Raw genomic sequence first — 57,671 nt, 5'->3', positions numbered from 1 at the left:
TGCGACCGCCGTCGCACCCGACGGCATACCGCGCGTGCAGGGTCTCCGCGCGGCCGCCCGGTCCGCGGACCTGCACCTCGACGCCGTCCGCGTCCTGGCGGAGACCGGTGCTCTCATAGCCGCGGGCGATCTCCACCCCCAGCTCCAACGCCCGTTCCTGGAGCAGGAATTCGGTACGCGCCTGGGGGAGGAACAGGGTGTAGCCGTGCCGGCTGTCGAGCGCGGCGAAGTCGAGCCGGGTGTCCAGGCCCGCGAAGTGCCAGCCCGGCACCGTACGGCCGAGCGCGAGGAATCGGGGCGCGAGACCGCGCAGGTCCATCAGTTCCACACTGCGCGGATGCAGGGTCAGCGCACGGGAGTCTCGCTGCGGCTCGGTGCGCCGCTCGATGATCCGTGTGCGGACGCCTGCCAGCGCCAGCTCGCAGGCGAGCATCAGGCCGGTCGGTCCGGCACCGACGACGATCACGTCGGCATGCATAGGCGGGGCCCTCCATTTAGTGAACAACGTTCACGAGAACGCTGTTCACTATAGTGCGGACCATGAGTTCCACGTCAAGTCCCGGCCGAGGCAGACCCGCCCGGCTGGACCGGTCGAGCACCGTCGACACCGCCCTGCAACTGCTGGACTCCCTCGGCCTCGACGACCTGACCATGCGCCGCCTGGCCGACTCCCTGGGTGTGCGGGCCGGGGCGCTGTACCGCCACTTCGCCACCAAGCAGGACCTGCTGACCGCGATGGCCGAACGGATGCTGGCCGACATCCCCGCACCCCGCGAGAACGGCGACTGGGATGAGCGCCTGGCCGACCTCGCCCGAGCGATGCGCACGGCCCTGCTCACCCATCGCGACGGCGCTCGCGTATTCGCCGGTACGCACTCGACGGGGGCGCACACCCTGCGCTTCTCCGAAACCGTGACGGGCGTCCTGCGCGAGGCGGGCTTCGCCGATGAGGACGCGGCCCGCGCCCTGATGGCGGTGGCCAACTTCACGGTCGGTCACACCCTGGAGGAACAGGCCGCCCTCCGGCCCGGCGACGAAGCGGACGCGGACCCCGAACGCCTGCGCCAGGCCGTGGCGTCCGGGCCGTTCCCACACCTCGTCGCCGCCTTGCCCACCCTCACCGGCACCGACTTCACGGCCCACTTCGAATTCGGCCTGCACCTGCTCATCCAGGGTCTACGGACACTCGACGAATCCGGCAGGCGGCGGGGCCCAGGGGGCGTCTGACCATGACGCGAGAAAGTCCCCGGCGAGCGTCGCACCGCCGTCACCGCGGCAGCGCGGCGCGGCACCGGGGCTGAGTACTTCGCCGACGATGGGCAGGTTCAGCCGAGGCCGCCGGTGCGGGCCCGCTGCCACAGATCGACGCTGTCCCGCACCGTCGCCTGCTTGTCGATGGCGGCGAGCTCGTCGTCGGTGAAGGAGAGGTTGCCCAGCGCCGCGACGTTCTGCTCCAACTGCTCGACGCGGGAGGCACCGATGACCAGGGAGGTGACGCGATCGTCGCGCAGTGCCCAGGCGAGGGCCATTTGGGCCAGGGTCTGCCCCCGCTGGGAGGCGATGTCGTTGAGCGCGCGCAGCCGCTGGAGGGTGTCCGCGTTGAGCCAGTCGCTGTCGAAGGACTTGTCCTGGGTGGCGCGCGAGCCGTCGGGGACACCGTTGAGGTAGCGATCGGTGAGCAGGCCCTGGGCGAGCGCGGTGAACCCGATGACACCGAAGCCTTCCTCGGCCGCGGCGTCCAGCAGGCCCTCGGTCTCGATCCACCGGTTGAGCATGTTGTAGGAGGGCTGGTGGATCAGCAGCGGAGTGCCCAGGTCACGGAGGATGGCCGCGGCGCGCCGGGAGCGTTCCGCGTCATAGGAGGATATGCCGACGTAGAGGGCCTTGCCCTGTCGCACCGCGGTGTCCAGCGCCGTCATGGTCTCCTCCAGCGGGGTGGAGGCGTCGAGGCGGTGCGAGTAGAAGATGTCGACGTACTCCAGACCCATGCGCTTCAGGGACTGGTCGAGGGAGGCGAGTACGTACTTGCGGGAGCCACCGCCCTGCCCGTAGGGGCCCGGCCACATGTCCCATCCGGCCTTGGTGGACACGACGAGCTCGTCCCGATACGGACTCAGGTCCCGCTTGAGGATCTTGCCGAAGTTGATCTCGGCCGCACCGTAGGGCGGGCCGTAGTTGTTGGCCAGGTCGTGGTGGGTGATGCCGAGGTCGAAGGCCCGCAGCGCGATCTGCCGCTGACTCTCGAACGGCATGTCGTCACCGAAGTTGTGCCAGTAGCCCAGCGAGAGGGCGGGGAGGTCGAGCCCGGAGCGTCCAGTGCGGCGGTAGTGCATCGAGCCCTCGTAGCGGGAGGGGTCTGCGACGTAATTCATGGTGTTCTCCGTGTCACGGTGACAGAAGGGACGCTCCGCCGAAGCGGGCTCTTGGCGTCCTCCATGGTGCGCGGGTTTGATTCAGCAGTCCAACAGGAGCTGGTCATCGCACTGAGAAGCACCGCTTCTTAATCCTTGAGGAGTCCGGCTTCTTCGGCGGTGAGCTCAAGGAACACCGCTACGTGCGGTGAGGCGACGAGTGCGGGGCGCGTCGCTATCGAGACCACCCAGCTGCCCGCTACCGCCGGGCGCCGGACGGCCAGCCCCTCGGCCTGCGGTTTGCGGGAGACGGGCTCAGGAACGAGAGCGACACCGAGGCCGCGGCGCACCATGTCGAGCAGTGTATGGACGTCGTTGACCGTGTACTGCACGCGCCGGTTCACCCCGCGTGCCGCGAATGCCAGGTCACTGAGTTCCCTGGCTCCCCATCCCTCCTCGAAGTCGACGAAGGTGAGTCCTTCCAGGTCTTCCCAGGCGACCTCGTCCCCGTGAGCCAACGGCGTGGCAGGCGCGGAGAGCAGCACCAGACCCTGCTGAGACAGCTGGATCCAGTGCAGGTCGTCACCGCGCCGGGAGGACTCCGGCCGTGCGACGAAGGCGATGTCCAGCTGCTCCTCGCGCAGCTGGCGCAGGAGAAAGGCGCTGCCCGCCTGCGTGAAAGCGATGTCGATGCCGGGCTCCCGGCGCTTGAACCTCTCCAGCAGCGCCGGCGGGTCGATGACGCCGAGGCACTGCTCGGCACCGAGCCGCAAGAATCCCTGCAACCCCGCCGTGGTGGCCGCGACGGCATCACGGCCGGCCGTGGCCAGCCTCAGCATCTCCCGCGCCTTGGGCAGGAGCGCCATGCCCGCCCGCGACAGTTGCACGCTGCGCGTGGTGCGGTGGAAGAGAGAGGATCCCAGCTCGCGCTCCAGACTGCGGATCGCCGCGGAGAGACCGGACTGTGACACCTGCGACCGCTCCGCGGCACGCGTGAAGCTACTCTCCTCGGCGACTGCGACGAAGTATTCGATCTGGCGAAGTTCCACACCGACATTGTCGCCCGAGCGCACACCGACCGGGCCGGGATTCTCGTCGGCGCTATGCCGGACGGGCCCTGGGCGGTCGGTCCCCGCACGCCCCCATCGCCAGGTTTCCGGGGTCTTCCCGGTCCACTCGCAAGGCCACGGCCGACAGCAGTGCGGCCAGGGCGCTCAGATAGGCGGCGGCCGAGGGCGGCACGCGTTCCGGTTCCGTGGCTGCGAGGATCCGCACCGAGCGCTCCGCGCGCCGGGTGACGGCCCGGGCGAGGCGCAGCAGGCCCGCGGCCTCGTTTCCGCCGGCCAGGACGTGGCTGCCGGGCGGAGCGGGGGCCGACGGGGCGTACTGCTGCCGCGCGCTGTCGAGGCGTCGGTGAGCTGCCGGGTTCAGCCGGGTCGACCGCGGGTCGGCCAGGTCGGCGGCGAGGTCGAGGAGGTCCCGCTGGACGGTGCCCAGCAGGGTGTCGTGTTCGGCTTCCATCGAGTTGGTGGAGATGGCCGCGCCGATGGCGGCGTTGGCCTCCTCCACATCGCCGCAGGCGGTCAGGCGGGCGAGGGGCGGGTCGGTCATCGTCAGGGCACCATCCAGGAGAGCAGGGGCGTGGATTGCAGGTAGACGAGCACGCAGAGGAAGGGGACGAAGACCGCCGTGGCGGCCAGTACGCGGCGGAAGAGTTCGCCCTCCCGGCCGGCGAGCCCGACGGCGGCGGCGCCGATGGCCAGGTTCTGGGGGCTGATCATTTTGCCGAGTACGCCGCCGGAGGTGTTCGCGGCGGCGGTGAGCACGGGTGCGTGCCCGGAGCCTTCGGCCGCACTCACCTGTAGGGCGCCGAACAGCGAGTTGGATGAGGTGTCCGAGCCGGTGACCGCGGTGCCGAACCAGCCCAGCACCGGTGACAGGAGCGGGAACAGACTCCCGGCACGGGCCAGGAGGGCGCCCATCGTGGCCGTCTGCCCGGAGGCGTTCATGACGTACGCCAGTGCCAGCACCGCGGTCACGGTCACCGCGGCCGTGCGTAGCTGGTGCAGCGTATGCCCGTAAGCCGTGGCTGCCTGCCGCATCGGGACGCGCAGCACCACCGCCGTGACCAGTCCGGCGACAAGCAGCACGGTGCCACCGCCCGCCAGCCAGTCGAACTTGAACTGGACGAGCGCGAGCGGTTTCCCGTCGGGCGAGGCGATGTGCAGGCCGGGCCAGGCGAAGAACGCGGTGGTCCGGGCGAGCGCGTCCCTGACCGCGGACACGGACACCACCGAGAACAGCGCGATGATGACCGCGTACGGGGCGAAGGCGCGGACTACTTCGGTTCGGGTGTCCGGCCGCCGTGGCGGGGCCTCGGTTCGGACGGCGGTGCCGAGCCCGGCGCTCTCGCCGCCTCCGTCCCCGCCCGTGCCCGTGCCCGTGCCCGCGGAATCATCCGCCGGGTGTGGTGTGGCCTCCTGGGACGTGCCCTCACGTGGCCGCCACACTCGCAGAAGCAACAGCACGGCCCCCGCCGAGACCAAGGCGGCGGCGACGTCCGTCAGCTCCATGGGCCCGTGGTTGGCCATGAGGTACTGCACGGCCGCGAAGCTCACGCCGCAGGTCAGCGCCGCCGGCCACGCCTCGCGCACCCCGCGTCGGCCGTCGAGGACGACCAAGAGCGCCAGGGGCACGAAGAGGGCGAGCACCGGGACCTGGCGGCCGGTCATCGCACTCAGGTCGCCGAGCGGTAGCCCGGTCACCCGGGCCAGGGTGATGACGGGCAGGCCGACGGCACCATAGGCCACCGGCGCGGTGTTGGCGATGAGGGCGACCGTCGCCGCCTTGAGGGGAGGCAGCCCGACGGCGATCAGCATGACGGAGCAGATGGCGACGGGCGTGCCGAACCCGGCCAGCGCCTCCAGCAGTGCGCCGAAGGAGAAGGCGATGATGATGCCCTGCACCCGCTGGTCGTCGCTGACCCTGGCGAAAGCGCGGCGCGCCACGTCGAAGTGGCCCGAGGCGACGGTCATCCGGTAGATCCAGATGGCGTTGACCACGATCCACATGGCCGGGAAGAGCCCGAACGCGGCGCCCTCCAGAGCCGAGTTGAACGCCTGCCCGGCCGGCATCCCGTACATCACGACGGCCACGAGGAGCGTCAGCGACAGCCCGAACAGGGCGGCCAGCCAGGCGCGCATGCGTACGACGCCGAGCAGGGTGAAGAGAGCGAGCAGCGGTATGGCGGCCACCAGGGCAGACCATCCGAGACTCGAGCCGACTGGGTCGATCACTTGCTGGTACATGGGACCCTCCCGGTTCCTCGACGCTGAGGACGGTCGGTGTGGGGACCTGGCCTGCCCGTCAGAAGACGGGGGTTTCGGTGTATGAGCCGAAGACCTCGCGCAGCGCTCCGGTGATCTCCCCCATGGACAGATGTGCCTTGACCGCCTCGATGGTGGCGGGCATCAGGTTGGCGCTGTCGTCCTTGGCGACGGCGAGCAGATGTTCCAGGGCCGCGGTCGCGCGGTCGGGGGCGCGGTCGGCGCGGATCTGCCGGAGCCGGGCGATCTGCCGGGCCTCGGACGCGGGGTCGAGCTGGTGTGTCTCGATCTTCTCGGGCTCGCCCTCGTCGATGTACTTGTTCACACCGACGACAGGACGGTCCCCGTTTGCCTTGCGCCGGGCGAAGTCGTAGGCGGTGTCGGAGATCTCCCGCTGGAAGAAGCCCTGTTCAATGGCGGCCTCCACCCCTCCCAGCTCCTCGACCTTCCGCATGTGGTCATCGATACCGCGCTCCAGCTCGCAGGTGAGGTTCTCGACGTAGTACGAGCCCCCGAGCGGGTCGATGACGCTGGTCACCCCGGTCTCGTCGGCGAGGATCTGCTGGGTGCGCAGGGCGATCTTCATCGCCTGTTCGCTGGGGATGGTGTACGCCTCGTCGAGGCCGTTGGTATGCAGTGACTGCGCTCCGCCGAGCACGGCGGAGAGCGCTTGCAAGGCGGTGCGGATGATGTTGTTCATCGGCTGCGGTTTGGTGAGGGTGGCGGCGGCCGTCTGTGCGTGGAAGCGCAGCCGCATCGACTCGGGGCTCCGGGCACCGAAGTGCTCGCGCATCATCTTGGCGTAGTAGCGGCGTACGGCGCGGAACTTGGCCACTTCCTCGAAGAGGTCGGCCTGGCTGACGAAGAAGAAGGACAGCCGGGGTGCGAAAGCGTCCACGTCCACACCGGTGGCGACCACGTCCTCGACGTATGCCTTGGTGATCGCCATGGTGAAGGCGATCTCCTGCTGGGCGTTCGCCCCTGCCTCGCTGATGTGGTAGCCGCTGATGTTGACCGGGTTGTAGCGGGCCATGTGCTGCGAGCAGTAGACGATGGTGTCGCGCACGATGCGCATGCTCGGGCGGACCGGAAAGATCCACTCCTTCTGGGCCACGTACTCCTTCAGGATGTCGTTCTGGATGGTGCCGGAGAGCTTGTTCAGGTCGTAGCCGCGCCGCTCGGCCACCGCTATGTACATCGCCAGCAGGATCCACGCCGACGGGTTGATGGTCATCGAGACGCTGATGTCCTCGAGGTTGATGCTCTCGAAGAGCGCTTCCATATCGGGCAGTACGTCGATGGCCACGCCCTCGCGGCCGACCTCGCCGAGGCTCATCGCGTCGTCGCTGTCCAGGCCCATCAGGGTGGGCATGTCGAAGTCGACGGACAGACCGGTCTGACCCTGGGCGATGAGGTAGCGGAAGCGCTGGTTGGTCTCCTCGGCCTGCCCGAAACCGGCGATCTGCCGCATGGTCCAGGTGCGGCCCCGGTACATGGTGGGGTACGGGCCGCGGGTGAACGGATAGCGTCCGGGCAGGCCGATGTCGGACCAGTCGGCCGGCAGGTCGGCCGGGGTGTAGACGCGCCTGACCGGCAGTCCGCTTCCCGAGAGATAGCTCTCCCTGGTCTCCGGTCGGCGCGCGGTGAAGGCGGCCAGCTCGGTCCGCTCCCAGTCGGCGAGCTCGTCGGTGACGGCACGGGCGAGCTCGTCGGTGGTCAGGCGGGCGGTGCCCCTCTCCGATCGGCGGGTGTTGTCGTCAGCCACGTGCCGCTCCTCGTATCGTTGTTCTCACAGCTGTTCCAGCAGTCGCCGGGCGGCCGCCGCCGGGTCGTCGCGCTTCCCCGCGACCTCGTCCACGGCCGCGTCGAAGGCGGGGCTGCCGGGGCGCAGCCGACCGCGTACCAGCTCCTCGGCCGCCCACCGGATCCGGGTGGCGGCGGCCCGCCGGGCACGCCGCTCCCGCTCGCCGTTGCCGACCATCCACGTCATGTGCTCGTCGAAGCGTTCGATGAGATCGGGGACGCCCTCGCCGCTGTGCGCGACGGTTTGTTCGACGGGTACGTTCCACTGGCCGGGGCGGCGCCGGCTCAACCTGAGCATCTCGCGCAGCTCCGAGACGGTTCGGTGGGCGCCCTCCCGGTCGGCTTTGTTGACCACATGGACATCGGCGATCTCCAGCAATCCCGCCTTGATGGCCTGCACCCCGTCGCCGAGGCCGGGCACGCTCACCACCGCCACCGACTGCGCACCGCTGACGACATCCACCTCCGCCTGGCCCACCCCGACCGTCTCCAGAACGACGACGTCCCGGCCGGCGGCGTCCAGCACCGTCACCGCGTCCAGTGCCACCCGTGCGAGGCCGCCGAGCGCTCCCCGGGTGGCGAAGGAGCGGATGAAGACACCGCGGTCTCCGGCCAGTTCGGACATCCGGATGCGGTCGCCGAGGATGGCGCCTCCGGTGAACACGCTCGACGGGTCGACGGCGATGATCCCGACCGTGCGCCCCGCTCTGCGGTACTCCGCCGCCATCGCGGCCACCAGAGTGCTCTTGCCGCTGCCGGGCGGGCCCGTGACGCCGATGACATGGGCCCGGCCGGCCGCGCGGTGCAGTTCGGCCACGACCTCGTCGCAGCCGGGGGCACGCCGCTCCACCAGCGTCAAGGCCCTGGCCAGCGCCCCCTGTTCGCCGCGCAGCACGCGTTCGGCCAGCGGCGCCGTCGCCGTCACGGGATGCTCCCCGGAGGCGGGTCGGTGACCATGCGTTGCAGCAGCTCACGGTTGTCGATGACCCGGCGGGCCTTGAACCCCGTACGGTCGAAGGTGTGTTGTCGCACCGGGACCACCCGCGCGCCCACGCCCAGCACGGTGCGCAGTCGGCCCGAGATCCGCTCGACCCAGCCGGGCAGCGACTCCTCGGGCTGGCGCGGGTCGTATTCGACCTGTACCACCAGGGTGTCCATCGCCGACTCCCGGCTGATGACGATGCGGTGCTCGCCGCCGTAGCCGGGGGCCGCCATGATGACCTCGTCGATGGCGCTGGGATGTACGTTCTCGCCACGGACCGTGAACATGTCGTCGATCCGGCCGTAGATGCCGCGCGGCAGGAACGGGTAAGTGCGCCCGCGCTCCGCCGAGGGTGCCTCCCAGCGGGTGAGGTCGTTCGAGAGCAGCCGGATCATCGGCTGGCTGGTGCGCTCCAGCGTCGTGTAGACCGGGGTGCCCTCGGCGCCGTAGGGCAGCCGCTGATGGCTGACCGGGTCGCACACCTCGGTGTAGACGAGATCCTGCCAGCACAGCACGCCCGGCTCATCGGCCGCCGCACCGAGGTTCATCCACGGCGCGGCCTCCGCCATGCTGCCGGAGTCATAGACCCCCACCTGGAACGCCTCGGTGATCCGGGAGCGAATGGTGGGGATGCTCGCGCCCGGCTCACCGGAGAAGACCATCGCGCGCAAGCCCAGCGAGGCCGGGGCGATCCCCTCCTCCTCGGCCACCTCGGCCAGGTGCAGGGCGTAGGAGGGGGTGCCGTAGAGGACGGTGACGCCCATCTGCTTGATCCAGCGCACGGTTCGCGCCGTCTGTCCCGGGGCGCCGGCGCCGAAGGGGAAGACCCGGGCGCCCAGCCGCTCAGCGCCGATGTAGGCGCCCCACGAACCCCAGTAGAGGCTGAGCGGGGAGGCCACCAGCACGGTGTCGGACGAGCGGATACCCATCGCCCACATCACTCGGGCGTGCGCGTTGGCGACGCTGCGCCAGTCGCGCTCGCTGATGCCGAACGCGGTGGGACGACCGGTGGTACCGGAGGTTCCGTTGATGTGCTTGACCTCGTCCGGCGGCACGCAGAGGTAACTGCCGAAGGGTTCGTGGGCGGCCTGGTCAGCGCGCAGTTCCTCCTTGCGCACCACGGGGACCTTCTCGAAGTCGGCGAGGGTGCGGATGGCGGAGGGATGGATGCCGGCCTCGTCCCACTTGCGGCGGTAGAAGGGGGCGTTGTCCCAGGCATAGGCCATGATCTGCCGGATGCGGGCGAGGATCAGCTCCTCGCGTTGTTCGGCGGGCATGGTCTCGCGGCGCGGAAGCCAGTGCGTCTGGCCTTCCGGAGGGCGATAGGTCTCGTCGTAGCGCGGCGGCCAGGTCCACTGCTCCATGGAAGTGTCCACGGTCATCGGCTCACCTCCCGGCCAGGGAGCGGATCTCGGCGACGATCGACTCAGGAGTGGAGTCCTGGCCGAGCACCGCGCCCACCCCCATCTGCTTCAGTTCCGTCTCGTCCTCGTCCGGCATCACACCGCCGGCCACGATGGCGAACCGGTACGGCTCGTCGAGCTGGGCCAGCAAGTCGAAGAGCCGCGTGAAGATGGGCATATGGGCCCCGGACAGGAGGCTGATGCCGAGGATGTCCACGTCCTCCTGCACCGCCGCCTCGACGACCTGCTCCGGTCTGCGGTGCAGGCCGGTGTAGATGACCTCCATGCCGGCGTCGCGCAACGTGCGCGCGACCACCTTCACACCCCGGTCATGGCCATCCAGACCGATCTTCGCGAGCATCACCCGGATCGGCTCGGCAACCGTCTCTTCTTGCACTGCCGTCATCACCACGCTCCCCTGGAGAAGGCGGTCCTGCCTCTATGTGGTAGGACCATAGAGCTGGCTGACCTCATGGGCAATGGTCCGTCACCGGCTTTCTCCCACCGACATCACGCACACAGCGATCGACATGCGCCACACACCCCACCCGACGCCGCCGGCCTCCCACCGGCCGCGCCCCGTGACAGCGGTGTTAGCGTGGTCGGACCACAGGAACGATGAACCGAAGAGGACGGGTGTGAGCGCGGACCCGGAGTGGCGGACCGTCAGGCGCGTCCGAACGCACGAGCAGGTGCTGATCCAGATCCAGGAGAGGATCCTCAACGGACAGCTACGGATCGGCGACCGACTGCCCAGCGAGCGTGAGCTCGTCCAGGTGCTGGGCGTCAGCCGGAACAGCGTGCGCGAGGCACTGCGGGTGCTGGAGGCGATGGGAATCGTCGACGCCCACACCGGATCGGGCCGGGACGCGGGTTCCACGGTCGCCGGCCGGTCCACCGACGCGCTGAGCAACCTGCTGCGGTTGCACATGGCCCTGGCGCAGTTCCGCCTGGGGGACCTGGTCGACGTACGCATCGAGCTCGAGCGGCTGGCGGTGCGCCAGGCATCGGCCGAGGCCGACCCCGCGGAGTTGACGCAGCTCCGCTCCCTCACCGAGGCAATGACACGGCCCGGACTGGACCACGAACGCTTCCATGAATTGGACAGCGAGTTCCACATCCGGCTCGCCCGCGCATCACACAACGCCCTCGCCGCCGATCTCATGCAGGCGCTCCGTGACGCGGTGAAGAACGAAATGCTGGCCGCCTTCGCCCGAGTACACGACTGGGACGCCGCCGTCGCCTCCCTGACCGCGGAACACCTCGCCATCCTCACCGCGGTCGAGGCGGGCCAGGGCGACGAGGCCGAGACGCTCGTCGCCCGGCACATCCGTGGCTTCTACGATTCGGTGGGCGGCGAGTCGCCGTCGAGCGACTGATGTCGCGCCCCTGCTCGGGTGCCTCCTCGGGAACGTGACCGTCACGGGCACTCACCCGACCGGTGGCCCGGGCACATGGATTTCTTCGCTGCGGCGCTGATGTGCTCTTCCGGGGCCGCCGCCTGAGGTTCTCCCCAAGGAGCCGGGTGACCGGGCTGCCGTCATGTCCGGTTCAGGACGGTGGGGATGGACGGTCCCGCGGTGCCACGTCACGCTTGGGCGAATGCGTGATCCGGAGAGCGGTGGGGACAGCGGGATACCGAGGTCCGAGGTCCAGCAGGGCGCCGAGCGACCTACGCGGCCGGCGATGAGCGAGAGCCTCGCCTCGTCGGCTGTCGCGCGACCGCTGTGGCGCAACCGGGACTTCATGCTGCTGTGGAGCGGCCAGGTCGTCTCGACCGTGGGCATGCGGGTCACGACTCTCGCCTACCCGCTCCTGGTGCTTGCGCTGACGGGCTCGCCGTTCCAGGCGGGGCTCGTGGGGTTCGCCCAGACCTTGCCGTTCCTGGTGCTCTACCTGCCCGCGGGGGCACTGGTCGACCGCTGGGACCGCAGGCACGTGATGCTGGCGGCCGACGGTGTCCGAGCGGCGCTGCTCGGACTCGTCGTACTGGCGCTCGCGGTCGACGGGCTGAGTGTGGCGGCCCTGTTGGCGGTCGTCTTCATCGACGGCGCGTGCTTCGTGTTCTTCCAGCTCGCGGAGTCCGCCGCGCTGCCGCACATCGTCCCGCGGCACCAACTGCCCACCGCGGTCGCCCAGAACCAGGCCCGCGAACTCGGCGCCGATCTGGCGGGACGCCCGCTGGGCGGCGCCCTGTTCGCCGCCGGCCACATCCTGCCGTTCGTCGCGGACCTGCTGTCCTACGTGCTCGGCTTCCTGGCCATGCTCTTCGTACGGCCCGGCCTTCAAAACCGGAGCGACGTCGACCACCGGCGGCGGGGACTGCTCGCCGACATCTCCGAGGGGCTGGTGTGGCTGTGGCACCAGCGTCTGGTGCGGGCCCTGGTGGCCCTGACCGGTGCCGTGAACCTCGTCCTGTCCGCGCTCACCCTCGTCATGATCGTGCGGGCCCAGGAGCTCGGTGCCTCGCCCTCGCTGATCGGGGTGATGCTGGCGCTGCCCGGCGGGACCGCGATCGCCGGTGCCTTCGCCGCTCCGTGGCTGCACCGTCGTCTGCGGCCGCGGACCGTGGTGATCGGGTCACTGTGGCTGTGGGCCTGTGGCACGGCGGTGCTGATGTGGCTGACCTCTCCCCTGGCGCTGGGCGCGGTGGTCGCCGTGACGGCGCTGGCCGAACCGGCCTTCAACGTGGTCGTCACGTCGTACCGTTACGCGCTCGCCCCTGACCGTCTTCAGGCCCGCGCCGTCAGCGCCGCCCGGCTGATCACCTGGGGGGCGGTCCCTCTGGCCTCGCTGGCCGCCGGGGGCCTGCTCCAGTCGCTGGGGGCGCGGGGCACGCTGGTCGCGTACGCCGTCTTCATGGTCGTGCTGGCCGCCGTCGTCACCACGCTTCCCGTGATACGGCAGGCCCCGCGGACCGAGGAGATTCCGCACCCCGAGTGACCTCTCCCGGACAGGTGAGTTCTCCTCGCCGGTACCGCCGATCAGCCGACCGAGCTCCTCGATCGTCGGATGCTCGAAGAGCCCGCGGACGGTGAGCGGGAAGCCACGTTCATCCCTGACCCGGTTGGTGATCCGCACGGCCAGCAGCGAGTGACCGCCGAGGTCGAGGAAGTCGTCGTGGACACCGACCTCGTCGAGGCCGAGCACATAGGCCCAGATGTCCGAGAGGGCGGCCTCCGCACCGCTGCGGGGCGCGTTGGACCGTGCGGTGGCCACCTCCGCGACGGGCAGGGCCGCACGGTCCACCTCGCCGTTGGCGGTGCGGGGCAACCGGCCGAGGACGACGCACGCACCCGGGACCATGCGGCCGGGCAGCCGCCTTGCGAGGAAGCCGCGCGGTCCCGCCGACCGGGCGGGTCCTCCCCGGCCGGTCCGACATGCGCGGCCAGGGCACACCTGTCGGCCACGTCCTCGTACGGGACGACCGCACATGTCCGCACTCCCGGCTGCCCGCACTCCCGGCTGGGCGCGCAACGCGCCCTCCGCTTCGCCCGGTTCGACACGGTGACCGCGGATCATGACCTGGTCGTCCACCCGGCCGAGGAACTCCAGCCGCCCGCCCGGCCGCCGGCGCACGAGGTCGCCCGTCCGGCAGAGGCGGGCTCCTGGCGAGCCGGCATACGGGTCGGGCAGAAACCGCCATGCCGCCAGTGCGGGCCGTCCCAGGTATCCGCGCGTCACCCCGGGGCCTCCGACGTACAGTTCGCCCGGGATCCCTTCCGGCACCGGGTTCATCCGCTCGTCGAGGACATAGGTGCACAGGTCAGGGATGCGGACCCCGATCGGGCTGCCGGGCGGGCCATCGAGGTCGGCGGGCTCCAAGGGGTGACGGGTGACATGCACCGTGGTCTCGGTGATGCTGTACACGTTCGACAGGCGGGGCCGTCCGTGACCGCGCCGCGCAACCCAGCCGCACAGCGTCCGGGGGTCGCACCGCTTACCGCCGAGGATTACCCCGCGCAGGGCGAGCAACATCGGTACCGCGCCGCCGTGGGCGCCGGACGTCGTCCCCGGACAAGACGACGACCCGACCGCCGTGCGCGAGCGTACCCCACGGTTCCCGGACGGCGCACCGCATACCTGGAGGGCCAGTCCCTCGCCGCCCTGGCCCGCGAGGCACAGCGTCAGCCGCGGCGCCGTGCGCACCGCCGTCGCCGACCTCCTGCCCAAGCACGTCACCGACGACGAACCCGCCCCGGCCCCGAAGCTCCCCATCACCCTCGACATGCCCGGCAAGGCCGCGGACCTTCTCCGTACCACCGAGCTGGACGACGTCGAACGGGCCGCGCTCGACCACGGCCAGGCCGTGCGACGCGGCACGGGCCACACCGTCCGCGTCACTGCCGTTCCCGCGGTCCACCGCCAACTCCTCGACCTTGCCCCGGTCGTGGACGGCCCGCTGCCTGTGCCACGGGGCGAGCGCGGCAGATATCGCCTGATCAAGGCCGGCCTCGCGGTTCGTCTCCACCAGCGGCACGGCCCCGGCCTGGGAGACCACCGGCGGCCGCCGCCCTCGACACGGACACGCGGATACGACCCGATACGCTTCTTCACCTGGGAAGTTCTGCCTCCCTCGCAACCAACAGGACCCTCAGCAAGTCCTGTCGTTGCAGGTCAGAAGCAACTTCCCACATTTTTGATCAAGATTCGGTCAGTCCGCCTCGCGAGAGCGTGAGCCTAATTCCACTGAACGGGGATGACGATGGGCAAGGTTGATCCCGAGTTCGACAGGTCGATCACCAGAGCGATCGGGCACGGTTTTCCGGTCACCTCGCAGGAGCGCGCATCGGTGACGGAGTTGGTGATGCAGCGCGTGCGCGACCTCGGTCCGATCGTGGATTTTCGCTCCCTTGAACAGCTGATCATGGTGGGATGCGACCCTGTTTCCGTGAGGCAGATCGAGTCGCTTGAAAAGCTTCGCATGCTGAGCATCGAGGACAGCGCGCTGCGAGACATCTCGGGGATTGAATCTCTTCCGATCCTCAACTTCTCGATGCCACGTGACTTCGTTGCCGACATCGCACCCCTGCTGCACGTACCGACGCTGCTCCAGGTTGATGTGACGGGAAACCCATTGTCCGACGTCTCGTACCGGGAGGTCATTCCGAAGCTCGTCGAGAAAGGCTGCCGGGTGCAGTTCTCGCAGGAGCTGGAGTGGCGCGTGACCATGCGCTTGCAGACTGCTGGGGTCGGCGTGGCCTGTTACGGAAGCGCCCGGGGATACCGGTTGTGCCGTCCGGGGCTGGGGTTGACGGACGCCCCGCAGTACGGTCACCCAGTGATCACGAAGGAGGATGCCGAAGGGCTCCTGAAGGGAGATCCAGAAGGAGCTCTCAGGTTCTTCTCCTGACGTCCGCCTCTCTCGAGCCGTGCCGGTCTCACACCAGCGGGACCGCGTACGGCCCGAACTCTGAGGTCGGCGTCAGGCGGCCCAGCTTCTGGTATTCGCGTTGGATCGCGTAGATCGGGAGGGGCATCGTCAGGGGGCCGGCGGACTCCGCCGTCAGGTAGGCCGCCACCATCGAGCGCATGTTGCCGCCCGAGAGTTTGAAGGACTCCGCCCAGAAGTCCAGGTCCAAGTCCAGGTCCGCAGTGCCGGGGAGGATCGGGGCGAGACAGTGGTCCCCAAAGGTGCGGTGGCGGGGACGTCGCGGAGGGGCACGCGCGCGCCGGGCTCTTCAGGACAGCGGCATGGACGGCGTCGGTGATGGTCATGGCGACCGAGTGCGACAGCCGCCGTCCGTGCTTGGCAAGCCAGGCCACGAACTCGCGGGTGCCACCGGCGGAATCGCAGCGGATGAGGGTCTGCCGTCCGCGCCGGTAGCGTTCGGGCAGTTGGGCGAGCGCGAGCCGGCAGCATCGATGTGATCACTGGCGGTGTTGGGGCCCGCATTCCCCTGTGCGGCGCCCCCCACCACTGGTTCTCCGGCCCACCGCGGCCGTGGTCGTGCGTCCTGTTTGTGGGAGCGCGCGATGACGAGCACCCCATCGAGCTCCACGATCACCTGCCCGTCCGCGTCCTGAGCCGAGGCGCCGGCCAACTTCCAGGCGTGCTCGCGTGCTTGAGCGCGGGCGGTGCGGATCGCGGCCAAGGCACGATTGCTGCCCGCGGCGAGTGTGTCGACGAGACGGGAGACGGCCGCGCCAACCACACCGACCTGCTCGGTGGAGCTCAAGGACACGGCCACCTCGGCAATTTGCGGTCTTGCTGGCGCACCATGCCAAGCGCCTGCACAGGTGCCTGGCCGACCGTCCCGTCGCCAGTCGGCGTGTGCCGATGAATCTGCGGGCATGATGCCTCGTCTGAGAGAACGCCTCGTGCACCCACAGGATGGGCCATGGGCAACCGCCTTCGCTCACGGAGGACGCGCAGGCAAGCCCGCCCAGTCGCCGGTGCCATCTCGACAGGCCGGACCGCTTCCGCTTGTCTCCAGAAGAGGAAACGGGAAACACCCGTGTTCGCCTTGTCCGTCCGATGAGCTCTGCCGCAGTCTGTGGTGCGGCATCCACGCTCGCCGGACGGACGGGTACGGAGGTGCGTGTGAAGATGCCGTCCATTCCGTTCGCGCAAGAACTCCGGCAGCGACGCCTCAATGCCGGCCTGACCCTCACGGAACTGGCCCTGAGGGTCCACTACAGCAAAGGGCAGCTGAGCAAGGTCGAGCGTGGGGTCAAGACTCCCAGTCGTGACCTTGCTCGTCTGTGCGATGCCGCCCTCGAGGCCGGGGGTGCGCTTGTGGCACTGCTGCCGGTCCCGTCCGCCGACGCCCGGGCTGAGGAGCCAGATGGTTTCGACGAGGAGGTATGGCTGATGCAGCTGTCCACTGACGGCGAGAGCTGGTTCAAGTCCGTGCCCCGCAGGCAGGTGGTGAGCGCGGGCGCCGCCTCGCTGATGGGTCTGGGCGCCGGCGGTTCGGAAGCCTTGTCCACACCCGGTGGCGCGCGAGTGCTGGAGGTGTCCCGTTCGCTGTTCGACCACTATCGGCGCCTCGGCCAGACGGTCAGTCCGGAGTTCCTCCTCCCCGGCCTCATCGCGCAGACGCACACGCTGCGGGAGACGTCCACCCACGCCGACCCGCGGACCCGCCGTCAGTTGCTCGCGCTCGGCTCCCGGTATGCCGAGTACGTCGGTTGGCTGGTACAGGAGTCCGGCAACGAACGAGCCGCGTTGTGGTGGACACAGCGTGCCGTCGACCTGGCAGCCGCCGGCGGTGACCGGCATCTGGCCGGGTACGCCCTGGTGCGCCGGGCCCTGGTCACGCTGTACCACGAGGACGCGAAGGAGACCATCGCGCTGGCCCGGCAGGCCCAGGACAGCACCCTTCCCCCACGCATTCGAGGGCTTGCCGCCCAACGTGAAGCCCAGGGACACGCGATCGCCGGCGACCGAGACGCTTGTCTGCGCGCCCTCGACCGAGCCCGCGAGCTGCTCGACCGCCATACCCCGGACTCCGGCACACCCGTCATCGGAACCATGCATCTACCCGATCCGGTAGGCATGATCACCGGCTGGTGTCTTTACGACCTGGGGCGTCCACGCGAGGCAGCCGAGACCCTCGATCAACAGCTGGCGCGAGTTCCCCCACACGCTCTGCGCACTCAGGTCCGCTACGGGGTGCGCCGCGCTCTCGCGCATGCGGCCGCTGGCGACATCGAGCAAGCCTGTGACCTGACAACCCAATTGCTCGGTGGTGCCGCCGCAGTGAGTTCCGCGACCATCTCAGCCGACCTGCGTCGTCTCGCACACACTCTGGGCCGCCACCCACGCAATCCATCGGTCCGCGCACTGGCACCGCAGCTCGGCACTTCCTTACGTCTCATCACCCCATGAGAAAGGGGCCACCATGGCCGAGGTATTCATCAACTACCGTACGGGCGACGGGGAGAAGACGGCTGCCCTGATCAAGAGGGAGCTGTCATACCGCTTCGGGGAGAACAGTGCGTTCCGCGCCTCGGAATCCATCCCACCCGGCGCGCGCTACCCCGAGGAGTTACTCCGAAGCGTTCGACGCAGCGCTCTTTTGCTGGCTGTGATCGGGTCCGCGTGGACACGTTTCGCTGAGCTGCGTCGGCCGGACGACTGGGTCCGCAGGGAAATCCTCGAGGCGTTCGAGTGCGGAGTACCGGTCGTCCCCGTACTCGAGGGACGGAAGACGGAACGGCTGAATGGAGCCGATCTTCCGCCCGAGCTGGAGCGGCTCGCTGAGGTGCAATCCGTCCGCCTGGACATGCAGAACGCGGTGGCGGATCTCAGGCGCCTCGGCGACGTGGTCGCCGACATGGTGCCATCGCTCAAGGCACACGAGCGCCACGACCGGCCCTCCCCCGGGGCCGACGCGGTGAGCAATGCGACGGGGGAGGTCAACGGCCCGGTGATACAGAGCCGGGACATCACCGGGGATGTGGGCACCGTGATCAAAGACAGCTCGGGCCCGGTTCACACGGGAAAAGGCGACATCTACAACAACTCACGCCACATCTCCGGCGGGCGGCACTTCTCCGGCGACGGTATGACGTATTTCGAAGGGGACAATCAGGGAGGCATTCACCAGCGCTTCGGTAATGGCCCCCGCCGCGAGGGCGACGACCGGTGAGCGATTCCGCCGAATCACGGATCCACGACCCACGCGGCCCGGTCCACAGTGGCCTCGGAGACCAGATCAACCTCATCTTCGAAGCGTTCGGGAAGGACCGCCAAGGCCGCAACCCACGGCGCCTCGCCGAAGACCAACTTCTCTGGCTCTGGCAGCGGTTCGTCTATCCGAGCGGATTCGGCGAGGCACGCCACATGCTGGCCGAGACCAGCACCGTCCTGCTCGATGGCGCCTCCGGTAGCGGGAGAACGTCAGCGGCCCGCGTCCTTCTTCACGAGCTACGCCGCGATGTCGGCTCATTCCACGAGCTGCTGCCCGGTGAGGAAGGCGAATCCCTCCTCGATCCCGACCTGGTCGGGGACGAGGACCGACTGCTGCTGGACCTGGTAGCCGCGGACGAATCGCGATGGGCGGAAGTGCTGGAGGAGCTTCCGTCCTTCCGCAAGACGGTAGTCGACCACCGCGCGCACCTCGTGGTCGTCCTGCCCTCGCGTCGGACGGACCGCTTGCCGGTGGAGCTCGATCGGCACCGCGTGGAGATTTATCGCCCGCGAGGCATGGAGGTGCTGCTGCGCCACCTACGCCAAGACGGCCTTCAGCAGGCCGACCGGGCCCATTCGGCTCCGGCCGTGTCCGACTTCCTGGACACACCACGACCGATGAGGGAAATCGCCGAATTCGCCAGCTTGATCGTGCGGGCACAGGCAGCCGCTCCATCCGAGGACAGCTTCATCGACTGGTGTGAAATCGCCCGCGCAGCCATGGCCGACCGAGGTCCGCAGGTCGCGAAGCATGTCGCCGCCATGATCGGAGGACCGCAGCGGGCGCTGCTGCTGACCACGGCCATGCTGCACGGAGCCCACTCCGACGCCATACACAGCGCCACCACCCTCCTGCTACATGCCGTCGACCATCCCAAGGACGACCGCCCGCTCCTGGAACACGCGGACCTGGCCATGCGGCTGGAAGAAGTGTCCGCCGGACTCACCCAGCACGGGGCAGTGCGCTTCAAGGAACTCGAGTACGACACCGCGGTCCGAACTCATTTCTGGGACCACAGGCCCGACCTCCGCGAGCACCTGGGTACCTGGGTAGGGCGGACCGTAGAGCTCACCGACCCGGCGCTGTCCCCGGACGACCGCCACCACGTGGTACAGCACCTGTCGGACCAATACTTGCGCACCGGCCGGTGTGAGGAGCTGGCGACACTCGCGGAGCAGTGGACCGCGGTGCCCACCACCGCGCGACGGTTGCGGTCAGCCGCACAGGCACTGGAACGCGGTCTTCTCGACGAACGGCACGGCCGCTCCTTCCGGGACAAGATCTACGACTGGTCCAGAAACAGCCGGCTGGGCGAACCACTCGCGCAGGTCCTCGTCGAGGTATGCGCCGAAGTGATCGCGGTACAACACCCAGACCAGGCACTGGTCCGCCTCCATCACCTGGCCAGGCGGGAGCGCCGCACCACTCGCGCACGTGATGCTCTCTGTCGACTGATGCAGGAGGACCACCGCTTGCGCCGACGCATGCTGCACCGGCTCGTCAAGAGCCCCACCTCCTGGTCGGCGGACATTGACCTCTTCCTCAAGACTTCTGATCCCGCAGCCCTGACGCACCTGGGCGGACGCGCCCACTCTCTCCTCGGTGAAACCATCGTCCGTGATCAGCTGATCGCGGGGTGGGGCATGGTGTTCGGCCAACTCCCGTTATCCGCGTGGGAGAAGCATGTGCGGCACTGGCTGCACACCGCAGGCTCCGACGAACATCACACAGACCCCCTCCTCGACATCCTGGTCAGCGGCGCAGCCGGTCGAGGAGAGGTGTTCGGAGCCCTGTACGCGACCGCACGGAGGGCAGAACTCACGGCTCCCGGTGGCAGAGAACACGGCTCTGCCCTCACCGATCTCCTCTTGCGGAAGATCTCCACAGCTCAGGGCATACCGCAGCAGTCACCACGACACACTTCCGAGGAAACAACATCATGACATCCGGCGCCAAGACAGTGACCGTCTTCCTCACCGTCCTCTGTGGCCTGCTGCTCACCATCGTCGCCATATGCGGCAACTGGCCATGGTGGGCCTGGTCCGCACTGGTTGCCCTGCTCCTCGGCGTTCCTCTGCTGATCACAAAGATCGCAGGCATCCGCCGTCGGTCCTTACCCCCCGAGCTGACGCCCTACCTCCCGCCGGTGCCCGTAGAGCGCAGGGAGGAGCAGATCTCGCATGTCTCGCTGCCGAGCGCTTGGGAGGACTACGACTTCCTGTTCTCCGCAACCGTCCGCTGGTGCCCGACGGGCAAACCAGCGGAAGAACCGATCGTCAACCCTGCCGGGCTGGCGGTCGAAGCAGTCCTCAAACGCGCCCGCGCGATAACCAAGGATCGTGAACCCGGTTGGGCCTCGTTCGTCCAGCACGAACTCAGCGGTGCGCTGAGCAGGATGCAACCGGAGCCCACGGGACACCTCCAAGCCATGGCCGAGGCCATCACCCTCACTCTCTCCGAACACGATCAGGAACGTCTGAGCAGTCTTGCCTCGGTACGCAAGGACAAGGCCGTCTGGGAGCACCAGAGGAAGTACGAGCAGAGCAAACGCGAATACCTGGGCGACGACGTACTCAAGGACACCGGCAGCGCCGTCGTGTGGTGGCTGGCCAAGAACGACGATCAGGTGCACAAGGCCGTGGAGGACCTTGGCCTCCTCGCCCAGCTGACCTCAGCGGCCAATGACACCGACGTTCCTGAGCGCCTCCTGCATCTCCTCTCACCGCCGAATGCCGAAGACGCGGAACCTGAAGAAGCAGACAGCCTTGGAACAGCCGACCAGCCTCTGGGACAGACGGGCTCCACGGCAGACCACTTCGACGCGTTCCTCCAGGGAATGGGGCTGGAAGCCGGCGATGTCCGGCGCGGAATCCTCACCCGGCAGATCGCCGAAATCCTCGTCACCCAAGATCGTCATGAAACGGCAGAAGAGTTGTTACGTCTCTTCGACGCGCCCACGACCCCATTCAACGATGACTTCGACATGAACAGCGCAACAGGTGACAGTTCCGGGCCCTGAAACGCCGTGCGGGGCATCTCGGCCGAGTGGCAGTACGCTCGCGGGCCAGAAGTCGCCCGGCGTCAGCAATGTGATCAACGGTGCAGTACAGCATGGGGCGGTCGTTCAAACCGGCCAGATCACCGGAACAGCTGTCCGCGCCATCCACCGTGCCGTCTCTCTGACACACGAACAGCGCCCGTAGCGTCCGTCCCCGTCATTGCGCAGGATTTTGCGTCTGCCAGTGTGGCCTGTCTCCACATCCACGGCGCTGGCGGACGGCAGCAGCCTGTCGTCATCGGCCGCCACTTCCACGCGACAACCGTCCCATCGGCGACATCAGGCACGTCCACGGTCAACTCCTGCCTGCCGTTGACGAACTCCCGTGGATCGCGCGCAGCGAGCAGGGCTTCCACCTGGTTTGAGCAGTGCCCGTTCGTTCTGTAGCGCCCCATGCTTCTGGGCGAAGAAGGCGGACGCTGGAATCATCCGTCGACTGGGCCGGGAAGCAAGACTGGAAGATGTTTGACCAGCCTGCCATTCTCATTGTGCGCGAACACCAGCTCCGCCCCCGAGCTCAATGTCTTCGCCATTGCCGTGGACTCGTGCCCTCTGTTGGCGCTGTTGTTGTCAGCCGAGCCGCTCAACCGTGTTCTGCGACGGCACCGCTTCCGAGCTGCCACATTTCATAGTTCCCGCATTCTGCCGTGATCTCGGCGGCCGCCTGAGCCGCGGTGAAGAAGTCGGCGACCAGCGGCGAGGTGCGCGATACCGCCACCGCGAGGCACACCTGGTCGGGCGCCAGATCCGGGACGGGTACATAGCTGACGTCCGGATGTGAGTAGAACACGGTCGCCGAACGGGCCAGGAAAGAGATGCCCCGGCCGGCCGCGACATGCTCGAGCGTCTCGTCCACCCCGCGCACCAGGTACCCGGCGTTCGGGTGCGGGCGCCTGGTGGGCTGCGTGCTCGTGTCGGCATGCCAGACCAGCGGCTCGCCGGCCAGGTCGGCCTCGGTGATCTGCTCCCGGCCGGCCAGTCGGTGGCCGGCGGGCAGCACCGCCACCCGCGGCTCGGTGTATAGCGGGGCGACGCGCAGGCCGGCCTCGTCGATGGGCAGCCGCACATAGCCGACGTCGATGCGGCCGTCGAGCAGCATCGGCGCCTGGTCGTCCCATTCGATCCGCTGCACGTCCACCAGAACGTCCGGGTGCCGGTCGCCGAACAGCCGCACCGCCGGGGTGACCGCGATGCCTGCCCGGAAGCCGACCATGAGTCGCTGGCTGCCCCGCGCGGCCACGGTCACCCGGCGGCGGACCGCATGCGCGGAGGCCAGCAGCGGGCCGGCGTCGGTCAGCAGTTGCTTGCCGGCGTCGGTCAGCTCCACGCCGTGGCTGTCCCTTGTCAGCAGCAGGGTGCCGAGATCCTGTTCCAACGCGCGGATCTGCCGGCTGAGCACGGGCTGCGCGATGTGCAGCTCATCGGCGGCGCGGCCGAAGTGGAGCTTGTCGGCGACGGCGACGAAGTAGCGCAACTTGCGCAGGTCCAGATCCATGGAGCCTCCCGGTCCGGCGATGCCTTCAGGGTATCGCAACGGTCGAAAGAGGTCTTGGACACTTGCTCATGCCAATGGCAGCCTCAATAGGGATCCGATGGAGCCGAGAATTCGGCATAAGAATTCGGCATCGGGATTTGATAGCAGTCCAGAAGCAGAATGAGCACATCAGGAATTCAGCCCGGTCCATCGCGCCATTCGACGGCATCGTCGACACGACCGTTGACAACGACGGGGCGGGAATGGCGTCCTGTCCAGCTCCAGAAAGCAGGCACACCAATGAGCAGCATCAGCATTATCGGCCTGGGGAACATGGCCGGCGCCCTGGCCGTTCGGGCGCTCGCCGGCGGCAACTCCGTTGAGATCATCGGCCGCGACCCGGCCAAGGCCAAGGAACTGGCCTCCGCGCTCGGCGGCGCCACTGTTGGGACGGCCGGCACCGCCCCGGCCGGGGACATCGTTATCCTCGCCGTGCCGTACGCCAGCGCGGCGGCGGTGGTAGGCGAGTACGGGGACGCACTGCGCGGGAAGGTCGTCATCGACATCACCAACCCCGTTTCCCCCGATTTCAGGGGCCTTGTCACCCCCGAGGGCAGTTCCGGCGCGCAGGAGATCGCCAAGGCCGCCCCCGGCGCGCATGTCGTCAAGGCGTTCAACACCCTGTTCTCCAATGTCCTGGCCGCCGGCACAGCCGATGGCCGCCCATTGGACGTGTTCATCGCCGGCGACGACGCCCAGGCAAAGGCACGCGTGTCGACGTTCATCGAGAGCCTGGGACTGCGCCCGATGGACACCGGGCAGCTGCCGATGGCGCGGGCACTGGAGAACGCCGGCCTGCTGGAGCTCGGCCTCGTCGCCCACTCCGTCAAGCACACCAACTTCTTCCTCGGCGTCAGCATGCTCAGCTGAGCGCACCCGCACCACCACGTCTCGCGCCACATCACTCACAGGAGCAGCAGCATGCGCGTTTTGGTCACTGGCGGGACCGGCCATTCCGGTTCGTACATCATCCCCGAGCTCATCGCCGCCGGGCACGAGGTCACCGGCCTGGCCCGGTCGGACACGGCCGCGGCGGCGGTGTCCGCGCTCGGTGCGAAGGTGCGCCGCGGCGACCTCGAGGATCTCGACGGGCTGAAGGAGGCAGCCGCGGACTCCGACGGAGTCATCCACGTCGCGCACAGGCAAGACCTGCTTCCGTCCGGCGGGATGGACGCCGTGTCCGCCGCGGAGCTCGCGGTCGTGCTTGCGTACGGCGAGGCACTCGCGGGAACCGGAAAGCCGCTGGTCGCGGCGGGGAGCATAGGCTCGCCCGGGAACGGGGGGAACCTGGGCCGACCGGCCACCGAGGAGGACCCGGCCCTTCCCGTCGGAGATGAGCACAAGGGCACCCTGCGGGCTCGTAACGTCGTGGAAGCCACCGTAGTCGGCCTCGCCGAGCGGGGAGTGCGGTCTTCTGTCGTGCGGATTCCCCCCATCATGCACAGCACGACCGATGCCGGTTTCCTCCCCACCCTGATCGCGGTCGCGAAGGAGAAGGGCTTCGCCGGCTACCCCGCGGACGGCGCGAACCTGTGGGGCGCCGTGCACGTCCGCGATGCGGCCTCGGTGTTCCGCCTGGCGCTGGAGAAGGGTCCGGCCGGCAGATACTGGCACGCGGTTGAGGACGGGGGCATCCCGTTCCGCGAGATCGCCGAGGCCATTGGCAGCCGTCTGGGCCTGCCCGCCGTGAGCGTTCCCGCGGACGAACTGATGCTGCCGGGATATTTCGGGGTCCTCACGGCTGTGGTCACGCTGGACCTCCCGGCGTCCAGCCTCATCACCCGCCACACCCTCGGCTGGGAACCCGCTCAGCCCGGCCTGCTCGCCGACCTGGGCAACGGCCATTACTTCCCCGCCAGCTGACGGCAGGGGCTCGAATCGCAGCGGGTCCGGCAAATTACAGGAATACATCTCTTCTGGAGGAAGCCGAGAATATGACGACTGTGGGATTCATCGGAAGCGGATACATCGGCAGTACCATCGCGCGGCTCGCCATCGAGGCCGGGCACCAGGTCGTGCTCAGCAACTCGCGCGGTCCCCAAACGCTCGCGGACACGGCCGCAGAACTGGGGCCGCGGGCGTCCGCGGCGACGAGCGGGGAGGCCGCGGCGGCCGGCGACATTATCGTGGTCACGGTGCCGGTCAAGGCATTCCCCGTCTTGCCCGCCGCGCCACTGGCCGGCAAGACGGTCATCGACACGTGCAACTACGGCCCCGAGCGCGACGGGCACATCCCCGAGCTTGACAGCAAGTCGGTCACCTCGAGCGAGCTGCTGCTGCGGTACATCCCGGACGCCGTGCTCGTGAAAGCGTTCAACAACATCTTCTACAAGCACCTGCTGTCACTCGCCCGCCCCGAGGGGGCGTCCGACCGCTCCTACCTGCCGATCGCCGGGGACTCCGCACCGGCGAAGGCGGCGGTAACCGAATTCATCGAGTCCATCGGGTACAGCGTGGTGGACGCGGGACCGCTGGCCGATGGCTGGCGGCAGGCGACAGGCACGCCGGTATGGGGGACTCCCTACGGGCCGTTCTCGAACGAGAAGGGCCAACCGGCCGACGAGGACACCATCCGCGTGGCACTGGCCACCGCAACGCGGTAACCGCAATCGGACAAAGCCGCGGGTCAGAATTCCCTTCAGGAGAGCCGCACCCTTCACCTTTTGAGATCCGAGGGCTCAGCCAGGCGCGTACGGGAACTGACGTGGGGCCGCGGCCGACTATCTAGCCATGACAAGCAAACCCAAGCGCGCTCGAACAGCCGCCGTGTCCCGGCGCGCTGTCCTCGGGACCGGCATGGCCGCTGCGGCCGCGCTGCCGCTCGCCGCCAGTGCGGCGGCAGCGTCCGCGCCGCAATCCGACATCCGCACCGTGGGGTCATCCGGGAAAGAGGAAGCCGACATGGACATCGTGATCCCGCTCTACGACGGCTACGAACCGCTCGACGTGATCGGACCCTACGAAGTCCTCGCCTACATGCCCGGCGCCTCCGTACGGTTCGTCGGAGCCGAGAAGGGCCCGGTGAAGGATGCGCTGGGGTCACTGCCGACGTACGTCCCGGCCACGTACTCCGAAGTGGAGCGCTGTGATGTCCTGCTGATCCCGGGCGGGCGCAGCGTCGAGGCCATGGTGGCCGATGCCGACTTCCTCGCTTGGGTGCGCCGTATCCACGCCCGCACCCGGTTCACCACCTCGGTCTGCACCGGGTCCCTGGTGCTGGGCGCCGCAGGTCTGCTGAAGGGCCTGACCGCCACCACCCACTGGAGCGGGGCGGAAGCACTGGAGTCGTACGGCGCTGCCTACACCCCCCAACGTACGGTCCGGCAGGGCAAGGTCATCACCTCGGCCGGCGTATCCTCCGGCATCGACATGGCCCTCACTCTGGCCGCCTTACTGACCGACGAAGTGACCGCCCAGGCGATTCAGCTGTGGATCGAGTACGACCCACAGCCCCCCTTCGACTCCGGCTCACTGGCCAAGGCATCTGACGCGGTGCAGAAGCGGGTCCTCGAACTGGTGAAAGAGCCGCCCCGCAACGGCTGAAAGCGCACTGCTGCGGCCGGTACGCACACGGCATCAGGAGTCGTCCTGAACGACCCCGTTCACCGGGTTGTGTCCGCGGCAGCCCACTGACCGTCGGCGAGTGCCAGGGCGATGTCCAGCTCGTGTTGTTTGGCCGGGGATAGAGCACCGATCCGCTTGGTCAGCGACTCCTCGCCGACGGTCGTCCTCCAGGTGCAGAAGACTTTCCCGGCCCTGGGCAGCACCACTCGGACCACGCCGCTCTCCGCCAGACCCTCCTCGGCTCCGAAGAAGACCTCGATGCCGATGAGCGCTTCGGGCCCGAACTCCTCGACGATCCGGCGTCGCTCGTCGGCATCGGCGGCTTGCTCGCCGGACATCCAGACGAATCCGAGCTTCTGCGCCGGGGTAACCGGTTCGACGATCTGCATGGCCGGGAATTCCGGCCCTGCGCCTCCCTGGAGCAGCACGACAGGTCGTTCCTCGTCGAACTGAGCCGACCAAACCTCGCCGCGTTCCACATGCCCTCCTCGCGTCCGGCCCGTAAAGGTCTTGAAAATACATCGGTTACCGATGTCGCCACGAGGAAGCGTCAGGGCAGGGTCACTACCTGGGCCGCACAGGTGAGTCCCGCGCCGAAGCCCACGAGCAGCGCCGGATCGCCGCGGGAGAGCCCGCCCTGGGCCAGCAGGGCGTCCATGGCGAGCGGGACCGAGGCCGCCGAGGTGTTCCCCGCCCGTACGACGTCTCTGGCCACCGCGGTGTGCGGGGCGAGGCCCAGCGACCTGGCGACGGAGTCCACGATCCGGGCGTTGGCCTGGTGGGGGATGAAAGCGGCGAGGTCCGCGACATCCAGCCCCGCCGCGTCGAGCGCCTGCCGGGAGATCTCCGGGACCGTCCGGGTCGCCCAGCGGAACACCTCCGGACCGGCCATGGTCAGGGTCGGCCACGGTCCGGACCCGTCACGGGTGTCCAGCCAGGAGCGGTCGTGGGCGATCACCCGGTGCTGAACTCCGTCGGACGACCAGACCACCGGGCCGAGGCCGGGTGTGTCGGACGGGCCCACGACGACCGCGCCGGCGCCGTCGCCGAAGAGGAAGGCGCTGCCCCGGTCCGCCGAATCGACGATGTCACTCATCCGCTCCGAGCCGATGACCACGACGAACCGGGCCTCGCCCGAGCGGACGACGGAGCCGGCCAGCGCCAGGCCGTAGGAGAAGCCCGAACAGGCCGCGCCGACGTCCATGGCCGCCGCCTGGGTCCCCAGCAGGTGGGCGACGCGCGGGGCCGCGGGCGGCACCTGCTCGAGAAAGGAGGTCGTGGCCAGCAGGACGAGGCCCACGTCGCCCGGGTCGGTACCGGCCTGGGCCAGCGCCTTGCGGGCCGCTTCCGCCCCCATCATGACGACGGTCTCGTCGGAGCCGGCGAAGTGCCGTGTGACGATGCCGGAGCGGCGGCGGATCCACTCGTCGCTCGAATCGATGCGCGCGCAGATCTCGTCGTTGGTCACGACCCGCGACGGCCGGTACACGCCGGCGCCCTGGATCCTCGCATGGGCAGGACCCGCGGCTGTGCGAAGACGCGCCATCACGCCTCCCGGCCGGACGGGACCAGGCGGGTCAGTTCACCGTCCTGGTAGAGCGAGCCACATGCCCGCCGCTGTACCTTGCCGCTGGAGGTCTTCGGCAGCTGGCCGCGGCGTACGACGACGATGTCGTCCGGTGTGATCCGCTGTTCCGCCCGTACCGCTTCGCGCACGCGCTCGCACAGACCATCGGCGCCCAGGGCCGCCAGGACCCGTCCGCCGGCCTCGACGACCACCACCAGTCGTTCGCGCTCCCCGTCGTCGAGCGAGAAGGCGGCCGCACAGTTGGGTTGCAGCCCCGGCACGGCGCGCTCGGCGGACAGTTCGATGTCCTGCGGGTAGTGGTTGCGGCCCCTGCGGATGATGACGTCCTTCATCCGCCCGGTGACGTACAGGTCGCCGTCATACAGAAAGCCGAGGTCGCCGGTGCGCAGGTGCGGGGTGGCGTCATCGGGGTCGTCGGCGACGCGGGCACGGAAGGTGTCCTCGCTGGCGGCGGGGCGGCCCCAGTAGCCGTCCGCGACGCACGGTCCGGAGATCCAGATCTCCCCCACATGGCCCGGCGTGCAGGGCTGCCGGGTGACGGGGTCCACGATACGTACGTGAGTGCCGGCGACATCACGTCCGCTGCCAACTGCCGGGACGGCGCTGTCGGTGCGTTCCCCGACGGGTTGCGCCCTGCCCTCCCGGAGTGCTTCGGCGGACAGCCACAGCACCATGGGCTCACGGTCCGCCCGGGTGCCGGTGGCCTTGAGGGTGTTTTCCGCGAGCCCGTAGGCGGGGCACATGGCCATCGGGTCGAAGCCATGAGGGGCGAACGTGTCGGTGAAGGCCCGGACCACGCTCCACCGCACGGGCTCGGCGCCGTTGACGGCCACTCGCCAGCTCGACAGGTCGCCCACGCCTGCGGTCATGCCGCTTTCCGCGGCCCGCACGCACAGTTCGTAGGCGAAGCTCGGTGCGGCCGAGTGGGTGCCGCCGAACCTGGACAGCGCCTCCAGCCAGCGTGCGGGTCGGCGGATGAAGGACTCAGGGGCCATCAGGTACGAGGGAATGCCCGCCCACAGCGGCAGGACGACACCGAACAGCATCCCCATGTCGTGGAAGAGCGGAAGCCAGTTCACCACGGTTCCACGGGGCTCGCACGGCCAGAGTTCATCGGTTTCGACCACGTTGGCGAGGAAGTTCGCGTGGCTGACCATGACGCCCTTGGGGTGCCCGGTGGAACCGGACGTGTACTGGAGCAGCGCGATGTCCTGGGGGTCGGGCAAGCGTTCCGGCGTACCGGGGTCTCCTGTGTGGAGCGCGCCCGGGTCATCGGTGGCCACCAGGTCGAGCCCGTCGAGGGCGGGCAGGTCGGCGAAGCGCTCGCGCAGGTCGCGGATGACGTCGGTCGTGGTCAGGACGGTCGAGGTGCCGGCGTCGTCAGCGATACGGCGTAGCCGCTCCACCTCGGCGCGACGACGTGGCGGCTGGACCGGGGCGCCCGCCACCCGGCCGTACATGCAGCCGAGCAACGTCCGCACGAACTCCAGGCCCGAGGGATACATGAGGACAGCGTTACGGCCTGTGAGCCCCGCGGCGCTGAGCGTCGTGGCCCGGCGACACGCCGCCTCGTGGAGTTCCCCGTAGGTCAGCGACTCCGTGGCGTCCTCGCCGTCCTTCAGGAAGACATAAGCGGTTCTGTCCGGCTGCCGCTCGCCACGGTGCCACAGGGCATCGGGAAGAGTGCGGAAGTCGACATGTCGTACCGGCGGGGCCGTGGTCACGTTTCAGAGCTCCCTGGAATCGGGGCCGGCGGTGAGACCGCGCAGCGGGTTGAGCCGGTCCTCCCCGATCCGGCCGCGCAGTTCGGGGTCGGTCACCCCGAGCCCGGGTTCCGGTGCCATGCAGAGCACCGCGACCTTGCCCACCTGCCGGCTGGTCTGGACGATCCGGCACGCCTCGGCGCCCGCGGCGAGCGGATAGACGGCCGACATGGCCGGGACGACGGCGCCGCTCTCGAACAGCCGGTTGGTGGCCTGCTGCTCCTCGTAGTTGGCTCCGTGGCTGCCGACGATCTTCTTGAGCTTCATCCACAGGTATCGGTTGTCGAAGGTGTGCAGGTAGCCGGAGCTGGACCCGCAGGTCACCACGGTGCCGCCGCGTCGTGCCACGATCACGGAGAGCCCGAAGGTGACGCGGCCGGTGTGCTCGAACACGATGTCAGGTTCCCGGCCGGCCTTCTCGACGACGAGCTTGGCGAGCTTCCTGCCGGTCTCGAGGACGAGCCGGGGGTCGTCGGCCATCTCGTCGGTGATGCCCAGCTCGGTGCGGTTGATCACCAAGTCGCAGCCGAGGGCGCGCACCGCCGCCTCTTTCTGCGCGGAGCTGACGACAGCCACCGGGATGCCGCCGCCGTTCTTGACGAACTGGATGGCGTACGAGCCGAGGCCCCCGGAGGCCCCCCAGATCAGGACGATGTCGCCCTGCTTCATATGGGCTCCGCGGTCGCTGACGAGCATCCGGTAGGCGGTTGACGCACACAGGGGGTTGACCGCGGCCTCCTCCCACGTCAGGTGGGCGGGCTTGGGCAGCAGTTGGGTGGACCGGACGATCCCGTACTCGGCCAGGGCGCCGAAGTTGGTCTCGAATCCCCAAGCCCGTTGTTCGGAGCCGAGCATGCCGTCACCGTGAGTTTCGGGCTGCTGGTCGTCGACGTGCACGGGGTGGACGGTGACGTGGTCGCCCGGCTTCCAGCGCCGTACGCCGGTGCCGACGCGTACCACGACGGCGGAGCAGTCGGAGCCGAGCACGTGGTAGGGCTGGTCGTGGCGTGCCGCCCAGCCGCCCTGCCGGGCGTTCTGCTTGAGGAAGTGGAAGGTCGGGATCGGCTCGAACATGGCCGACCAGACCGTGTTGTAGTTGATGGAGCTGGCCATCACCGCGACGAGGACCTCGTCGGGCGCCAACTCCGGCATGGGAACCTGGCCGAGACGCAGCGACTTGCGGACGTCCTTGTCGGCCACCCCCTTGAACATGTCGGTGTCCTCAGCCCGCAGATGCAGGGCCAGGTAGGTGGCGGGCACCGGGGCGGCCTCGATCTCCGTGGCGGACGCGCCGTCCAGCACGGCTCGGGACAAGCTGCTCATGTCTGTCTCCTGTTGGCGCGGGGTCCTCCCGACGCACGGGTCCGTGATCGCGAAGCACGTTGTCGTGATCTTGTTGACGGTGTCTGGCCGCTCCGGGGATCCGTTACCGGGACGCGCCGGTTACGTGCAGCAGGGCGCGGGCCGCCAGGCGGTAGCCGTACGCGCCCAGGCCGACCACGAGCCCGGAGGCCAGCGGGGCGATGATCGATTCGTGCCGGAACTGCTCCCGCGCCCACACGTTGCTCAGGTGCACCTCGATCCACGGGTGCTCGTAGCTGGCGAGCGCGTCGCGCAGGCTCCAGCCGGCGATCATGAGAGCGCCTGGGTTGACCACCGCGCCGACGCTGTCGGGGCCGTGTTCGTGGATGGCGCTCACCAGTTCACCCTCCGAGTCCCGTTGCAGGGACAGGACCTTCCAGCCCTGCTCGCTCACCTCGTCGGCGACCGCCTGCTCGATGTCGGCCAGGGTGTCGGTGCCGTAGATCGCCGGCTCGCGGCGGCCCAATATGCCGAGGTTGGGCCCATTCAGCAGGAGCATCGTGCTCATGTGTCACCTTGCCGTTCGAAGAGTCCGAGCCACCGCATCCAGTCCGTCGTTCATCGGCCGGAAGTGCCCCCGAGCCGCCGGGCCACCAGATCGATGACCTCGGCCGCGCGGTCAGCGAGGAACGAGCAGCGTCTCGTCGGTGCCGCCGAGCGCCCTCGTCTCGGCCGGGAATTCAGGGTCGGGCGCCGTATGTATCCGCCCATCGCGATAGCGGGACGGCGCAAGCCGCACGGTGCTCTGCGGCGCGGGGTGCGAGACACTCACCCATTTCTCGAACTGCGCCGTTGCTTGAGTCATACCGGACGAGCTCCTCGCGGCTGGTGAGGCGGAGTAGCGGAAGCCTAGGTTCGCGCCGGAGACACCCGGTATCCCCAGATTTGATAGTCCAGCCCCTCGAGCGGCACGAACGCCGGTACGCCTGGTTAGTCTTGCGCCGTTCCCAGTACGGCAGTTGCGCCTGCCCCAGCCACCCTGCGATGAAGGGTTCCCCGTGCCCGAGACGTCACCGCACAAGCCGCCCGCCAGCGCGGGCCCCGAGACGGACGCAGATGTGATCGTCGTCGGTGACGGACCGGTCGGGGCCACGCTAGGGGTCCTGCTGGCCCAGCGCGGCCGGCAGACCGTGATCCTGGAACGGCGTCGGCGCCCCTATACCCTGCCCCGGGCGACCAGCTTCGACGGCGAGACCGCGCGCCTGCTCGCCGGCTGCGGGACGGGCCCGGACCTCAGCCGGGTCAGCGAGCCCGCCACCGGATACCAGTGGCGCTCGGCCGACGGTGAGATCCTCCTCGACGTCGCCTTTCGCGCGCAGGGCCCGTACGGGTGGCCTGACGCCAATACCATGCACCAGCCCGCCCTCGAGGAACTACTGGCCGAGCGGGCGGCCGCGTTGCCCGGTGTGACGGTGGTGCGGGGCCGCCAGGTCGTGGGAATCGAGGAGCGAGCCGACCGGGTCACGGTGACGGCCGAAGACGAGGTGGGCGCAACCCACACGTACACCGCGCGGTGGGTAGTGGGCTGCGACGGCGCCAACAGCTTCGTCCGTGATCACCTGGACGTGCCGGTCACCGACCTCGGATTCTCCTACGAGTGGCTGCTGTGCGATGTGAAGCTGCACGAGCCGAGTGAGTTCGTCCCGACCAACATTCAGATCTGCGACCCGGCCAGGCCGACCACCTTGGTCGGTAGCGGTCCCGGGCATCGGCGCTGGGAGTTCATGCGGCTGCCCGGCGAGCGGGCCGCGGATCTCAACCGGACGGAGACTGCCTGGCGACTCCTCGCCCCGCACGGGGTGACCCCCGACACCGCGACGCTCTTGCGCAGCACCACCTACATCTTCCAATCCCAGTGGGCTGAGCGCTGGCGAGCAGGCCGGGTCCTGGTGGCCGGAGACGCGGCCCATCTGATGCCGCCGTACGCCGGGCAGGGCATGTGCTCGGGCATCCGCGACGTCGTCAACCTGGCGTGGAAACTGGACCTGGTGCTCGGGGGCATCGCCCCGGAGTCGCTCCTCGACACCTACACGGACGAACGCCGCCCGCAGGTACGCGAGTCGATTCTGTCCTCGGTCCAGCTGGGCCGGATGATCTGCGTGACGGACCCCGTGGCCGCAGCCGACCGTGATGCCACGATTCTGGCGAGGCGCCGTGGCCGCGGTCCTGCGGTCCCGGACCTGGCGCGGCCCCTGACGGAGGGACTCCTTCGACGCGGTACGGACGGTTCGCCCGTGTCCCCGGCCGGCGAGACGGTCCCTCAGGGCCTGGTACGTGGTCTCAGGGGCACCGGCCTGTTCGACGACGTGGTCGGCCGCGGCTTCGTCCTGCTGCTGACAGAGGGCGCGGATACCGGCCTCGACGCAGAGCAGTCGGCATTCCTGACGAGCCTGGGCACGCACGTGGTGACCCTGCTCCCCGGGGACGGGACGCCCCAGAACATGTCGGTGGCCGACGTGGGCGGCGTCTACCGTGCCTTTCTCGAACGCCACGGGGCCGAAGCGGTATTGATCCGCCCGGACTACCACGTGTACGGGGCGGCCTCGGGACCGGGGGCCGCAGCGGTCCTGGTGGACGACCTGCGGGCCGGCATGGGTGCGGGCGTTCCGGGACACAGCCACCAAGCCCTGACCGAGCGGCGTCGGGGCTAGGGTCTGTCGTCAAAGGGGGCGCCCGGCCGCGAGCAGGGGGCACCTCCCAGCGGTAGCCGGGGGAGGCTGGTGCGGTCGATCGCAAGGCGGAGCGTCGCCCTCGTACTGGGCGTACTCGGGTGACGCGACAACGCGGCGAGCGGCCGTGCCAGGCGTCGGGAGCAGGGCGCCCCCTTGGACGACAGGCCCTAGGCGGGGTGACCGGACTGTTCCTGCACCCGCTGCCGGAGCTCACGCTTGAGGACTTTGCCGTTGGCGTTGCGCGGCAGCACCGGTACGACCTCGAGGCGCGTCGGCTGGTAAGCCTCGGCCATGCCCTGGGCCGTGAGGTACGTGCGGAGCTGTTCGAGCGTCGGGGGCGGGCCGGCGGCGACGATGACCGCGCATCCGGTCTCCTTGCCGACCGCGTCGAAGTAGCCGACGATCGCGACGGCCGCGACGGCCGGGTGCTCGAGCACCTGGGCCTCGACGTCGACGACCGGGATCATGAAGCCGTCGCCGATGCGGTCCGCGACCCGGCCGACGTGCCGGATCCCGCCGCGGCCGTCCGGCACGACCAGGTCGCCGGTGTCGAGCCAGCCGTCGTCGCGGTCGCAGAGAATCTCGACCGCGCCGGTGTCCAGGCCGACGTACGCCACACAGACCCCGGCGCCACGCACATACAGCACGGCGGGGTTCGCCTTGCTGACCTCGCCGTCGGCGCGCAGGTCGATCTCCGCAGCCGGCCCGGGACGCCCGTCACTGTGGGCGGCCCAGTCCGGCGGGTCGCTCGGGCGCGTCCAGGTCCCGACCGACAGCTCGGTCATGCCGTACGTGGCCCGCAAAGCCACGCCCAGCTCCTCGTACACCTCCCGAACCAGCTTCGGCGGGATCGGCGCGCCCTCCGAGAACAGATACCGCAGCGACGACGTGTCGTTACCGGCGGCGACCGCGGACCGCACGATCATGTCGATGAACGACGCGGCGGCGGTGATGATGCTCACCCGCGCCTCCGCGACGATCTCCGCGATCCGGCCGGGCGCCCACTTGTCGAACAGCACCGCCCGGCTACCGCTGAGCACAGGAGACACGAGAGAGACGGTGATGCTGAGGATGCTCGTCAGACTGTGCGGCGTGTAGGACGCCTCCGAGCCGCTGATCCGCTCCTCGCCGACGATCGCGCCGGCCGCGGCCGACATCGTGTTGGAGGTGTGCAGCACACCCTTCGGCTCCCCCGTCGTCCCGGCGGTGAACAGCACCAGAGCCACCTGGTCGGGATCCACCGGTTCGTCCAGTGGCATCGGGTACTGCCGCGCCCACGGCGTGCGCTGGAAGTGGTCTTGAAAATCCATCTCGCCAGGACCGGCATCGCGACCGGCGACCACCCGATGCCGCAGGTGCGGCAGGCGTTCCGCCATCTCGGCAAGCGCCCCGGCATAGTCGTAGCCATACCAATCCCCGACCGTCACCATGACCGTGACGCGCAGCTGAGCCAGCAGCTTCTCCAGCTCCCGGCCGCGCAGCGCCGCGGTGACCGGGGCGACCACCGCACCGGTACGCATGACGGCCAGGATCAGCGCGCTGGTCTCCCACCAGTTCGGCAACTGGACGGCGACGACCTGGCCCGGCCCCACACCGAGCGCGCGCAACGCCGACGCGAACTGCTCGACCTGATCGGCATACCGCGACCACGACAACGTCTCGGTGGTGCCGTCCGCGCGATAACCGATGACGGCGATCTCGCCGGGCCGCTCCCGGCGGTGCCGATGCAGATCCGTCAGGAAGTGCTCAGCGCGCCACTGGCCCTCCCGCCGATATCCCTCGATGGCTTCGGCGGACGGCCGGACGGCGGTGGGTGGCCACAGCGGATCCTGGATGTCGGCGAAGACGGACTGACGTTCGTACATTCATGCCTCCTCTTGATGAAGAGCGGGGGGTGTCGTAGATGCGGCGCCGCGTGTGTCCCCGCGAACCGGGGCAGCGGCAGCCACAGAAGGTACGGCTCCGTCAGTGACGGCTCGGGCCAGCAGGACCGCGCCTCGGAGGGAGGAAAGGCCACCCAGGCGCGCCGGAGCGACGGTTGGGGCGGGGCGGCCTGGGCGCGACATGGGTGTCAGGTGGGTGGCTATGCGGTCGACCAGGTTGTCGATGCCTGCCGTGAATCCGCCTCCGATCACGGCGAGGCCGGGGTGCAGCAGTTCGGTGACCCCCATGATGGCGGTGGCCAGGGCCTGGCAGGTGCCGTCGATCGCGGCCGTAGCCCATGGGCGGGCGGTACGGAGGGCTTCGCGCAGCTCTTCGTAGGTGACCGGCTCACCGTGGAGTTCGCGGGCCCGGGCCAGAGTGGCCGGGCCCGAGGCGATCGCCTGGAGGCAGCCCTGGCGGCCGCAGACGCACACGGGGCCGCCCAACGCGACGACCAGATGGCCCAGTTCGAAGGAGCCCCGACCCGGGCCGGGGCAGAGGCGCCCGCCCAGGACCAGGCCGCCGCCGATGCCGGTTCCGACGCCGATGTAGAGCAGGTTGGCGCAGTCGGCCGCCGCGGCCTCGGCGAGGGCGGCCACGTCGCCGTCGTCCGCCCATGCGATGGCCGCTCCGGGCACGAGGGCGCGCAGCGCGGGACCGAGGGCGAGGCCGGTCCAGGACGGTCGGCTGGGCCAGGAGGTGACCCGCTCGCCAGGGCCCACCGTGGCGGGGACGGCGACCCCCACGGCCTGGAAACCGTCACCGGTCCGGGCCGCCAGGGCGGCGACGCCGTCCGACAGCAGGGCCAGGTCCCGGTCCGGTCCGCCCTGGTCGTTCGGCCAGAGGAATGTGTGCTCCTCGGTGCGTCCGTCCGCCGACTCGGCGCGCAGGGCGACCTTGGTGCCCCCTATGTCGATGCCGAGGTGCCAGGACGGCGGTGCGGCTGCCACTGGCGGTTCAGTGGCCGGGCAGGGCCGGGCAGAGGGCAAGCAGGTCGGCGGGCCACCGCAGGACGACATCGGGGTCGGCGGCAAGCAGTTCGGCCCCTTCCTGGCAGCCCCACAGCGCGGCTACGGCGGTGACGTCGGCGCCGTGGGCGCTGGCCAGGTCGGTGGGGGCGTCGCCGATCATGATGGCCCGCTCCGCCGGAACCTCGAGGAGTTCGAGTGCGCGTCTGATGATGTCAGGGGCGGGCTTGGGCCGGGGCACCTCGTCGGAGCCGATGACGTGGGCGAAGTACGGGAGCAGGCCGAGGACATCGAGCAGGGACCGGGCGCGCTCGCCTGCCTTGCCGGTGGCGATGGCCAGCCGGAGGCCGCGTTCGTTCAGCGTCCGCAGGACGTCGACGACACCGTCGTACACCTGGACGCGGTCGGCGAGCCGGTAGCTCTCGCGGACGAAGGGCTCTTCCATCTCCAGCGGAAGGCCCATGATCCGCATGATGTCGGGAAAGTAGCGGCCCTGGTGGCGCCGGTACTCCTCGAAAGGTGCCTCGCCGGTGCCGACGACCTCGGCGTACGCCAGGGAGAACGCCTCACCCATCACCTCGAAGCTGTCGACGACGACCCCGTCGAGATCGAAGATGACAGCGTGTCTGGGGACCGGGGGGCGCTGTTCGATGGTCGGTGCGGCATGGAATTCCGGCCCTCTGGTCATGCGATCCTCACCTCTTTGTGGGCGGTGAATTCGGACGCGTGATCCACAGGTGGGGCAGCGCGCGCCGATGCATAGAAGCTCTCGATCAACCGGACGGTGCTGCGGGCCTGGGCGACGGCCTGGCCCCGTCGGCCCGGGTCGGCCAGGAGCCGGGCGAGGCCGTCGAGCTGGCGACCGTACTCAATGCCGATGGGTTCGGCGGCCAGTGGGATCCGCTGTGTGGAGCCATCCTGCGTGAGGGTGAGCACCGATTCGGGAGCCCGGTTCGGGCTGAAGCCGAAGGTGCAGTGCAGCCGTGCCGTTCCATCGCTGCCCTCGATGGTGATGACGGAGCCGTCCAGCGCCTCGTGTGAGGCCCAACTGGCCCGCAGCGAGACAGAGATACCGTCCTCGCGGACCAGGAAGCCGCGGGCGGTGTCCTCGACGTCGCCGGTCGGGGCGTCGCTGAGCTGGTCCTCACGCCACGTGGCGGACCAGGCTCTGCTGCTGACGAAGTCGTCGGAGATCGAGCCGATCACCTGGGCGACGGGGGCGGGGCCGAGGAGGAAGGCGAGGACGTCGAGAAGGTGCCAGCCGAGGTCGACGAGCGCACCGCCACCGGCCCTGCTCCGCTGGGTGAACCAGCCGCCGGGCTGCGGCACTCCGCGCGCCCTGACCCAGGACAGGTCGGCATGGCGGATCCGGCCGAGCTGGGGAAGCAGCCCGGAGAGCTCGCGGATGTCGCCGCGGTGGGCGGCGGCACTGCCGGCGAGCAGCACCGCGCCGTTGCCTTCGGCCGCGGCGAGGGCGTCGGCCTCGGCAGTGGTGAGGCAGACCGGCTTCTCCAAGAAGACGGAGATCCCTCGACGGAGCAGGGCGGCCGCAACCTCGGCATGCAGATGGTTGGGTACCGCGACGACGGCGATGTCGACCGTGCCGGGATCGAGGGCGTCCACGGTGGGGTGGGCGCGCAGGCCGGTGGCCACAGCGGCCGCCCGGGAGTCCGGGTCAGGGTCGACACCGGCGACCACCTCGAAGTCCTTGTGCTCGCGCAGCAGTCTGAGCCACAGGTCGCGGCCCGCCCAGCCGAGCCCGACGACGGCAGCCCGGACCCTCACCGTGCGGCCACGGCGTCGGCGATGATCTCGGCTGTGGTGTGGAGGGCCTCCTCCGAGGCGAGCAGCACTCGATGGTGCAGCCAGATGCAGTCGGTGCTGATCGCCTCGGTGTGCGGGCAGCTTTCGGCGAGCTTGTCGACGGTGGTGTCGGGCGCGGCCGTCTCCCAGAACGCGTCGGTGCGGTAGATCGCCCGGAAGGCGGCGAAGGCGGGCAGGCCGGCCTCGACGAGCGTGTCGACGAGGGCGTTGCGGGCCTCCTCGGATATGCCGGGGATCCGGAACATCGCCATGTAGTGGGAGTTCCGGTCGGCGCGCGGGTCGCTGCCCTGGGGTACGACGCCGTCGATCTCACCGAGCAGCCGGGACAGCAGCGTCCAGCGCTGATCGCGGAGCGTGATCTGGGCGTCGAGGCGGCCCAGCTGGGCGCGGAGCACGGCCGCGGAGAACTCGTTGAGCCGCATGTTGGTGCCGGCGGTCTGGTGCATGTATCGGCGGTCGGTACGTGACCGGCCACAACTGTGCCGCAGGAACGCGGCCTCGTAGGTCTCCTCGTCGGGCAGGAGCAGCGCACCGCCCTCGCCGGCGGTCATCAGCTTGCCGTTCTGGAAGCTGAACGAGGCGACCGTACCCAACTCGCCCACCCGTTTGCCCTGCCAGCGGGCACCGTGTGCGTGGGCGGCGTCCTGGAGAAGAGGCACACCGGTGTCGCCGGAGAGTTCGCCGAGCGCGTCCATGTCGGCGATGAGCCCCGCCATGTGCACAGGCATGATCGCCTTGGTGAGGGGGGTGACGGCGGAAGCCGCGGCAGCCACGTCGATGTTGTAGGTATCGAGATCGACGTCGACGGGGACGGCAACCGCTCCCAGCCGCTGAGCGGCCTGGGAGGAGGAGATGAAGGTGAAGGCCGGCACGATGACCTCGGTGCCCGGCCCGACGCCCAGACACTGCAACGCCAACTCCAGGGCGTGGGTGCCGTTGGTGACGGCCAAAGCGTGTGGGGCACCGTGGAAGTCCGCGAACTCACTCTCGAAGGAGTCCACCTCCGAGCCTCCCATGCGCCACCACTGGCCCTGCTCCAGGGCCCGGATCAGGCCGGTGCGCTCGCCGTCGTCGTACTGCGGCCAGGTGGGGAACTCTGGTGTCCGTCGCGCGTTCATGCGTCTCCAAATCTTCATTTCGAACATTTCTCGGCCGATGGCCGACGGACGGCATAGAGCGGGGCGGGGCACATGGCCGGATGTGCGACGTTCACGGTAGGCACCGCTCTTACCGCCCCACATCCCCCGGCTTGGTAGCCGTCCGCCCGGATGTGGGCCGACTGGACGTGCGAGTGTGGCCGGTGCGGGCGTCAGCCGGTCCCGGGTGGGGTTTCATGATTTCTCGGGTTCCGAGAGCCTGTGTCGGTGACCGGCCGGACAGCGGCAGCGAGCAGATCGGCGACGGTGTAGGCGAGCTCGATGACCTGCTCCTCGTTCAGGCGGGGGTCGCAGGCGGTACGGAAGCGGGCCGAAAGGTCGTCCTCACCCAGGCCGCAACCCCCGCCCAGGCACTCGGTGACGTCCTGGCCTCGCCGTGCGCTGCCCCTGATGAGCGCGTCATGCCAACGGATCTCCTGTTCCGTGGAAGTGTGCCGGCTCGACGAGTCGGCCGAGTGGCTGCCGTGGCATGTGCTCCAGGACATCGGCGACGACTTGTTCGGATACGTCGTGGACCAGCTCCGCGCCGCTGGGGCCGTCGAGGACGAACGCGAGGCCGGTGAGCGCCTTCTTGTCCCTGCGCATCAGGCGGATCAGCTCAGCCGTCTCGATCTCCTCGGGCAGCGCGGCCGGCAGGCCGTAGAACTCGACGACCTCCCGGTGCTCCGCCACCCGCGCGGGGCCGATCCGGTCCAGAGCGCCGGCGAGCAGGCCCGCGAAAATCGTGCCCACAGCGACGGCCTCGCCGTGCCGAAGCGCAAAGCCGGTGGCGGATTCCAGCGCGTGGCCCAGGGTGTGGCCGTAGTTGAGGATGTGCCGCAGACCGGTGTCGCGCTCATCGGCCGAGACGACGCCGGCCTTGAGCGTCACACTGGCCGCGATACGCTCCGTGAGGCCGAGCTCGCGCAGGTCGCCGGCGCCGATGAAATGGCAGCGGGCGATCTCGCCCAAGCCGTTGAGCATCTCGCGCCGGGGCAGGGTGGACAGGTACTCGGTGTCGCACAATACGGCGGCAGGCTGCCAATAGGCGCCCACCAGGTTCTTACCGGAGGGCAGGTTGACCGCCGTCTTACCGCCGACGCTCGCGTCGACCTGCGCCAGCAACGTCGTCGGCAGATGCACCACTGGCACGCCCCGGTGGTACAGGGCGGCGGCCAGGCCGACGACATCGGTGGTGGTTCCGCCCCCGCAGGAGACGACCGCGTCGTTGCGGGTGAGGCCGAAGCGTACGAACTCCGCGCACAGCGCCTCGACGGTGGCGAGGGTCTTGTCCCGCTCACCGTCGCGGGCAGGCAGCAGCAGGGTCTCCACGCCAGTGTCGGGCACCCATTCCGCGGGCCGGGCTGACACGACGGCGACCCGCCGGGCGCCGAGGCCCTGGATCACTTCGGCCAGCGAGGAACGCACCCCCCGGCCGACCAGCACCTCGTACGAACGGTCGCCGATGCTTACCGGTATTCGGCCTCTCACGCCGTCTCGCTCTCTCATTCATGGTCTGTTTCATACGGGGCGGCGCGGCGGCGGCAATGTCATCGTTCGTACCCGACGATAGGTGCGGACTCTCCCCAGTAAGTAGTCATGATCTCGATCAGCTCTGCTTCATCACGTACGTGCTTCACCGTCTCCTCGCCCCCGATGATGGACCTGAAGAGATTGGCGACGAGGGTCACCTGCCCGTTCTCCACACCGCGTCGCCGCTTCCGCGGCACCACAGGGTCCGCGTCGGGCGGCAGTTCTTCTCGCCACGTATTCCAATCGGAAATGGCACGATCTTTGATTTTCATCCGATATGCGTCACGCCAATCCCTGCCCTTTGGCTTGTATTGAAGGACGCGCCACTCGCCCCGCGTGGCCAAGCGGAACTCCGTGCCCATCTGAACCACGCTTCCCGCCTGTTCATCGATACGCAGGGGCTCCGTGATGGCCACGCTTCCGTGCCCGACGTCGACGAGCCAATCCACGTCGTCTATACGGACACGGACAGCCATGTGCTCGATCTCGGAACCCCACTGGCCGCCGGGGAGAGCCGTGCTGGCGGAATTCACGTGCGCATCGAATCCCATCTCGACAAGGAGACGATGGAAGAGGAAATTCAACTCGAAACAGACTCCGCCCCGTTTCATCACCGCTTCGAATACGCGGGGCATGTCAAAATCCTCGTACGGCTGATGCAGAATGTAACCGGTGTCGTAGGGGAGGCTACAGAGATGCAGCCACTGAAGTTCCGCCAGGGTCTGAAGGTTCGGAATGCCGGATCCTTCGTAACCTATACGCTGAAGATAGTCTTTTTTGACGAACACGCCGAACTCCACTTCATCCGAGAAGGAAACAACGTTTACATTGGCTCTGGTCCAGCTCCGCACCTGTGCGCGAAGGTTCCGGCTAGTCCACGTCGAGTTCGAAGCTCTCCAGCAGCGCCTCGACAGCCAGGTCCACCGTGGGGCAGTCGAAGGCGAAGGTGGACGGGATGCGGAGGCCGGTCAGCGCCGACAGCCGGTTCGCGAGCTCGACGGCGGTCAGCGAGTCGAACCCGAGGTCGAAGAAGGACAGGTCCAATCCGATCTGGTCCGGCGACAGGTGGCCGAGGATCGCGGAGACCTCGCGCTGGACCAAGTCGGCCAAGATCTTTCCGCGCTGGTCGGGGGACGCCTCGGCCAGCCGCCCTGCCAGCCCGCCGGCCCCGGAAGCCCCGTCACTGGCGGCCCGCCGACCCACGCGGACGAGGCCGCGCAGCAGCGGGGCGACAGATGCGGAGTCGGTCTGGTCCCGCATTGCCTTGAGGTCCATCTTCGCCAGGACCAAGGCAGCGCTGCGATCGGACAGCGCAAGGTCGAACAGCTCCATGCCCTCTTGTGCGGTGAACTCGATCATGTTGAGCCGGTCGAAGCGCTTCAGGTCGACCTCGGCGAGCTTGTCCACTATGCCGGACACCTGGCCCCACCATCCCCACACCAGTGAGGTCGCCGGCAGTCCGCAAGCGCGACGGCGTTCAGCGAGCGCGTCGAGGAAGGAGTTCGCGGCGGCATAGCTGCTCTGGCCCGCTGAACCGAAGATCCCCGCGATGGAGGAGTACAGGACGAAGACGGCAAGGTCGAGATCGCGCGTGAGTTCGTCCAGGATCTGTGCCGCGTCGGCCTTGGGACGGAGCACCGTGTCGAGCCGTTCGGGCGTCAGGGAGGTGACCACACCGTCATCCAGCACCCCGGCTGCGTGGATCACGCCGGTGAGCGGGGCGTCGTGGGGAACAGAGGCCAGCAGCGCGGCCACGGAGTCCCGATCGGAGACGTCGCACGCGACGATCCGGACGTTCGCGCCGAGTTCCGTGAGTTCGGCCTCCAGCTCGGCCGCGCCCGGTGCGTCCGGTCCTTGCCGGCTCGCCAGGAGCAGACTCCTGATCTTGTGCTCGGTGACCAGGTGCCCGGCCGCCAGGCGACCCAGCGAACCCGTACCGCCGGTGATCAGAACCGTACCCCCGGGGTTCAGCGGACGGCCCTGGGCCTCGGCGGGCGAGGCCCTGACGAGCCTCGGCACCGCCACCGAGCCCGACCGAAGTGCCGCCTGCGGTTCCCCGGCCGCGAGCACATCGGGCAGGCGCCGGGCCGACGCCTCCGTGCCGTCCGTGTCGACCAGGATGATGCGGCCCACGTTCTCGGACTGCGCCGCACGCAGCAGGCCGGCGGCCGTCGCAACCGCGAGATCGGGAGCCGGGTCCCCATCCCGGACGGCCGCCCCGGAGTGTGTGAGAGCGAGGAGAACAGTGTCCTGGAAGGCGGGCTCCGCCAGCCACGCCTGGACGGCCTCCAGCACCCGCCCGCTGAGGTCCCGGGCCGCGTCGGGGTCCGTACGTCCATCGCCGGCCACATCGAGCAGGAGCACACGCGGGGCCGTTGCGGCCACGGCACGGACGTCCTCGGCAGTCGTCACGCGTACGGCCTTCAGCTCGTCGTCCACGCTCCTGACGGAGATGGGCTCCCAGGCCACCCGGAACATCTGGTCCTTGGCCGCGCCTGAGCCGACGCGCAGCAGTTCCGGGACCACGGGGCGCAGGACCAACGAGTCGACCGAAGCCACGGGTGTGCCGGAAGTGTCGGCCAGGTGCAAGCGGATCGTGTCGGGGGCGAGCGGGGTGAGGTGCACCCGCAGCGTGGAGGCTCCGTCGGCGTGCAGCCTGACGTCGCGCCAGACGAACGGCAGAGCCAGCTTCGGGCTCTCGTCGCTCAGATCGGGGCGGAAGAGACTGGTGTGCATGGCCGCGTCCAGCAGGGCCGGGTGCAACCCGTACTCATCGGCCTTGCCCGCCGACTCCGGCAGTGAGACCTCGGCGAACACCTCCTCGCCACGAGTCCAAGCCGCACGCATTCCCTGAAAGGCTGGACCATAGTGGTATCCCGCCTCTGCCAAGTGGTCGTACGCGTGGGCGAACGCGTCCGGGTCGACCGCGGTGGCGCCGGGCGGCGGCCACTGGGTGAGGTCGAACTCGGCCTGGCCGTCCTCCGGCACCAGGCGCCCGGAGACATGACGGGTCCAGCTCCCTCGCGAGCCGGCTTCCTCCCGGCGGGAGTGAACCTGGACGGTACGGTGGCCGGACTCGTCGGGCTCGCCGACCCACACGCGTACCTGGACGCCGCCGCTCTCGGGCAGCACCAGGGGGCGCTCGATGACCAGTTCGCCGACCAGCCCATAGCCGACCTCGTCCGCGGCACGGACTGCGAGTTCCACGAAGGCCGCTCCCGGCAGGAGGACGACTCCGGCGCCCGCGTGGTCGGCGAGCCAGGGGTGTGTGCGCAGCGACAGCCGGGAAGTGAACAGCACACCGTCCGAGCCGGGGATCTCGGTAACCGCGCCGAGCAGGGGATGGTTCGCCACCTCCAGACCGAGGCCCGGTGCGTCCCCACGGGACTCTGCCGTCTCCAGCCAGTACCGCTGGCGCTGAAAGGCGTACGTCGGCAGGTCTACGGGCCGTTCCCCGCCGCGACCGAGGACGGCTTCCCAGTCGACCCGTACGCCGTGGGTGTACAGGTGGGCCAGCGAGGCGAGGAACCGGCGCGGGCCGCCGTCGTCGCGGCGCAGCGTCCCGGTGACGACAGCCGGTCCGGCCTCGAGGTCCGCCAGCACGTCCTGGACGCTCGACGTCAGCACAGGATGAGCACTGACCTCGATGAACACGCCGTGCCCGTCGCCGACCAGGGACCGGATGGCCGGGTCGAACTGCACGGTCTGCCGCATGTTGCGGAACCAGTGCTCGACGTCGAACTCCGTGGTGTCATGGAGTCGTCCGGTCACCGTGGAGTACAGCGGTACGCGCGAAGGCCCGGCGGAGACCGAGGCGAGGGCCTCCACGAAAGAGTCGTGCAGCACGTCGATCTGTGAGGAGTGTGCGGCGCCGTTGATGCCGCGAATCCTGCGGGCGCGGATGCCGTCGGCTTCGCATCGGGCGAGCAGCTCTTCCAGGGAGGGCAGTTCACCGGTCACCACCACGGAGGCGGGTCCGTTGACCGCGGCGATCTCCAGACCCGGCCACTCCTCGATCAGAATGGAGACGGCCTTGACATCGGCGGTGAGGGACGCCATGCCTCCGCGTCCCACCAGTTCGGCTTCGGCAATCCTGGACCGGTGAACCATGAGGCGGGCGGCGTCGGGAAGGGACAGCGCACCGGCATAGCAGGCAGCGGCGATCTCGCCCAGGGAATGACCCACGACAGCGTCCGGGACGACCCCGCACGCCTCCCACAACGCGGCCAGCGACACCATCAGTGCCCACGACACCGGCTGCAAGACGTCGACGTCTTCAAGAGACCGGGCGCCCTCCACCTGCCGTACCACATCGAGCAGCGACCAGCCGGTGAGCGGGTCGAGCACCTCGGCGCACTCGGTCATCCTGGCTGCGAACACCGGTGAGGCTTCGAGCAGTTCCGCTCCCATTCCCGCCCACTGTGTGCCCTGGCCGGGGAACACGAGGACGGTCCGGCCCACTGTGCTCTCGGCAAATCCCGTGACCACACCGGGCGCGGACTCGGCGCGGGCCACAGCGTCGAGTCCGGCCAGCGCCTCGTCCCGGTCCGCGGCGAGCACGACCGCACGGTCCGGGAGTGGACCCCGGCTCCGCACCAGCGACTGGCCGACGTCGAGCAGGTCCGTTTCTTGACGCTGTGTCAGGAACGAGCCGAGACGGTGAGCCTGGCCGGCAAGACCCGCCTTGCCACGGGCCGAGACGACCAGCGGCACAACCGAGTCGCCCAGCACGCGTGCCTTCTCGTCGGGCAGGTTCCCGGATGTCGGCTCGGTCGCCTGCTCCAGGATGACGTGTGCGTTGGTGCCGCTGGCGCCGAAGCCGGAGACCCCCGCACGGCGAGGACGGCCGACCTCGGGCCACTCGTGCGCCTCGGTCAGCAGCTCGACCGCTCCGGCAGACCAGTCGACCTCGGGCGTCGGCTCGTCCACATGCAGTGTCCGCGGCAGCACACCATGCCGCATCGCCATCACCATCTTGATCACACCGGCGACGCCCGCAGCGGCGCCCGCGTGTCCAAGGTTCGACTTCACCGAACCGAGCCACAGCGGCAGTCCGGGGGCACGGTTCCGACCATAGGTGGTGAGGAGCGCCTGTGCCTCGATGGGGTCGCCGAGTGCGGTTCCGGTGCCGTGCGCCTCGACGATGTCGACGTCGGCCGGCGACAGGCCGCCGGCCGCGAGTGCCTGGCGGATCACCCGCTGCTGCGAGGGCCCGTTGGGCGCGGCGAGTCCGTTGGACGCGCCATCCTGGTTCACCGCGGTGGCCCGTACGACGCCGAGGACCTCACGGCCGTTGCGGACGGCATCGGAAAGCCGCTCCAGCAGCAGGACGCCCACGCCCTCGGCCCAGTTCGTGCCATCCGCGGATGCCGCGAACGCCTTGCACCGGCCGTCCTTCGCCAGGCCCCCTGCACGCGCGGTCAGCACGAAGGCAGTGGGCGTGGCCATCACGTTGGTGCCGCCGACCAGCGCCAGCGACGACTCGCCCGAACGCAGGGACTGCGCCGCCATGTGCAGGGCCACCAGGGACGAGGAGCAGGCCGTGTCGATCGTGACTGCCGGCCCCTCGAATCCGAACGTATAGGAGACCCGTCCCGAAAGGACGCTCGCCAGACCGCCGGTCATCACATAGCCCTCGAGCTCGTCGGGGATGCTGTGGAAAGCGGTCCCGTATTCCTGCCCGGCGGCCATGCCGGCGAACACGCCGACGTTCTTGCCACGCATAGCGGCCGGGTCGATGCCCGCCCGTTCGAACGCCTCCCAAGATGTCTCCAGCATCAGGCGCTGCTGTGGGTCCATGACCATCGTCTCGCTTTGGGAGATGCCGAAGAAGCCGGCGTCGAACTCGCCCGCGTCGTGCAGGAACGCGCCCTCCCGTACGTACGTCGTGCCGGGCCGGTCGAGGTCCGGGTCGTACAGGTTCTCCAGGTCCCAGCCCCGGTTGGTGGGGAACGTCTCGACCGCGGAACGGCCGTCCGCGATCAATTCCCACAACTCTTCCGGCGACGACACCCCGCCGGGGAACCGGCACGCCATGCCGACGATGGCGATCGGCTCGGTGAGGCTGTCGCGGATGCTCTGGACCTCGCTCTCCAGCCGTTCGTTCTCCATCAGTGAAGCGCGCAGTGCTTCGACGACCTTGCTCTCTGAACTGGCCACTGCTATCTCCGTGTTCTGGCGTGCGTCCACTACGGCTTCCGGGCCTTTTCCATCGCCCGCTTCACAAGGTTGTCGACGTCCATCTCCGCGATCAGCGGCCCGGCGTCCTGTTTCGGTTCCGCGGTGTCCGGTGCTGCGGCACTTTCACCACTGGGATGCGCCACCAGGTGCAGGATCTGCTCCATGAGCCCAAGCTCGCGGAACCGGGACAGAGGTGTGGTCGCCAGGGCCCTGCGGATCTCATCCTCCCGGTCCGCCGGCTCGCTGCCATCCTCGGGGCACAGTTCCGCGAGCAGATGGCGCATCATGCGCCGCGGTGTGGGATGGTCGAAGGCGATCGATGCCGGGAGCCGGATCCCTGCGAGCCCGGCGAGTCGGTTACGGAGTTCGACGGCCAGCACCGAGGTGAACCCGACGTCCTGGAAGGCCCGGTCGGGGTCGACCTTGCGTGGTGTCGAATAGCCGAGGACCGCAGCGACCTCGCGCCGCACCAGATCCAGCAGGATCTGCTCCCGCTGAACCGGGGGCGTGGCAGCCAGCTGTCCGGCGAGGCCGCCCTCGCGGGAGGATGCCTGCTGAGCGGCGCGACGGCCGGCCCGCACGAGGCCCCGCAGCAGTGCGTGTACGGGTTCGGAGGCGGCCTGGGCGCGCAGCCCGGCGAAGTTCAGCCTCGCGGCCACGAGCACCGCGTCGTCTGCCCGCAACGCCGCGTCGAACAGCTCCAGACCCTCCTGGGCGGAGTGTGCGACCAGGCCCCACCGGGCCATCCTCCGCTGATCGGCCACGCCCAGGTCCCCGCTGATGCCGGTCCGGTCCCACACCCCCCAGGCAACAGATGTGGCGGGCAGCCCGGCAGTCCGGCGTCGTACCGCCAGCGCGTCAAGATACGCGTTCGAGGCGGCCAGGTTTCCCTGGCCGGAGTTGCCGAACGTTCCGGCGGCTGAGGAGAACAGGACGAAGGCCGCCACGTCCAGGTGGCGGGTCAGCTCGTCCAGGACCAGCGCCGCGTCCGCCTTCGGCCGGAGAACGGCATCGAGCCGCTCCGGCGTAAGGGCAGTGACCACGCCGCCGTCCAGCACACCGGCCGTGTGCACCACGGCAGTGAGCGGCGCGTCCCGCGGTACAGAGGCGATCAGTTCCCCGGCCGCCTCTCGGTCCGCGATGTCGCAGGCGACAATTCGCACGCGGGCACCCAGGGCAGTCAGCTCCGCGTCGAGATCGGCGGCCCCCGGGGCGGCCGGGCCCCGACGACTTACCAGGACCAGACTCCGGATCTTGTGCTCGACGACCAGATGCCGGGCCACCAGCGCACCGAGCGCACCGGTACCACCGGTTATCAGCGCGGTGCCATCGGGGTCGAGACGACGGCCGGTGGAAGCCCGGTCGGTATCGGCGACACGAGCGAGACGCGGGACGAGGACCGCGCCCGATCGGAGTGCGACCTGTGGCTCGCCGGATGCGTGCACATCCGCCAGTACGCCCACGGGCATACGCCCAGGCGCCTCCGTACCCTCGTCCGTGCCGTCCGTACTCACCAGGACGAACCGGTCCGGATGCTCAGCCTGCGCCGAACGCACCAGGCCCCACACCGCGGCAGCCACCGGATCGCTGACATCCGGGGTCACCACCACCAGCCGGCTGCCGTCCAGCGCCGGTTCCGCCAACCACGCCCGCACCAGCTCCAACGCCTGCCCCAGGACCGGCCGAAGCCCGCCCGACAGGTCCATCAGGTCGGCCACCACCACAGCCGTCGGCGTCCCGGCCGACACCAGCGCCGCCAGATCCGCACCTGTGGACACCCACCGGACCTCGGCAGAACCGCCCGAAGACGACACCGCCGACTCCGGCCATTCCATCCGGAACAAGGAATCTCGCAACCCGCGCGATCCCGGAACGGCGCTGAGCTCCTCTGGTGAGATCGAGCGGACCGTAATCGCTGCCACCGACGCGACCGGAGCTCCCGCCGCGTCGGCAAGACGCAGACCGAAGGTGCCAGAGGCGCCCGGCAGGATGTGCACGCGCAGCATCGAGGCGCCGGTGGCGTGCAGGCGTACGTGCCGCCACAGGGTTCGGAGTTCCGGCTCCGAGTACTCCGCAGCCGGTTCGGTCGAGGACCGTGCACCCGCTGCGGCTTCGAGCAGTACGGGATGCAGACAGAACTTGCCGGATTCCGCTGCTTCCTCGGGCAAGGAGACTTCCGCGAAAATCTCCCCGCCCCGTGTCCAGACCGCGTCCAGCCCCTCATGACCGGGCACATCCACCGCCGTGCTGCCCGGCGGTGGCCATTGAGTCAGCTCGAAGTCGGGCAGGCCGCTGTCGGGGGCGATGAGGGCCGTGATGTGGCGGGTCCAGCCCTCCTGCTCAGCCGCGTCCTCGCACCGGGAGTACACATGGGCCCGGCGTTCACCGGACTCGTCCGGTTCGCCGATCTCGATGTGCACTCGCACGCCACCGCGCTGAGGCAGCCGCAAGGGGACCTCGACGTCGAGTTCAGCAAGCAGCCCGCAGTCGACCTCATCGGCCGCACGCAGCAGCACCTCGACAAACGCCTCGGCAGAAACCAGTTCCGTGCCGGCAGCATGATCGGAGAGCCAGGGATGGGTACGCCGGGACCAGCGGGAAGCGAACAGGACACCTCCGGAACCGGGCAACGAGGTCACCGCCCCCAGAAGGGGATGATCCACCACGCCCAGACCGAGGGCGGTGGCGTCATTGGTGCCCGCCCCGCCCGCCAGCCAGAAGTGTTCCTGCTGGAAGGCATATGTCGGCAGCTCCATCGGCCGTCCGGCACCGCGCCCGACCACGGCCGGCCAGTCAACCGCGACACCATGGGCATGCAGTCGGCCCAGCGCCTCCAGTACTCGACGCGGACCGCTCTCCTCACGACGCAACGTCCCGATCACCGCTACGGGACCTGCGGCCGCCCCCTCCACGGTCTCCTCAATAGCGGGAGCCAGGACAGGGTGGGAGCTGACCTCGACGAACACGCCGTGCCCGCCTGCTGCCAAGGAGCCGATGACCGGGGCGAACTGAACTGTCTGACGCAGGTTCCGGTACCAGTACCCCGCGTCCAGAGCGGCCATGTCCAGCAGACCACCGGTCACCGTGGAGTAGAACGGGACAGAACCCGGCTGGGGCCTGATTCCCACCAGGGTGTCCATCAGGTCCTGCTCGATCGCCTCCACATGTGCCGAATGCGAGGCGTAGTCCACCGGGATCCGCCGCGCCCGCACGCCCTCCGTCTCACACACGGCCAGCAGCTCGCTCAGAGCATCCGGGTCACCCGCGACCACCACCGACGCGCGACCGTTGACCGCCGCGACCTCCACACGATCCGGCCAGGCCGTGAGCAGCTCCCGCGCCCGCCGCACATCACAGGCGACGGACACCATGCCGCCACGCCCCGACAGACCCGCCGCGATCGCACGACTGCGGAGCACCACCACCCGAGCCGCATCGTCCAGCGACAATCCACCGGCCACACACGCTGCGGCGATCTCACCTTGTGAATGACCCACCACAGCGTCGGGCACCACGCCCGCGGCCTGCCACACCGCGGCCAGCGAGACCATCACCGCCCACGACAACGGTTGCACGACATCAACGGCATCCAGCGACGGAGCCTGCTCCGCCCCGTGTGCCACATCCATCAAGGACCAGCCTGTCAGCGGGTCCAGCACACGGGCACACTCATCGAACCGGGTCGCGAACACCGACGACGACTCCAGCAGATCCGCGCCCATTCCGGCCCACTGAGCGCCCTGCCCCGGAAACACGAACACCACCCGGCGCGCTGTGTTCGGGTCCCGTGCCGAGCCTGTCACCACGCCTGCCGCGGAATGGCCCAGCGCGAGGGCGTTGAGACTTGTCAGAGCCTCATCCCGGCTCCCCGCCACGATCACGGCCCGATCGGACAGCGCACCCCGCGTCGACACCAGCGACCGAGCGACCTCGGCCAGGTCGAGGTCGGTGTGTGCGGACAGGAACGACCCCAACCTGTCCGCCTGCCCCGCCAGTCCAGCCGCACCACGCGCCGACAGGACCAGCGGCACCACTCCCCCATCGGTTCCCACCAGCCCCGACTCCCCAGGCACCGGCACCGCGGACTGCTCCACAGGAGCCTGTTCGAGGATCAGGTGCGCGTTGGTCCCACTCACGCCGAAGGAGGACACGGCGGCACGGCGAGGTCGGCCGGTATCGGGCCAGTCGCGAGCCTCGGTCAGCAGCTCCACCGCACCCGCCGACCAGTCCACCTGTGACGACGGAGTATCGGCGTGCAACGTGGCCGGCATCACACCGTGCCGCAACGCCTCCACCATCTTGATCACACCAGCCACACCGGCGGCGGCCTGGGCATGCCCGAGGTTCGACTTCAGCGAGCCCAGCCACAAGGGACGCTCGGGCTCCCGGTCCTGGCCGTACGTCGCCAGCAGCGCCTGCGCCTCGATGGGATCACCGAGCACCGTACCCGTGCCATGCCCCTCCACCACATCCACATCAGCCGCCGACAAACCCGCACTGGCCAGCGCCTGACGAATCACCCGCTGCTGCGACGGCCCATTCGGCGCCGTCAAACCATTCGACGCACCATCCTGATTGACCGCGGAACTCCGGATGACCGCAAGCACCTGATGCCCGTTACGCCTGGCCTCCGACAACAGCTCCAGGACCACGACACCAGCGCCCTCGGCCAGACCCGTACCATCCGCGGCAGCGGAGTAGGCCCTGCACCGACCGTCGGACGACAACCCCTGCTGACGGGAGAACTCGACGAACGTGGAGGGGTTCGCCATCACCGTCGCGCCACCCGCCAACGCCATCGAGCACTCACCCTGACGCAGCGCCTGGGCCGCCAAGTGCATCGCCACCAGCGAGGACGAACACGCCGTGTCGACGGACACCGACGGCCCTTCGAAACCGAACACGTACGACACACGGCCGGACGCCACACTCGCCGTCGACCCCGTCCCGACGAGACCTCCCAGTTCCGGCGGGGTCTCTCCGCGCATCCCGTACCCCTGGGTGATCACACCGGAGAAGACACCGACATCCGATCCCTTCAACGTCCCCGGATCGATCCCGGCCCGCTCCAGCGCCTCCCACGAGACCTCCAGCAACAACCGCTGCTGCGGATCCATCGCCAACGCCTCACGCGGCGAAATCCCAAAAAAGCCCGCATCGAACAGGCCCGCCCCATGCAAAAACCCACCCCGGTCGGTGTACGACTTACCCGCCCTACTCGGATCGGCGTCGAACAACCCCTCCACATCCCAGCCACGACCCTCAGGAAAACCCGACACACCATCCCGCCCCTCACTGACCAACCGCCACAGGTCCTGAGGGCTCCCCACACCGCCCGGAAGACGGCACGCCATACCCACAATCGCCACCGGCTCGTCGGTTCTGCGCGCGACCTGTTGCCGCAGGTCGTGCAGCTCGGCTGTGACGAGCTTGAGGGACTTGAGGAGCTTCTCGGCCGTGGCCATCTTCGATTCCTTAGCTGGGCTGGGGAGCGGCAATCAGTGAAGGCGTGATTTCTCAGGAGATTCCGAGCTCTCCGCTGATGAAGTCAAGGACCTCATCAGCGGAGGCAGATTCCAGTTGCTCTGCCACTCCGGAGTTCGTCTTCTGATCGCCGAGTCCATTGAGCTTCGTCACCAGCCTCTGGAGACGGAGTATGACTCCGGCCTTCTTTGCATCGTTGGAGAGCGATCCGCTGATCAGTGATTCGATGTCGTCAATCTTGGAATTCACCAGTGATTGGGCGTCATCGGTGATGTCGACCTCGTCGTGCAGATGGCGGGCGAGGGCGAGTGGGGTGGGATAGTCGAAGACGACTGTCGCCGCCAGTTTGAGGCCGGTGGCTTCGCGCAGGCGGTTGCGCAGCTCGACCGAGGTGAGCGAATCGAAGCCGACATCCTTGAACGCTTTATCCGCTTCGACGTTCGCTACCGCGATGTGGCCGAGGACGATCGCCACCTGTGCCCGGACCAGGTCGAGCAGCAGTGCTTCCTGCTCCTGCGGTGTGAGACCGGCGAGCCTCGCGGCAAGTCCACCGCCGTTCTCCCCGGCCTGCGCCTGCCGCCGACCGGTATGCACCAGAGCACGCAGCAGAGCCGGGGTACCCCGGCCGGCCGCTGCATCAGCACGCAGCCCCCGCAGGTCCAGCTTGATCGGCACCGCCAGCGCGGCAGGCATCCGCAGGGCCCCGTCGAACAGCCGCAAGCCCTCAGCCAAGCCGATGGGCAGTGTTCCGCCACGGCTCATACGTGCCTGGTCGGCCTGACTGAGGTGTGCGGTCATGCCCGTGGTTTGCTCCCACAGGCCCCAGGCCATCGCGATACCGGGCAATCCCTCAGCACGGCGTTTGGCCATCCAACCGTCCAGGAACGCGTTGGCGGCGCCGTAGTTGCCTTGTCCCGCCGAGCCGAACACACCCGCCGCGGATGAGAACACCGCGAACATCGACAGGTCCATCCCCCGCGTCAGCGCGTCGAGATGACGCACCGCGGTGACCTTGGGAGCGAAGACACTTTCGACACGCTCCGGCGTCAGCGTTCCGATCACACCGTCATCCAGCACGCCCGCGGTATGGACGACACCAGTCAGTGGATGCTCGGCCGGTACGGCCGCCAGCAGTGCCGCCACCGCGTCCCGGTCGGTGACATCACACGCCACCGCCGTCACCGTCGCGCCGGCCTCACCGAGTTCGGCAACCAGCTCTCGCGCTCCCTTGGCGTCCGGTCCACGCCGGCTCGCAAGAACCAGATGGCGCACACCATGCTCACCGACCAGGTGCCGGGCCACCACAGCACCCAGGGAGCCGGTGCCACCGGTCAGCACAACCGTGCCCTCGAGATCGAGGGGCTTCGGAACACTCAACACGATCTTGCCGACGTGCCGGGCCTGACTCATATAACGGAATGCGTCCGGGGCACGACGCACGTCCCATGCGGTAAACGGCAACGGGGTGAGCTCGCCCGCTTCGAACAGTCCCACCAATTCGACGAGCATCTGTTGGATACGGTCGAGGCCGGCGTCGAAAACGTCGAACGCCTGGTAAGCCACCCCCGGATGTTCTGAGGCGACAACGCCCGCATCCCGGATATCGGTTTTGCCCATCTCGATGAACCTGCCGCCACGCGGCAACAACCGCAGCGAGGCATCCACCAGCTCCCCGGCCAGACAGTCCAGGACCACATCCATCCCGGCACCCGAGGTCCCCGTCAGGAAATGCCCCTCGAACTCCGCCGTCCGCGACGAGGCGATACCGGCATCCTCGAATCCCAGATCCCGTAGCACTCCCCATTTACCGGGGCTTGCCGTGCCGAACACCCGGGCACCCAGATGCCGGGCGAGCTGCGTCGCGGCCATACCTACACCACCAGCAGCAGCGTGGATGAGCACCGACTCACCGGCCCGCAGACCCCCCAGATCACGCAAACCGTAATAAGCCGTGAGAAACACTACCGGGACCGTGGCTGCCTGCTGGAACGACCACCCCTCCGGTATCCGCACCAGACACCGATGATCAGCGACAGCCACCGGTCCATATCCGACACCTGTCAAACCCATGACCCGATCGCCGACGGCCAGACCCGTAACGCCCTCGCCGACCTCCAGGACGACACCGGCGCCCTCACCACCCACCTCGGCCGCGCCTGGATACATCCCCAACGCGATAAGAACATCACGGAAGTTGAGGCCCAACGCCCGCAGGCCGACGCGGACCTGGCCCGCGGCCAGCGGCGCGGCGGCACCGGGCTCCGGCACCAGAGCAAGGCTGTCGAGCGTGCCACCAGTAGCACTCAACCGCCACTCATGCGCTTCAGGTATCTGCAAGGCCCGCTTACCGGCAGGAACGAGCCGCGGCACGGACAGCGTGGTGCCTCGGACCGCGACCTGCGGCTCATCGGCGGCCAATACGGCAGTCAGAACCGAGCCCATCCCGGTACCAGCGAGGTCGAGGCCGGAGTCCGCAGCGAGATCGAGCAGGACGATCCGGTCCGGGTTCTCGGCCTGAGCCGCCCGAACCAGACCCCACACCGCAGCACCTGCCGGATCGCTGACGTCCCCCTCACCATCAGCTGGAACCGCACCCTGCGTGAGCACCACCAGCCGGGATTCCGCCAGATCCGCAGCGGCGAACCACGCCTGGACGATCTCCAGCACCCTGACGGTCAGGGCGAGCGCGTCGTGTTCGCCGTCACCGCCGAGGGCCTGAAGAACCGCTACCGCCGGCACCTCCGTGGCGCCTGCCAGTTCCGTTACGTCCTCGGTCGAAGCCACCAGCGTCCACGACGGTAGAGGTTCGGCGCCCGGAGCAGGCGCGGGCAGTTCGGTCCAGTCCACTTCGAACAGCGCGTCGCGGCCGTCGTCAGTCGCCATCCGATCCAGTTGCTCGACGTCCACCGGCCGGGCAATCAGTGATTGCAGGCTCAGCACCGGACCGCCGGCCCCGTCGGCTGCTTGCAACGACACCGCGTCCGGCCCGGACGGTACCGTTCGCACCCGCAGTTCAGAGGCACCCGCGGCGTGCAGGCGGAGCCCGTTCCAGGCGAACGGCACACGAATGCCGGCCTCGGGGCCGGCCGGCTGGACGAACCCGCTGTGCAGGGCGGCGTCGAGCAATGCGGGGTGTAGCCCGTAACCGCTCGCCTCACCGCGCTGCTCGTCCGGCAGGGAGACTTCGGCGAATACTTCCTCGCCCCTCCGCCACACCCCTCGCAGACCCTGGAACGCCGGACCGTACACATAGCCGCGGTCTGCCAGATCCTCGTAGAACTCGGCGGCGTCGAACGGCACCCGCTCCGCACCGACCGGTGGCCACACCGTGAAGTCGAAACCAGTAGCGGGGACAGTGGCTGCCGTGAGGGTGCCGACAGCGTGCCGGGTCCAAACGTCCGTACCGGTGCCGCCACCGCTGTCCTCACGAGCCGAGTACACGGCCACCGAGCGGGTGCCGTTCTCCTCGGGGCCGCCCACCGCGACCTGAACACGGACACCACCTTGCGCGGGTACGACAAGCGGCATCTCGATGACCAGCTCTTCCAACGTGCCGCAGCCCACTTCGTCGCCCGCCCGCACGACCAACTCCGCCAGACCGGTGCCGGGGACGAGAACGACGTCGCCCACGGCATGGTCCGCCAGCCACGGATGCGTACGAAGCGACAGCCACGAGGTACCCAACACGCCACCGGTCTCGGGCACCGCCACCACCGCACCCAGTAGTGGATGATCGGCCCCGGACAGTCCGAGCGACGCCGCGTCGGTCGTGGACATGGTCGGCAGCCAGTAGTGCTCGTGTTCGAAGGCGTACGTCGGAAGGTCGACGCGGCGGGCATCGACTCCGGCCGCGAGGACGCCGCTCCAGTCGACGCGGATGCCTCGGACGAAGAGGTCCGCCATCGAGGTGAACAGGCGGCGCAGACCACCGTCCCCAAAGCGCAGCGAACCGCTCACCAGGACCTCGGTGTTCGCCTCGTCGGCGATCTCGTTGATGAGCCAGACGAGTGCTGGACTGGCACTCGATTCCACGAAGACGGTGTGGCCATCGGCCAGCAGGTCGGCGATCGCGGGGCCGAAGCGGACCTGACCGCGCAGGTTCCGATACCAGTAACCGCCGTCCAGGACACCCGCCTCCCGCACCCACTCACCGGTCACGGTCGAGTAGAAGGGAATCAGCGGCGCCTGGGCACGGATGTCGGCGAACGCCTCACGCAGAATCTCCTCGGCTGCTTCGACTTGCCGGGAGTGGGAGGCGAAGTCGACTTCCATGCGGCGCGCGCTGACGCCGTCCGCCGCAAGGGCGTCGAGGACTTGACCAAGGGCTTCGGTGTCACCGGAAATCACCACCGAGGACGGACTGTTGACCGCCCCGATCTCAACCCGACCATCCCACTGCCGTAGCCGAGCAACCGCCTCCTCCTCCGACAACCCCACCGACGCCATACCACCCCGACCCGAAAGAACACCGGAAATGACCTGACTCCGCACCGCCACAACCCGAACAGCGTCCTCCAACGACAACGCACCCGACACACACGCAGCAGCAACCTCACCACCCGAATGACCCACCACCGC

The 57,671-nt window shown here is 69.1% G+C and carries 40 protein-coding genes and 4 pseudogenes (1 of these 44 running past the window's edge); 13 read left to right on the top strand and 31 right to left on the bottom strand.

Going from position 1 to position 57,671, the window contains the following annotated elements; genetic code table 11:
* Positions 1 to 478, bottom strand: the start of a protein-coding gene (locus tag AB0E24_RS41470; protein WP_359384894.1) for a monooxygenase. It extends 1,055 nt beyond the left edge of the window; the window shows 478 of its 1,533 coding nt (coding positions 1–478); the start codon lies at positions 476 to 478; its stop codon lies off the left edge, out of view.
* Positions 479 to 540: 62 nt separating this feature from the next.
* Between AB0E24_RS41470 and AB0E24_RS41465 the strand changes: the two genes are divergently transcribed.
* On the top strand, positions 541 to 1,227 hold the full coding sequence (locus AB0E24_RS41465) for a TetR/AcrR family transcriptional regulator (protein ID WP_107474721.1): 687 nt from the start codon (positions 541 to 543) through the stop codon (positions 1,225 to 1,227).
* 98 nt (positions 1,228 to 1,325) lie between these two features.
* On the opposite strand, the gene mgrA is transcribed toward AB0E24_RS41465, so the two are convergent.
* The 8 genes from mgrA to AB0E24_RS41425 all read right to left on the bottom strand — a co-directional run bounded on the left by mgrA (position 1,326) and on the right by AB0E24_RS41425 (position 10,271).
* Positions 1,326 to 2,372 carry an L-glyceraldehyde 3-phosphate reductase gene (gene mgrA / locus AB0E24_RS41460; RefSeq protein WP_102934047.1) on the bottom strand — a complete coding sequence of 349 codons (1,047 nt, stop codon included), beginning with the start codon at positions 2,370 to 2,372 and terminating at the stop codon, positions 1,326 to 1,328.
* Between the two features lie 128 nt (positions 2,373 to 2,500).
* Complete coding sequence (locus AB0E24_RS41455) at positions 2,501 to 3,400, bottom strand: LysR family transcriptional regulator (protein ID WP_232639071.1); 900 nt, start codon at positions 3,398 to 3,400, stop codon at positions 2,501 to 2,503.
* 52 nt (positions 3,401 to 3,452) lie between these two features.
* On the bottom strand, positions 3,453 to 3,962 hold the full coding sequence (locus AB0E24_RS41450) for an ATP:cob(I)alamin adenosyltransferase (protein WP_079153788.1): 510 nt from the start codon (positions 3,960 to 3,962) through the stop codon (positions 3,453 to 3,455).
* A gap of 2 nt (positions 3,963 to 3,964) precedes the next feature.
* Positions 3,965 to 5,659, bottom strand: a complete 1,695-nt coding sequence (locus AB0E24_RS41445) for an L-lactate permease (protein ID WP_359384890.1) — start codon at positions 5,657 to 5,659, stop codon at positions 3,965 to 3,967.
* Between the two features lie 58 nt (positions 5,660 to 5,717).
* Entirely contained in the window at positions 5,718 to 7,442 is a 1,725-nt protein-coding gene (locus tag AB0E24_RS41440; RefSeq protein WP_232639073.1) for a methylmalonyl-CoA mutase family protein, read from the bottom strand.
* 24 nt (positions 7,443 to 7,466) lie between these two features.
* A complete protein-coding gene (gene meaB / locus AB0E24_RS41435) occupies positions 7,467 to 8,405 on the bottom strand; it encodes a methylmalonyl Co-A mutase-associated GTPase MeaB (RefSeq protein WP_232639074.1) in 939 nt (312 codons plus the stop codon).
* On the bottom strand, positions 8,402 to 9,844 hold the full coding sequence (locus AB0E24_RS41430) for a phenylacetate--CoA ligase family protein (RefSeq protein WP_232639075.1): 1,443 nt from the start codon (positions 9,842 to 9,844) through the stop codon (positions 8,402 to 8,404). The genes meaB and AB0E24_RS41430 overlap by 4 nt, the downstream gene beginning before the upstream one ends.
* A 4-nt stretch (positions 9,845 to 9,848) precedes the next feature.
* Positions 9,849 to 10,271: a cobalamin B12-binding domain-containing protein gene (locus AB0E24_RS41425; RefSeq protein ID WP_069874216.1), complete on the bottom strand. Its 423-nt coding sequence runs from the start codon at positions 10,269 to 10,271 to the stop codon at positions 9,849 to 9,851.
* 232 nt (positions 10,272 to 10,503) lie between these two features.
* Between AB0E24_RS41425 and AB0E24_RS41420 the strand changes: the two genes are divergently transcribed.
* On the top strand, positions 10,504 to 11,244 hold the full coding sequence (locus AB0E24_RS41420) for a FadR/GntR family transcriptional regulator (RefSeq protein ID WP_250849199.1): 741 nt from the start codon (positions 10,504 to 10,506) through the stop codon (positions 11,242 to 11,244).
* A gap of 223 nt (positions 11,245 to 11,467) precedes the next feature.
* A complete protein-coding gene (locus AB0E24_RS41415) occupies positions 11,468 to 12,808 on the top strand; it encodes an MFS transporter (protein WP_174885959.1) in 1,341 nt (446 codons plus the stop codon).
* A 51-nt stretch (positions 12,809 to 12,859) separates the two neighbouring features.
* Here the strand turns inward: AB0E24_RS41415 and AB0E24_RS41410 are convergent.
* Positions 12,860 to 13,843: pseudogene (locus AB0E24_RS41410) on the bottom strand (non-ribosomal peptide synthetase); the annotation flags it as partial.
* 355 nt (positions 13,844 to 14,198) lie between these two features.
* Positions 14,199 to 14,422, bottom strand: a pseudogene (locus AB0E24_RS41405) (IS1380 family transposase); the annotation flags it as partial.
* A gap of 142 nt (positions 14,423 to 14,564) precedes the next feature.
* On the opposite strand from AB0E24_RS41405, the gene AB0E24_RS41400 reads away from it, so the two are divergent.
* The gene (locus tag AB0E24_RS41400) at positions 14,565 to 15,218 is read left to right on the top strand and encodes a hypothetical protein (protein WP_359384885.1); all 654 of its coding nucleotides are present in this window, start codon (positions 14,565 to 14,567) and stop codon (positions 15,216 to 15,218) included.
* A 28-nt stretch (positions 15,219 to 15,246) separates the two neighbouring features.
* On the opposite strand, the gene AB0E24_RS41395 is transcribed toward AB0E24_RS41400, so the two are convergent.
* Both AB0E24_RS41395 and AB0E24_RS41390 read right to left on the bottom strand, forming a co-directional pair.
* Positions 15,247 to 15,447 carry a hypothetical protein gene (locus AB0E24_RS41395; protein ID WP_079256952.1) on the bottom strand — a complete coding sequence of 67 codons (201 nt, stop codon included), beginning with the start codon at positions 15,445 to 15,447 and terminating at the stop codon, positions 15,247 to 15,249.
* 70 nt (positions 15,448 to 15,517) lie between these two features.
* Positions 15,518 to 16,005, bottom strand: a pseudogene (locus AB0E24_RS41390) (IS1380 family transposase); the annotation flags it as partial.
* Between the two features lie 410 nt (positions 16,006 to 16,415).
* Here AB0E24_RS41390 and AB0E24_RS41385 point away from each other — a divergent pair.
* The 4 genes from AB0E24_RS41385 to AB0E24_RS41370 are packed head-to-tail and all read left to right on the top strand — an operon-like array spanning position 16,416 to position 21,523.
* Positions 16,416 to 17,699, top strand: a complete 1,284-nt coding sequence (locus AB0E24_RS41385; RefSeq protein WP_359384919.1) for a helix-turn-helix domain-containing protein — start codon at positions 16,416 to 16,418, stop codon at positions 17,697 to 17,699.
* A gap of 13 nt (positions 17,700 to 17,712) precedes the next feature.
* On the top strand, positions 17,713 to 18,462 hold the full coding sequence (locus AB0E24_RS41380) for a toll/interleukin-1 receptor domain-containing protein (protein WP_359384883.1): 750 nt from the start codon (positions 17,713 to 17,715) through the stop codon (positions 18,460 to 18,462).
* Positions 18,459 to 20,447 carry a hypothetical protein gene (locus tag AB0E24_RS41375; RefSeq protein WP_359384881.1) on the top strand — a complete coding sequence of 663 codons (1,989 nt, stop codon included), beginning with the start codon at positions 18,459 to 18,461 and terminating at the stop codon, positions 20,445 to 20,447. Before AB0E24_RS41380 ends, AB0E24_RS41375 begins: the two co-directional genes overlap by 4 nt.
* A complete protein-coding gene (locus tag AB0E24_RS41370; RefSeq protein ID WP_359384879.1) occupies positions 20,444 to 21,523 on the top strand; it encodes a hypothetical protein in 1,080 nt (359 codons plus the stop codon). The genes AB0E24_RS41375 and AB0E24_RS41370 overlap by 4 nt, the downstream gene beginning before the upstream one ends.
* Before the next feature lie 622 nt (positions 21,524 to 22,145).
* Here AB0E24_RS41370 and AB0E24_RS41365 read toward each other — a convergent pair.
* Entirely contained in the window at positions 22,146 to 23,057 is a 912-nt protein-coding gene (locus AB0E24_RS41365) for a LysR family transcriptional regulator (RefSeq protein ID WP_069874208.1), read from the bottom strand.
* Positions 23,058 to 23,336: 279 nt separating this feature from the next.
* Between AB0E24_RS41365 and AB0E24_RS41360 the strand changes: the two genes are divergently transcribed.
* From AB0E24_RS41360 to AB0E24_RS41345, 4 genes are all read left to right on the top strand, one after another.
* On the top strand, positions 23,337 to 23,966 hold the full coding sequence (locus AB0E24_RS41360) for an NADPH-dependent F420 reductase (RefSeq protein ID WP_359384876.1): 630 nt from the start codon (positions 23,337 to 23,339) through the stop codon (positions 23,964 to 23,966).
* 51 nt (positions 23,967 to 24,017) lie between these two features.
* Positions 24,018 to 24,959, top strand: a complete 942-nt coding sequence (locus AB0E24_RS41355) for an SDR family oxidoreductase (protein WP_069874204.1) — start codon at positions 24,018 to 24,020, stop codon at positions 24,957 to 24,959.
* Between the two features lie 80 nt (positions 24,960 to 25,039).
* Complete coding sequence (locus tag AB0E24_RS41350; RefSeq protein ID WP_435865383.1) at positions 25,040 to 25,699, top strand: NADPH-dependent F420 reductase; 660 nt, start codon at positions 25,040 to 25,042, stop codon at positions 25,697 to 25,699.
* A 298-nt stretch (positions 25,700 to 25,997) separates the two neighbouring features.
* Positions 25,998 to 26,639, top strand: coding sequence for a DJ-1/PfpI family protein (locus tag AB0E24_RS41345; protein WP_359384872.1), 642 nt, complete (start codon positions 25,998 to 26,000; stop codon positions 26,637 to 26,639).
* Positions 26,640 to 26,698: 59 nt separating this feature from the next.
* On the opposite strand, the gene AB0E24_RS41340 is transcribed toward AB0E24_RS41345, so the two are convergent.
* From AB0E24_RS41340 to AB0E24_RS41315, 6 genes are all read right to left on the bottom strand, one after another.
* A complete protein-coding gene (locus tag AB0E24_RS41340) occupies positions 26,699 to 27,139 on the bottom strand; it encodes a hypothetical protein (protein ID WP_147965262.1) in 441 nt (146 codons plus the stop codon).
* A gap of 71 nt (positions 27,140 to 27,210) precedes the next feature.
* On the bottom strand, positions 27,211 to 28,206 hold the full coding sequence (locus AB0E24_RS41335) for a beta-ketoacyl-ACP synthase III (protein ID WP_359384869.1): 996 nt from the start codon (positions 28,204 to 28,206) through the stop codon (positions 27,211 to 27,213).
* Positions 28,206 to 29,972, bottom strand: coding sequence for a fatty acyl-AMP ligase (locus tag AB0E24_RS41330; RefSeq protein ID WP_359384867.1), 1,767 nt, complete (start codon positions 29,970 to 29,972; stop codon positions 28,206 to 28,208). The genes AB0E24_RS41335 and AB0E24_RS41330 overlap by 1 nt, the downstream gene beginning before the upstream one ends.
* Positions 29,973 to 29,975: 3 nt before the next feature.
* Entirely contained in the window at positions 29,976 to 31,334 is a 1,359-nt protein-coding gene (gene ccrA, locus AB0E24_RS41325) for a crotonyl-CoA carboxylase/reductase (RefSeq protein ID WP_069874193.1), read from the bottom strand.
* A gap of 103 nt (positions 31,335 to 31,437) precedes the next feature.
* On the bottom strand, positions 31,438 to 31,881 hold the full coding sequence (locus AB0E24_RS41320) for a type II 3-dehydroquinate dehydratase (RefSeq protein WP_069874191.1): 444 nt from the start codon (positions 31,879 to 31,881) through the stop codon (positions 31,438 to 31,440).
* 111 nt (positions 31,882 to 31,992) lie between these two features.
* The gene (locus tag AB0E24_RS41315; RefSeq protein WP_359384864.1) at positions 31,993 to 32,178 is read right to left on the bottom strand and encodes a hypothetical protein; all 186 of its coding nucleotides are present in this window, start codon (positions 32,176 to 32,178) and stop codon (positions 31,993 to 31,995) included.
* A gap of 193 nt (positions 32,179 to 32,371) precedes the next feature.
* Here AB0E24_RS41315 and mhpA point away from each other — a divergent pair, with 193 nt between their 5' ends.
* Positions 32,372 to 34,024 (top strand): bifunctional 3-(3-hydroxy-phenyl)propionate/3-hydroxycinnamic acid hydroxylase MhpA, encoded by a 1,653-nt coding sequence (mhpA, locus tag AB0E24_RS41310; protein ID WP_359384862.1) that lies wholly within the window; start codon positions 32,372 to 32,374, stop codon positions 34,022 to 34,024.
* Positions 34,025 to 34,212: 188 nt separating this feature from the next.
* Here the strand turns inward: mhpA and AB0E24_RS41305 are convergent, their stop codons facing one another.
* The 11 genes and pseudogenes from AB0E24_RS41305 to AB0E24_RS41255 form a co-directional block, all read right to left on the bottom strand.
* Positions 34,213 to 35,910 (bottom strand): AMP-binding protein, encoded by a 1,698-nt coding sequence (locus tag AB0E24_RS41305; RefSeq protein WP_359384861.1) that lies wholly within the window; start codon positions 35,908 to 35,910, stop codon positions 34,213 to 34,215.
* Positions 35,911 to 36,918 carry an ROK family protein gene (locus AB0E24_RS41300; protein WP_359384859.1) on the bottom strand — a complete coding sequence of 336 codons (1,008 nt, stop codon included), beginning with the start codon at positions 36,916 to 36,918 and terminating at the stop codon, positions 35,911 to 35,913.
* A gap of 7 nt (positions 36,919 to 36,925) precedes the next feature.
* The gene (locus tag AB0E24_RS41295) at positions 36,926 to 37,624 is read right to left on the bottom strand and encodes an HAD-IA family hydrolase (protein WP_069874179.1); all 699 of its coding nucleotides are present in this window, start codon (positions 37,622 to 37,624) and stop codon (positions 36,926 to 36,928) included.
* Positions 37,621 to 38,721: a Gfo/Idh/MocA family protein gene (locus AB0E24_RS41290; protein WP_351385502.1), complete on the bottom strand. Its 1,101-nt coding sequence runs from the start codon at positions 38,719 to 38,721 to the stop codon at positions 37,621 to 37,623. The genes AB0E24_RS41295 and AB0E24_RS41290 overlap by 4 nt, the downstream gene beginning before the upstream one ends.
* Positions 38,718 to 39,878: a 3-amino-5-hydroxybenzoate synthase gene (gene rifK, locus AB0E24_RS41285; RefSeq protein ID WP_359384857.1), complete on the bottom strand. Its 1,161-nt coding sequence runs from the start codon at positions 39,876 to 39,878 to the stop codon at positions 38,718 to 38,720. Before rifK ends, AB0E24_RS41290 begins: the two co-directional genes overlap by 4 nt.
* A gap of 191 nt (positions 39,879 to 40,069) precedes the next feature.
* The gene (locus AB0E24_RS41280) at positions 40,070 to 40,402 is read right to left on the bottom strand and encodes a 3-deoxy-7-phosphoheptulonate synthase (RefSeq protein ID WP_359384855.1); all 333 of its coding nucleotides are present in this window, start codon (positions 40,400 to 40,402) and stop codon (positions 40,070 to 40,072) included.
* A complete protein-coding gene (locus AB0E24_RS41275; RefSeq protein ID WP_102934066.1) occupies positions 40,317 to 41,387 on the bottom strand; it encodes a 3-dehydroquinate synthase family protein in 1,071 nt (356 codons plus the stop codon). The genes AB0E24_RS41280 and AB0E24_RS41275 overlap by 86 nt, the downstream gene beginning before the upstream one ends.
* Before the next feature lie 59 nt (positions 41,388 to 41,446).
* Positions 41,447 to 42,217 carry an arylamine N-acetyltransferase family protein gene (locus AB0E24_RS41270; RefSeq protein WP_159033420.1) on the bottom strand — a complete coding sequence of 257 codons (771 nt, stop codon included), beginning with the start codon at positions 42,215 to 42,217 and terminating at the stop codon, positions 41,447 to 41,449.
* Between the two features lie 82 nt (positions 42,218 to 42,299).
* On the bottom strand, positions 42,300 to 47,588 hold the full coding sequence (locus AB0E24_RS41265; protein ID WP_359384852.1) for a type I polyketide synthase: 5,289 nt from the start codon (positions 47,586 to 47,588) through the stop codon (positions 42,300 to 42,302).
* 29 nt (positions 47,589 to 47,617) lie between these two features.
* A pseudogene (locus tag AB0E24_RS41260) lies at positions 47,618 to 52,984 on the bottom strand (type I polyketide synthase); the annotation flags it as partial.
* A gap of 142 nt (positions 52,985 to 53,126) precedes the next feature.
* On the bottom strand, positions 53,127 to 57,665 hold the full coding sequence (locus tag AB0E24_RS41255) for an SDR family NAD(P)-dependent oxidoreductase (RefSeq protein WP_359384848.1): 4,539 nt from the start codon (positions 57,663 to 57,665) through the stop codon (positions 53,127 to 53,129).
* Between the last annotated feature and the right edge of the window lie 6 nt (positions 57,666 to 57,671).

The organism is Streptomyces malaysiensis subsp. malaysiensis (assembly GCF_040653035.1).
GTDB lineage: Bacteria > Actinomycetota > Actinomycetes > Streptomycetales > Streptomycetaceae > Streptomyces > Streptomyces malaysiensis.
This window is presented reverse-complemented; position numbering and strand designations above follow the sequence as displayed.

Bases quoted from the DNA above. Each gene is read 5' to 3' on its own strand.
- AB0E24_RS41465 (WP_107474721.1), top strand. From the start codon at position 541: ATGAGTTCCACGTCAAGTCCCGGCCGAGGCAGACCCGCCCGGCTGGAC.
- mgrA (WP_102934047.1), bottom strand. From the start codon at position 2,372: ATGAATTACGTCGCAGACCCCTCCCGCTACGAGGGCTCGATGCACTAC.
- AB0E24_RS41450 (WP_079153788.1), bottom strand. From the start codon at position 3,962: ATGACCGACCCGCCCCTCGCCCGCCTGACCGCCTGCGGCGATGTGGAG.
- AB0E24_RS41445 (WP_359384890.1), bottom strand. From the start codon at position 5,659: ATGTACCAGCAAGTGATCGACCCAGTCGGCTCGAGTCTCGGATGGTCT.
- AB0E24_RS41430 (WP_232639075.1), bottom strand. From the start codon at position 9,844: ATGACCGTGGACACTTCCATGGAGCAGTGGACCTGGCCGCCGCGCTAC.
- AB0E24_RS41425 (WP_069874216.1), bottom strand. From the start codon at position 10,271: ATGACGGCAGTGCAAGAAGAGACGGTTGCCGAGCCGATCCGGGTGATG.
- AB0E24_RS41415 (WP_174885959.1), top strand. From the start codon at position 11,468: ATGCGTGATCCGGAGAGCGGTGGGGACAGCGGGATACCGAGGTCCGAG.
- AB0E24_RS41400 (WP_359384885.1), top strand. From the start codon at position 14,565: ATGACGATGGGCAAGGTTGATCCCGAGTTCGACAGGTCGATCACCAGA.
- AB0E24_RS41385 (WP_359384919.1), top strand. From the start codon at position 16,416: ATGCCGTCCATTCCGTTCGCGCAAGAACTCCGGCAGCGACGCCTCAAT.
- AB0E24_RS41380 (WP_359384883.1), top strand. From the start codon at position 17,713: ATGGCCGAGGTATTCATCAACTACCGTACGGGCGACGGGGAGAAGACG.
- AB0E24_RS41370 (WP_359384879.1), top strand. From the start codon at position 20,444: ATGACATCCGGCGCCAAGACAGTGACCGTCTTCCTCACCGTCCTCTGT.
- AB0E24_RS41365 (WP_069874208.1), bottom strand. From the start codon at position 23,057: ATGGATCTGGACCTGCGCAAGTTGCGCTACTTCGTCGCCGTCGCCGAC.
- AB0E24_RS41360 (WP_359384876.1), top strand. From the start codon at position 23,337: ATGAGCAGCATCAGCATTATCGGCCTGGGGAACATGGCCGGCGCCCTG.
- AB0E24_RS41355 (WP_069874204.1), top strand. From the start codon at position 24,018: ATGCGCGTTTTGGTCACTGGCGGGACCGGCCATTCCGGTTCGTACATC.
- AB0E24_RS41345 (WP_359384872.1), top strand. From the start codon at position 25,998: ATGGACATCGTGATCCCGCTCTACGACGGCTACGAACCGCTCGACGTG.
- AB0E24_RS41335 (WP_359384869.1), bottom strand. From the start codon at position 28,206: ATGGCGCGTCTTCGCACAGCCGCGGGTCCTGCCCATGCGAGGATCCAG.
- ccrA (WP_069874193.1), bottom strand. From the start codon at position 31,334: ATGAGCAGCTTGTCCCGAGCCGTGCTGGACGGCGCGTCCGCCACGGAG.
- AB0E24_RS41320 (WP_069874191.1), bottom strand. From the start codon at position 31,881: ATGAGCACGATGCTCCTGCTGAATGGGCCCAACCTCGGCATATTGGGC.
- AB0E24_RS41315 (WP_359384864.1), bottom strand. From the start codon at position 32,178: ATGACTCAAGCAACGGCGCAGTTCGAGAAATGGGTGAGTGTCTCGCAC.
- AB0E24_RS41305 (WP_359384861.1), bottom strand. From the start codon at position 35,910: ATGTACGAACGTCAGTCCGTCTTCGCCGACATCCAGGATCCGCTGTGG.
- AB0E24_RS41295 (WP_069874179.1), bottom strand. From the start codon at position 37,624: ATGACCAGAGGGCCGGAATTCCATGCCGCACCGACCATCGAACAGCGC.
- rifK (WP_359384857.1), bottom strand. From the start codon at position 39,878: ATGAACGCGCGACGGACACCAGAGTTCCCCACCTGGCCGCAGTACGAC.
- AB0E24_RS41280 (WP_359384855.1), bottom strand. From the start codon at position 40,402: ATGTCCTGGAGCACATGCCACGGCAGCCACTCGGCCGACTCGTCGAGC.